This window comes from Brevundimonas sp. AVps7 (assembly GCF_058681545.1).
This window is the reverse complement of record NZ_CM178742.1, coordinates 57672-111674: the sequence shown is the minus strand read 5'-3', so window position 1 is coordinate 111674 and position 54003 is coordinate 57672. Positions and strand designations below refer to the sequence as shown.

The 54003-nt window shown below is 69.0% G+C and carries 58 protein-coding genes and 1 tRNA gene (2 of these 59 running past the window's edge); 28 read left to right on the top strand and 31 right to left on the bottom strand.

Going from position 1 to position 54003, the window contains the following annotated elements:
* Positions 1–2054, bottom strand: partial view of a TonB-dependent receptor plug domain-containing protein gene (locus ACW17Y_RS00580; RefSeq protein ID WP_492036846.1) — the 5' portion only. Its footprint begins 208 nt before the window's first position; 2054 of the gene's 2262 nt are visible here — the first part of the coding sequence; it begins with the start codon at positions 2052–2054; the stop codon falls past the left edge of the window.
* Positions 2055–2314: 260 nt separating this feature from the next.
* Between ACW17Y_RS00580 and ACW17Y_RS00575 the strand changes: the two genes are divergently transcribed.
* On the top strand, positions 2315–3418 hold the full coding sequence (locus ACW17Y_RS00575) for a phytase (protein ID WP_492036845.1): 1104 nt from the start codon (positions 2315–2317) through the stop codon (positions 3416–3418).
* A gap of 31 nt (positions 3419–3449) precedes the next feature.
* On the top strand, positions 3450–3866 hold the full coding sequence (locus ACW17Y_RS00570) for a hypothetical protein (protein ID WP_492036844.1): 417 nt from the start codon (positions 3450–3452) through the stop codon (positions 3864–3866).
* A gap of 429 nt (positions 3867–4295) precedes the next feature.
* Here the strand turns inward: ACW17Y_RS00570 and ACW17Y_RS00565 are convergent.
* Positions 4296–4370: transfer RNA gene (locus ACW17Y_RS00565), tRNA-Gly, on the bottom strand.
* A gap of 95 nt (positions 4371–4465) precedes the next feature.
* Positions 4466–5248, bottom strand: a complete 783-nt coding sequence (locus ACW17Y_RS00560) for an SDR family oxidoreductase (RefSeq protein ID WP_492036843.1) — start codon at positions 5246–5248, stop codon at positions 4466–4468.
* 57 nt (positions 5249–5305) lie between these two features.
* Between ACW17Y_RS00560 and ACW17Y_RS00555 the strand changes: the two genes are divergently transcribed.
* Positions 5306–5716 (top strand): YkvA family protein, encoded by a 411-nt coding sequence (locus ACW17Y_RS00555; protein ID WP_492036842.1) that lies wholly within the window; start codon positions 5306–5308, stop codon positions 5714–5716.
* Here ACW17Y_RS00555 and ACW17Y_RS00550 read toward each other — a convergent pair.
* Positions 5710–6465 carry a 2OG-Fe(II) oxygenase gene (locus tag ACW17Y_RS00550; protein WP_492036841.1) on the bottom strand — a complete coding sequence of 252 codons (756 nt, stop codon included), beginning with the start codon at positions 6463–6465 and terminating at the stop codon, positions 5710–5712. The two genes, ACW17Y_RS00555 and ACW17Y_RS00550, sit on opposite strands and share 7 nt — an antisense overlap.
* Positions 6462–7463: an NADPH:quinone oxidoreductase family protein gene (locus ACW17Y_RS00545; protein WP_492036840.1), complete on the bottom strand. Its 1002-nt coding sequence runs from the start codon at positions 7461–7463 to the stop codon at positions 6462–6464. The genes ACW17Y_RS00550 and ACW17Y_RS00545 overlap by 4 nt, the downstream gene beginning before the upstream one ends.
* Positions 7464–7625: 162 nt before the next feature.
* Between ACW17Y_RS00545 and ACW17Y_RS00540 the strand changes: the two genes are divergently transcribed.
* Positions 7626–8510, top strand: a complete 885-nt coding sequence (locus ACW17Y_RS00540) for an isoaspartyl peptidase/L-asparaginase family protein (RefSeq protein WP_492036839.1) — start codon at positions 7626–7628, stop codon at positions 8508–8510.
* A 99-nt stretch (positions 8511–8609) separates the two neighbouring features.
* Positions 8610–11444, top strand: a complete 2835-nt coding sequence (locus ACW17Y_RS00535) for a M16 family metallopeptidase (RefSeq protein WP_492036838.1) — start codon at positions 8610–8612, stop codon at positions 11442–11444.
* 193 nt (positions 11445–11637) lie between these two features.
* Here ACW17Y_RS00535 and ACW17Y_RS00530 read toward each other — a convergent pair whose 3' ends face one another.
* From ACW17Y_RS00530 to ACW17Y_RS00515, 4 genes are all read right to left on the bottom strand, one after another.
* Positions 11638–12168: a hypothetical protein gene (locus ACW17Y_RS00530; RefSeq protein ID WP_492036837.1), complete on the bottom strand. Its 531-nt coding sequence runs from the start codon at positions 12166–12168 to the stop codon at positions 11638–11640.
* Positions 12169–12257: 89 nt separating this feature from the next.
* Positions 12258–12692 (bottom strand): hypothetical protein, encoded by a 435-nt coding sequence (locus tag ACW17Y_RS00525; protein WP_492036836.1) that lies wholly within the window; start codon positions 12690–12692, stop codon positions 12258–12260.
* Between the two features lie 67 nt (positions 12693–12759).
* On the bottom strand, positions 12760–13155 hold the full coding sequence (locus ACW17Y_RS00520; RefSeq protein WP_492036835.1) for a hypothetical protein: 396 nt from the start codon (positions 13153–13155) through the stop codon (positions 12760–12762).
* A 110-nt stretch (positions 13156–13265) separates the two neighbouring features.
* Positions 13266–14501: an argininosuccinate synthase gene (locus ACW17Y_RS00515; RefSeq protein ID WP_492036834.1), complete on the bottom strand. Its 1236-nt coding sequence runs from the start codon at positions 14499–14501 to the stop codon at positions 13266–13268.
* Between the two features lie 133 nt (positions 14502–14634).
* On the opposite strand from ACW17Y_RS00515, the gene ACW17Y_RS00510 reads away from it, so the two are divergent.
* From ACW17Y_RS00510 to ACW17Y_RS00500, 3 genes are all read left to right on the top strand, one after another.
* Positions 14635–14838, top strand: coding sequence for a DUF1674 domain-containing protein (locus ACW17Y_RS00510; protein ID WP_492036833.1), 204 nt, complete (start codon positions 14635–14637; stop codon positions 14836–14838).
* Between the two features lie 147 nt (positions 14839–14985).
* Entirely contained in the window at positions 14986–15366 is a 381-nt protein-coding gene (locus ACW17Y_RS00505) for a hypothetical protein (protein ID WP_492036832.1), read from the top strand.
* 177 nt (positions 15367–15543) lie between these two features.
* Positions 15544–16599, top strand: coding sequence for a hypothetical protein (locus tag ACW17Y_RS00500; RefSeq protein WP_492036831.1), 1056 nt, complete (start codon positions 15544–15546; stop codon positions 16597–16599).
* 3 nt (positions 16600–16602) lie between these two features.
* On the opposite strand, the gene pyrF is transcribed toward ACW17Y_RS00500, so the two are convergent.
* The gene (pyrF, locus tag ACW17Y_RS00495) at positions 16603–17322 is read right to left on the bottom strand and encodes an orotidine-5'-phosphate decarboxylase (RefSeq protein ID WP_492036830.1); all 720 of its coding nucleotides are present in this window, start codon (positions 17320–17322) and stop codon (positions 16603–16605) included.
* Between the two features lie 86 nt (positions 17323–17408).
* Between pyrF and ACW17Y_RS00490 the strand changes: the two genes are divergently transcribed.
* Positions 17409–18107, top strand: a complete 699-nt coding sequence (locus ACW17Y_RS00490) for a MarC family protein (RefSeq protein ID WP_492036829.1) — start codon at positions 17409–17411, stop codon at positions 18105–18107.
* A gap of 62 nt (positions 18108–18169) precedes the next feature.
* A complete protein-coding gene (locus ACW17Y_RS00485) occupies positions 18170–18490 on the top strand; it encodes a DUF1801 domain-containing protein (RefSeq protein WP_492036828.1) in 321 nt (106 codons plus the stop codon).
* Here the strand turns inward: ACW17Y_RS00485 and neuB are convergent.
* The 4 genes from neuB to ACW17Y_RS00465 all read right to left on the bottom strand — a co-directional run bounded on the left by neuB (position 18487) and on the right by ACW17Y_RS00465 (position 21680).
* Positions 18487–19503, bottom strand: coding sequence for an N-acetylneuraminate synthase (gene neuB, locus ACW17Y_RS00480; protein WP_492036827.1), 1017 nt, complete (start codon positions 19501–19503; stop codon positions 18487–18489). The genes ACW17Y_RS00485 and neuB overlap by 4 nt on opposite strands.
* Entirely contained in the window at positions 19500–20153 is a 654-nt protein-coding gene (locus tag ACW17Y_RS00475) for an acetyltransferase (RefSeq protein WP_492036826.1), read from the bottom strand. The genes neuB and ACW17Y_RS00475 overlap by 4 nt, the downstream gene beginning before the upstream one ends.
* A 48-nt stretch (positions 20154–20201) precedes the next feature.
* Positions 20202–20999, bottom strand: a complete 798-nt coding sequence (locus ACW17Y_RS00470; RefSeq protein WP_492036825.1) for an SDR family NAD(P)-dependent oxidoreductase — start codon at positions 20997–20999, stop codon at positions 20202–20204.
* A 186-nt stretch (positions 21000–21185) separates the two neighbouring features.
* Positions 21186–21680 carry an Rrf2 family transcriptional regulator gene (locus ACW17Y_RS00465; protein ID WP_492036824.1) on the bottom strand — a complete coding sequence of 165 codons (495 nt, stop codon included), beginning with the start codon at positions 21678–21680 and terminating at the stop codon, positions 21186–21188.
* A gap of 179 nt (positions 21681–21859) precedes the next feature.
* Between ACW17Y_RS00465 and ACW17Y_RS00460 the strand changes: the two genes are divergently transcribed.
* Both ACW17Y_RS00460 and ACW17Y_RS00455 read left to right on the top strand, forming a co-directional pair.
* Positions 21860–23818: a potassium transporter Kup gene (locus tag ACW17Y_RS00460; RefSeq protein ID WP_492036823.1), complete on the top strand. Its 1959-nt coding sequence runs from the start codon at positions 21860–21862 to the stop codon at positions 23816–23818.
* The gene (locus tag ACW17Y_RS00455; protein WP_492036822.1) at positions 23815–25206 is read left to right on the top strand and encodes an RsmB/NOP family class I SAM-dependent RNA methyltransferase; all 1392 of its coding nucleotides are present in this window, start codon (positions 23815–23817) and stop codon (positions 25204–25206) included. Before ACW17Y_RS00460 ends, ACW17Y_RS00455 begins: the two co-directional genes overlap by 4 nt.
* 58 nt (positions 25207–25264) lie before the next feature.
* Here ACW17Y_RS00455 and ACW17Y_RS00450 read toward each other — a convergent pair whose 3' ends face one another.
* Both ACW17Y_RS00450 and prmC read right to left on the bottom strand, forming a co-directional pair.
* Positions 25265–26338, bottom strand: coding sequence for a DUF4167 domain-containing protein (locus tag ACW17Y_RS00450; RefSeq protein ID WP_492036821.1), 1074 nt, complete (start codon positions 26336–26338; stop codon positions 25265–25267).
* Positions 26339–26652: 314 nt separating this feature from the next.
* A complete protein-coding gene (gene prmC, locus ACW17Y_RS00445; protein ID WP_492036820.1) occupies positions 26653–27537 on the bottom strand; it encodes a peptide chain release factor N(5)-glutamine methyltransferase in 885 nt (294 codons plus the stop codon).
* 130 nt (positions 27538–27667) lie between these two features.
* Between prmC and ACW17Y_RS00440 the strand changes: the two genes are divergently transcribed.
* The 10 genes from ACW17Y_RS00440 to ACW17Y_RS00395 all read left to right on the top strand — a co-directional run bounded on the left by ACW17Y_RS00440 (position 27668) and on the right by ACW17Y_RS00395 (position 34967).
* Positions 27668–28909, top strand: coding sequence for a YihY/virulence factor BrkB family protein (locus tag ACW17Y_RS00440; RefSeq protein ID WP_492036819.1), 1242 nt, complete (start codon positions 27668–27670; stop codon positions 28907–28909).
* A 42-nt stretch (positions 28910–28951) separates the two neighbouring features.
* Positions 28952–29218: a hypothetical protein gene (locus ACW17Y_RS00435; RefSeq protein ID WP_492036818.1), complete on the top strand. Its 267-nt coding sequence runs from the start codon at positions 28952–28954 to the stop codon at positions 29216–29218.
* A gap of 182 nt (positions 29219–29400) precedes the next feature.
* Positions 29401–29613, top strand: coding sequence for a cold-shock protein (locus ACW17Y_RS00430; RefSeq protein WP_298158945.1), 213 nt, complete (start codon positions 29401–29403; stop codon positions 29611–29613).
* A 118-nt stretch (positions 29614–29731) separates the two neighbouring features.
* Positions 29732–30451, top strand: coding sequence for a heme ABC transporter permease (locus ACW17Y_RS00425; RefSeq protein WP_492036817.1), 720 nt, complete (start codon positions 29732–29734; stop codon positions 30449–30451).
* Entirely contained in the window at positions 30451–30639 is a 189-nt protein-coding gene (gene ccmD / locus ACW17Y_RS00420) for a heme exporter protein CcmD (RefSeq protein ID WP_492036816.1), read from the top strand. Before ACW17Y_RS00425 ends, ccmD begins: the two co-directional genes overlap by 1 nt.
* On the top strand, positions 30636–31235 hold the full coding sequence (locus ACW17Y_RS00415; RefSeq protein WP_492036815.1) for a DsbE family thiol:disulfide interchange protein: 600 nt from the start codon (positions 30636–30638) through the stop codon (positions 31233–31235). Before ccmD ends, ACW17Y_RS00415 begins: the two co-directional genes overlap by 4 nt.
* 99 nt (positions 31236–31334) lie before the next feature.
* On the top strand, positions 31335–31571 hold the full coding sequence (locus tag ACW17Y_RS00410) for a hypothetical protein (RefSeq protein WP_492036814.1): 237 nt from the start codon (positions 31335–31337) through the stop codon (positions 31569–31571).
* Positions 31572–31650: 79 nt separating this feature from the next.
* Entirely contained in the window at positions 31651–33255 is a 1605-nt protein-coding gene (purH, locus tag ACW17Y_RS00405) for a bifunctional phosphoribosylaminoimidazolecarboxamide formyltransferase/IMP cyclohydrolase (RefSeq protein ID WP_492036813.1), read from the top strand.
* Between the two features lie 192 nt (positions 33256–33447).
* The gene (locus tag ACW17Y_RS00400; RefSeq protein ID WP_492036812.1) at positions 33448–34221 is read left to right on the top strand and encodes a dienelactone hydrolase family protein; all 774 of its coding nucleotides are present in this window, start codon (positions 33448–33450) and stop codon (positions 34219–34221) included.
* On the top strand, positions 34221–34967 hold the full coding sequence (locus ACW17Y_RS00395; RefSeq protein ID WP_492036811.1) for a dienelactone hydrolase family protein: 747 nt from the start codon (positions 34221–34223) through the stop codon (positions 34965–34967). Before ACW17Y_RS00400 ends, ACW17Y_RS00395 begins: the two co-directional genes overlap by 1 nt.
* 1 nt (position 34968) lies before the next feature.
* Here ACW17Y_RS00395 and ACW17Y_RS00390 read toward each other — a convergent pair whose 3' ends face one another.
* From ACW17Y_RS00390 to ACW17Y_RS00350, 9 genes are all read right to left on the bottom strand, one after another.
* The gene (locus ACW17Y_RS00390; RefSeq protein ID WP_492036810.1) at positions 34969–35430 is read right to left on the bottom strand and encodes an OsmC family protein; all 462 of its coding nucleotides are present in this window, start codon (positions 35428–35430) and stop codon (positions 34969–34971) included.
* Between the two features lie 12 nt (positions 35431–35442).
* A complete protein-coding gene (locus ACW17Y_RS00385) occupies positions 35443–36132 on the bottom strand; it encodes a GNAT family N-acetyltransferase (RefSeq protein ID WP_492036809.1) in 690 nt (229 codons plus the stop codon).
* 71 nt (positions 36133–36203) lie between these two features.
* A complete protein-coding gene (trpS, locus tag ACW17Y_RS00380) occupies positions 36204–37244 on the bottom strand; it encodes a tryptophan--tRNA ligase (RefSeq protein WP_492036808.1) in 1041 nt (346 codons plus the stop codon).
* 42 nt (positions 37245–37286) lie between these two features.
* Entirely contained in the window at positions 37287–38867 is a 1581-nt protein-coding gene (gene murJ, locus ACW17Y_RS00375) for a murein biosynthesis integral membrane protein MurJ (RefSeq protein ID WP_492038321.1), read from the bottom strand.
* A gap of 168 nt (positions 38868–39035) precedes the next feature.
* Entirely contained in the window at positions 39036–41711 is a 2676-nt protein-coding gene (gene glnD / locus ACW17Y_RS00370; protein ID WP_492036807.1) for a [protein-PII] uridylyltransferase, read from the bottom strand.
* A 220-nt stretch (positions 41712–41931) separates the two neighbouring features.
* The gene (gene mutS / locus ACW17Y_RS00365; RefSeq protein WP_492036806.1) at positions 41932–44625 is read right to left on the bottom strand and encodes a DNA mismatch repair protein MutS; all 2694 of its coding nucleotides are present in this window, start codon (positions 44623–44625) and stop codon (positions 41932–41934) included.
* A gap of 183 nt (positions 44626–44808) precedes the next feature.
* Entirely contained in the window at positions 44809–45648 is an 840-nt protein-coding gene (locus ACW17Y_RS00360) for an aldo/keto reductase (protein ID WP_492036805.1), read from the bottom strand.
* A gap of 130 nt (positions 45649–45778) precedes the next feature.
* A complete protein-coding gene (gene maiA, locus ACW17Y_RS00355) occupies positions 45779–46411 on the bottom strand; it encodes a maleylacetoacetate isomerase (RefSeq protein WP_492036804.1) in 633 nt (210 codons plus the stop codon).
* Positions 46408–47076: a fumarylacetoacetate hydrolase family protein gene (locus ACW17Y_RS00350; protein ID WP_492036803.1), complete on the bottom strand. Its 669-nt coding sequence runs from the start codon at positions 47074–47076 to the stop codon at positions 46408–46410. The genes maiA and ACW17Y_RS00350 overlap by 4 nt, the downstream gene beginning before the upstream one ends.
* Before the next feature lie 202 nt (positions 47077–47278).
* On the opposite strand from ACW17Y_RS00350, the gene ACW17Y_RS00345 reads away from it, so the two are divergent.
* The 3 genes from ACW17Y_RS00345 to ACW17Y_RS00335 all read left to right on the top strand — a co-directional run bounded on the left by ACW17Y_RS00345 (position 47279) and on the right by ACW17Y_RS00335 (position 48329).
* Positions 47279–47656 (top strand): glycine zipper domain-containing protein, encoded by a 378-nt coding sequence (locus ACW17Y_RS00345; RefSeq protein ID WP_492036802.1) that lies wholly within the window; start codon positions 47279–47281, stop codon positions 47654–47656.
* Positions 47656–48060, top strand: a complete 405-nt coding sequence (locus ACW17Y_RS00340; protein ID WP_492036801.1) for a hypothetical protein — start codon at positions 47656–47658, stop codon at positions 48058–48060. Before ACW17Y_RS00345 ends, ACW17Y_RS00340 begins: the two co-directional genes overlap by 1 nt.
* Before the next feature lie 92 nt (positions 48061–48152).
* The gene (locus ACW17Y_RS00335) at positions 48153–48329 is read left to right on the top strand and encodes a DUF1328 domain-containing protein (protein WP_271084744.1); all 177 of its coding nucleotides are present in this window, start codon (positions 48153–48155) and stop codon (positions 48327–48329) included.
* 92 nt (positions 48330–48421) lie between these two features.
* Here ACW17Y_RS00335 and ACW17Y_RS00330 read toward each other — a convergent pair whose 3' ends face one another.
* Both ACW17Y_RS00330 and ACW17Y_RS00325 read right to left on the bottom strand, forming a co-directional pair.
* Entirely contained in the window at positions 48422–48673 is a 252-nt protein-coding gene (locus ACW17Y_RS00330) for a helix-turn-helix domain-containing protein (RefSeq protein WP_492036800.1), read from the bottom strand.
* Positions 48673–49275, bottom strand: a complete 603-nt coding sequence (locus tag ACW17Y_RS00325; RefSeq protein WP_492036799.1) for a DUF2975 domain-containing protein — start codon at positions 49273–49275, stop codon at positions 48673–48675. The genes ACW17Y_RS00330 and ACW17Y_RS00325 overlap by 1 nt, the downstream gene beginning before the upstream one ends.
* Positions 49276–49356: 81 nt before the next feature.
* Between ACW17Y_RS00325 and ACW17Y_RS00320 the strand changes: the two genes are divergently transcribed.
* A complete protein-coding gene (locus tag ACW17Y_RS00320) occupies positions 49357–50301 on the top strand; it encodes an MBL fold metallo-hydrolase (protein ID WP_492036798.1) in 945 nt (314 codons plus the stop codon).
* A 21-nt stretch (positions 50302–50322) separates the two neighbouring features.
* On the opposite strand, the gene ACW17Y_RS00315 is transcribed toward ACW17Y_RS00320, so the two are convergent.
* From ACW17Y_RS00315 to ACW17Y_RS00305, 3 genes are read right to left on the bottom strand one after another with little or no spacing between them, the layout of a single operon-like run.
* Positions 50323–51174 (bottom strand): metallophosphoesterase family protein, encoded by an 852-nt coding sequence (locus tag ACW17Y_RS00315; RefSeq protein WP_492036797.1) that lies wholly within the window; start codon positions 51172–51174, stop codon positions 50323–50325.
* 2 nt (positions 51175–51176) lie between these two features.
* Entirely contained in the window at positions 51177–52160 is a 984-nt protein-coding gene (locus ACW17Y_RS00310; protein ID WP_492036796.1) for a diacylglycerol/lipid kinase family protein, read from the bottom strand.
* Positions 52161–52205: 45 nt separating this feature from the next.
* Positions 52206–52562, bottom strand: a complete 357-nt coding sequence (locus ACW17Y_RS00305; RefSeq protein ID WP_492036795.1) for a hypothetical protein — start codon at positions 52560–52562, stop codon at positions 52206–52208.
* Positions 52563–52720: 158 nt separating this feature from the next.
* Here ACW17Y_RS00305 and ACW17Y_RS00300 point away from each other — a divergent pair, with 158 nt between their 5' ends.
* Both ACW17Y_RS00300 and ACW17Y_RS00295 read left to right on the top strand, forming a co-directional pair.
* Positions 52721–53065 carry a YMGG-like glycine zipper-containing protein gene (locus tag ACW17Y_RS00300; protein ID WP_492036794.1) on the top strand — a complete coding sequence of 115 codons (345 nt, stop codon included), beginning with the start codon at positions 52721–52723 and terminating at the stop codon, positions 53063–53065.
* 90 nt (positions 53066–53155) lie between these two features.
* Positions 53156–53608 carry an OmpA family protein gene (locus ACW17Y_RS00295; protein WP_492036793.1) on the top strand — a complete coding sequence of 151 codons (453 nt, stop codon included), beginning with the start codon at positions 53156–53158 and terminating at the stop codon, positions 53606–53608.
* On the opposite strand, the gene ACW17Y_RS00290 is transcribed toward ACW17Y_RS00295, so the two are convergent.
* Positions 53605–54003, bottom strand: the final stretch of a protein-coding gene (locus ACW17Y_RS00290) for a methyltransferase domain-containing protein (RefSeq protein ID WP_492036792.1). It continues 486 nt past the right edge of the window; 399 of the gene's 885 nt are visible here — the last part of the coding sequence; its start codon lies beyond the right edge, outside the window; the stop codon is at positions 53605–53607. The genes ACW17Y_RS00295 and ACW17Y_RS00290 overlap by 4 nt on opposite strands.

Here is a 54003-nt window from a genome sequence, read left to right as displayed (position 1 = left end):
GCTCCGTAGCGGGTCGTGACCTCCTCGGCGATGACGCGCTCGTAGGCCTCGCCCTGCTTGCGATAGGTGGCGCCGAAGGCGGCGTCCCACGACGGGATGTCCTGGGTGAAGCCGAAGTTCAGCACATAGTCCGACTGCGAGTTGAAGCGGCGGTCGCCCATGAAGTCGTCGATCGACGAGTCCAGCCATGAGGCGTTGAGGAAGACGCCCGTCGTGTCCATGCCGATGAAGTCCAGCGGGGTGGAGAGGTCGAACTCGACGCCGTAGACCTCGCCGTCGCCGACATTGCTGACCGTGTAGACGAAGGTCCCGGCGCCGGCCGAACCGGTACGGCCGGTGTTGGTGTCCTCGATCAGGTCCGAGATCGAGCGGTAGAAGACGTTCAGGCCGACCACGCCGCGCGTGCCGATGCGATGTTCGACGCCGGCGTCCACGCCCCAGGCCGTTTCCGGCTCCAGGTTCGGGTTGCCGACGAAATCACTGTCGCCGCGCTCTTCTTCCAGGACCGCCGGGGACAGCTGGTTGAAGTTCGGACGGCGAACCGTGCGAGCGCCCGACAGGATGATCCGGTCATTCTCGTTGAGCTGGATGCGGACGCTGGCCGAGGGAAGAAGTTCGGCATAGTCGTTGTCGACCGAGCGCAGAGCCGCGGTCGGGGCGGTGACGTCCTCGATCGAGGTGTCCGTTGTTTCGTACCGCAGGCCGGCTTCCCACTTCAGATTGCCGCTGTCGCCCGAGACCATGACGTAGGGGTCGATGCGGGTCTCTTCGATGGTCGACAGCCCCCCCGGGATGGGGAGACGGGGTCCGAAGGCCGGTTGCGCCGGACGTGGGGCCGGGGCGTTCGGGATGGTGAACCGGACGCGGGCAGGGGCCGAAATGTCGGTGTCTCGCTCCTTGCCGACGTACTGCACGCCGAACTCCAGTTCGAGGGAATCGGTCAGCGACCGGGTATGCTCCAGAGCGCCCGAAACCTCCTGATCCTCGATGTCCGTATAGGTCTGGTCGGCCGTGAAACGATCTTCTTCCGGGAAGATGATGGCGTCGCGCAGGTATTCGGCTTCGTTCTCGAACTCGAACTGGGCGTCGGTCAGCGAGGCGAAGCCCAGCTTGAAGCGCGTCTCGCCGCCGAACATTTCGCGCTCGTAACGGGCGCGCAGTTGCAGGTTGTCCGTTTCGATATCGACGTTGTTGTCGTTGATCGTCAGCAGGTCGGCATCGGAACGGCGGCCGCCCCGATACTCGATCGAATCCTCGTCCTGCAGACGCTCGGTGCGCACGAAGACGCCCGAAAGATCCAGCGTTCCGCCGGCGACATCGACTTCATAGGCGGCGTTGAACGAATAGTCGGTGCCCGACCGCACGTCGGTCTGGACCTCGGTGTTCACCAGGGGGCCGCCCGGACGGTCGTAGCGGGCGCTGTGCTTGTCCTTCGGGTTGATCCGGTCCTGGACGCTGGCGCCGAGCAGCAGTCGGCCTGCGCCGACCTGGCCGCCGTAGACGGCGCCGAAGGTCTCGCCGATCTCATTGCCGGGGAAGACGATAACCCCGCCGCGCACATAACCGCCGTCCAGCGAATAGGCGTCGCGCAGGACGATGTTGATCGCGCCGGCGACCGCGTCGCCCGAACGGTTGGCCGAGGACGACCGAACGACCTCGACGCGCTCGATCAATTCGGCGGGGATGCGGTCGACGAAGAAGGAGCGGTCGACGCCGGCGCCGGGAACCCGCTCGCCGTTGATCAGGACCTGGGTGTAACCCGGATCCAGGCCGCGCAGGCGGACGCCGTCCGATTCCAGCACGTCCGACAGGAAGGTGACGCTGGGCACGCGCTTCAGGGCGTCGCCGACGGTCAGCGGCTCGAAGCGCTGGAAGTATTCGAGGTCGTAGGACAGGGTCGGCACGACGTCGTCGGTGCGGTTCCGGAGGACCGGGCGGCCGGTGACGATGACCTCTTCAAGAGCCGTGGCCGGCGCGTCCTGGGTCTGTGCGACGGCCGCGCCGCCGATGAGCAGGGGGGCGACGGCGGCCCCGAGCAGAAGTGCGAGTTTCATTTTATGCATCCCCGATGGCCGGGTCAGCGCTGCCGCCGCCGGTTCTGGGCGCTGCTGCTAAGCCAGAGCGGCGACGCCACGGCGACGCTTGTGCGAAGAGCCCGAGGCGGTTCGCGAACACGGGTGTGACAGTCCGTCCGTAGACGGTCGAACGCCCGCCCCGCCTGACAGAAACGCCGCACCCGATCGGGGTTGACCGGTGGTTTGCCACGTGATCTGCGCCGCCACGCTACGCCACGCCCTTCCATCAAGGATCCGCCATGCGCCAGATCGCCCTGTGCACCGCCGCCGTCGCCGCCCTGCTTCTCGCCGGCTGCGCCACCCACGAGGTCGACTACCAGGGCGAGGGCGAAGGCGTGATCGGCGCGGGCGTCCGGGTCCAGGCGATGCTGGAGACACCGTCGGTCGGCACCGGCGGCGGCGAGGATGCGGCTGACGACCCCGCCATCTGGGTCGGCGAGCGCCCGGTGGTGGTCATGGGAACCACCTCGCCCGGCTTCGTCGCAGGCACTGACAAGAAGGCCGGCCTCTACATCTACGGCTTCGACGGGGCTGTGCTGCAGTTCATGCCCGAGGGGCTGCTGAACAACGTCGACGCCATTGACGGCCTGACCGTCTCGGGCCGTCCGCAGGTGGTGCTGGGCGCCAGCGACCGGACGCCGGGCAAGGAGGGCGTCTCTCTCTATCTGTTCGACCCCGCCGGGACCGGCCAGAACGGCGTCCGCCCCTGGGGCGCGATCCGCACGGACGTGGTCGAGCCCTACGGCTTCTGCTTCGCCCGTCGGGGCTCCCAGATCCACGCAGTCCTCGTCGGCCATGAAGGCGAGGTGCGCCAGTTCGTCCTGACCGCCGACGCCGCGGGCGAGCCGGTCTCGCGCGAGGTTCGGCGGTTCGACATCGGCACCATCTCCGAAGGCTGCGCCGCCGACGAGGCGACCAACGCCCTGTATCTGGCCGAGGAGAATGTCGGCGTCTGGCGCTACAGCCTCGACCCGGCCGCCGGCGGCGCCCGCACCCTGATCCAGGGCATCGAGACCGACAAACTGGTCGCTGACGCCGAAGGCCTGACCATCCTCGCCGACGGGGAGGCCCGCTACCTGATCGGGTCCAGCCAGGGCGACAGCGCCTTCCCGGTCTGGCGCATCGATGGCGCCGCCCCCGAGTTCAAGGGCCGGTTCGTGGTCGAGGACGGGGTCGTGGACGGCGTCACGGGCACCGATGGTCTGGCGGCCATGGGCGGCCGGGTCTCGGACGCCTTCCCCGAAGGCGTCGTGGTGGTCCAGGACGACGTCAACGACGTCGGAACCCAGAACTTCAAATACATCGACTGGCGCGTCATCAAGGCGGCCCTCGGCATCGATTGATCCGCAAGCCCTCCCGTCGCTAGTCTGCGGAATGACGAACGACCCGCGCCCCGACGATCTGGAACCCGAAGACGGCGGCGGCTTCGACGCCGACGACTGGTCGCGGCTGAAGCCCTTCACAGGCCGGGTCGCCACGCTGGACGACGTCCAGGCGCGCCGGGCTGTCTTCGCCCTGGGCGACTCGGAGGACCCACAGGTCATCGACATGGACCTGCCCCAGCCGGTCATCTGGTGGGACGACGACGGCGAACAGGGGGCGGTCGCTGTGCAGGCCGAGGTCCACGCCGGGGCCTTCGGCGAACCGATGGAAGTCCTGGGCCTCATCCTGCCCGACGGCGACGCCGTCGTGGCCCTGCTCGACGACGTGGATCTGGTCGACGACACCGATCCTCACTGGCGCAGGCTGGTGGACGAAGCGATCGATCCGAACGCGGCGGACGAGGAGTGAAGCTGGACGCTCAGGCGGTTTCGTCCCTTGGTCCGGACGAAAAACACCCTGACGAAACGGACAAAACGGACGAAACGGACGACGGCTGGTTGTCGAAGGCCCATCAGGGCAGATGGTGAGCGGTCGTGCCGGTCGCAAGAGCTGGATAAGAATAACGTCCTATTACGCGCTTTCGTCATCCTCCGGCGAAGCGCAGCGGAGACCGGGGGACCCAGCGGCGCCGAAGGCGATCTTTTCAAGCACAATGTCGGCCGCCGGTGTCCGCGACAGGTTCGCACTCTCGCGCGCCGCTGGGTCCCCCGGTCTGCGCCGCGAAGGCGCGGCTTGCCGGAGGATGACGAAAGGGAGAGACGGCCCAAAAGGCAAACTCACGCAGCCCGGCGCGGAATTGAAAAAGGCCCGGTCGAAACCGGGCCTCTTCATATCGACTGGAGCGGGCGAAGAGATTCGAACTCTCGACCCCAACCTTGGCAAGGTTGTGCTCTACCACTGAGCTACGCCCGCACTCCGTAACGGGGCCCGGCTGGGCGATCCGTCTCGTCGAGAGCGGGGCCTATAGCGGACCCTGACGGTCCGTCGCAAGGCCCCTTTTTCGAAATTTACCTCGGAGCCATGCGGATGGCCCCGTCGAGGCGGATGCATTCGCCGTTGATGTAGACGTTGCGGGCCAGCTCCAGCACGAGGCTGGCGTAGTCAGAGGGCTTGCCCAGACGGCTGGGGAAGGGGATCTGGGCGGCCAGGGCGTCCTGGATCTTCTGGTCCATGCCGGCCATCATCGGGGTCCACATGATGCCTGGCAGGATGGTGTTGCAGCGGATGCCTTCCTGGGCGAGGTCGCGGGCGACCGGCAGGGTCATGGCGTAGACGCCGCCCTTGGACGCCGCATAGGCCGCCTGACCGACCTGGCCGTCCTGGGCCGCCACGGAAGCCGTGTTGACGATCAGGCCGCGCTCGCCGTCCTCCACGGGCTCCAGGGTCATCATCCCTGCGGCCGATTGGCTCAGGACGCGGAAGGTGCCGAACAGGTTGACGCGGACGGTGCGCTCGAACTGGGCCATGTCGTGGGCCTTGATCTCGCCGGTGTCCCTCTTGCGAGAGACGGTCTTCATGCCGGTGGCGATGCCGGCGCAGTTGACGGTCAGACGCTCCTGGCCGTGGGCGGCGCGGGCCTTTTCGAAGGCGGCGGCGACCGAGGCGTCGTCGGTGACGTCGACGGAACAGAAGATGCCGCCGATCTCTTTCGCGATGGCCTCGCCCTTTTCGGCGTTGAGATCGAACAGGGCGACCCTGGCGCCCGTCGCCGCGATCGCTCGCGCCGTCCCCTCACCCAGGCCCGAAGCCCCGCCCGTCACCACCGCTGCGATCGACCCGTCGAGTTTCATCGTAATCGTCCCTATGTTCTGATCTGAACTTCTGATTGCCGCGGGGATTTAGCCGCCATGACCGCCAAAGCCAAACCCGCCGCCGGGACCATCACGCCCGAAGACGCCATCGATCCGTCGAAGGCGCTGGTCCCTTCCGTACAGAAGGTCAACGAGGTGCGGGTCAAGGCCGGCTTCTGGCCCAAGATCGGGCGAGTGGCCGCCCGCATCCCGTTCGCGAACCAGGCCGTGTCCGTCTACTACGCCGCTCGTGATCCGGAGACGCCGATGGCGGCCAAGGGGATCATGCTGGGGGCGCTGGCCTATTTCGTCATGCCCATCGACGCCATCCCGGACGTGCTGGCCGGAATCGGCTTCACCGACGACGCGGCGGTGATTACGGCGGTGATCGCGACCCTGGGCGCCAATGTCCGCAAGCGGCACCGGGAGTTGGCCGACAAGGCGCTCGACAAGCTGCGCGATCAGTAGGATCGCGTCTCGCCCCGCGCCTGCGGGCCGATCTCCGTGTTCGACCTCAGCCAGCCGACTATGGATAGCCGGTCCTTCGCGGCGAACGAGGCGACCTGGGTCACGGCGTGTCGCGTCGGCACGACGAACAGGTTGAGCGCATTGAAGGCCGGGACCCAGCCGTGCTGGATGTGGCCGTCCTCGCCGTGGAAGACGAGATTGCCGCCCCAGTCGGCGCGCCAGTCGCGGCTGAAATTCAGCACATAGCCGTAGAGCCGGTTCTTGCCCGGCGAGACGTCATTGTGCGCGGTCAGGACGTGGCCGGGTCGATAGCGCGAGGCCTGGGCGTCGGCGAGGTCGATGCGGTCGTCGCCGGTCACCGTCCGCGCGAAGGCGATGAAGGCCTCGCTGTTGAGGAAGTCGAGCACATGGTCGGCCGCGTCGCCTTTCGACGCGCCCGCCTCCCGGTCGGCGGTCAGCCGGCGGGTGTCGAAGATATACTGGGTCAGGGGACTGGACCCGTCGACCGCCGCCTCGTCCAGCCAGGACTGTTTGGCCGGATCCTCGGCGACCCGGCCGTTCAGCGGCAGCTCCAGAAAGGCCCCGCCGGCCGCGACCGTGGTCTTCCACCGCGTTTCGGCCTCGAGCACATCGGCCACGGCCTCGGCGCTGTCGGCAGCGAGGACGCCGGGGATGTGCAGGCGCTTTCCGCCCGCCTCGAACGCCGTGGCGAGGGCGGCGGCGTCGAGATCGGGCGAGAGGCGGATCACGACTCGACGGTCACCACGACCTTGCCCATGACGGTGCGGTCCGACAGGGCCTGGATGGCCTCGTGGGCGCGCTCCAGCGGGAAGGTCTGCGACACGCGCGGCTTGATCTTGCCCTCGGCCCAGAACCTCATCAGATCGGCGACATTGGCCTTGTGACCCTCGGGATCGCGCGCGGCTCCCGCGCCCCAGAAGACCCCGACCACCGACACCGACTTCAGCAGGGTCAGGTTCAGCGGGAAGGACGGAATGCCCGCCGGGAAGCCGACCACCAGATAGCGGCCGTTCCAGTCCATCGACCGCAGGGCCGGCTCGGCATAGTCGCCGCCGACGCCGTCATAGACCACGTCCGGACCGTCGCGGCCCGAGGCCAGCTTGAACTCGCCCGACAGCTCCTTCTGGGCCGCCTTGTCCATGGCGCCCGACGGATAGATCAGGCCGTTGTCGGCCCCCAGTTCCAGGGCGAACTGGACCTTGTCGTTGGTTGAGGCGGCGGCCGTGACCTGGGCGCCCATGGCCTTGCCCAGTTCGACGGCGGCGGCGCCGACCCCGCCGGCCGCGCCGAGCACCAGCAGCCGTTCACCGGCCTTCAGCTGGGCCCGATCCTTGAGCGCATAGTAGGAGGTGCCGTAGGTCATGATGAGGGCGGCGCCCTCCTCGAACGACATGCCGTCGGGCATCTTGATGAGACTTTCGGCGCGCACGGCCAGCCGCTCGACCATCCCGCCCCAGCCCGGCATGGCGATGACCCGATCGCCCTTGAAGACGCCCTTCACCCCCTCGCCCACAGCCTCCACCACGCCCGAGACCTCGCCGCCCGGCGAGAAGGGGCGCTGGGGTTTGAACTGGTATTTGTCCTCGATAATCAGGGTGTCGGGGAAGTTCACGCCGACGGCCTTGACCTCGATGATGACCTCGCCCGCCTTCGGGGTCGGATCGAGAACCTCTTCGACGACGAGGCTGTCGGGGCCGCCGACGGTCTTGGACAGGACTGCGCGCATTATCTGGGTCTCGCTTCGCTAGGGCGGCCCATCGCGCGTTCGCGCTACTGGAGGCCGCCCCGTCAGGTTGAACTGGGCGGCGCCCCCGTGGCGCGCGCCTGCCAACGACGCTAGTGAGACGGCGGCCCGAATGAAAGAGGCTGAACGGTTTCAGGAAACCCCATGACCAGACTTGCCCTCATCCTCCACGGCGGCGCCGGCGCGCGTCGCAGCCGCGACTACACCGCCGAGATCGCTCATATGCGCGAGGTGGTCGAGGCCATGCGGGTGCGGCTAGAGGCCGGCGCCTCGGCCCTGGACGTGGCGGTGGAGGCGACGGTGCTGCTCGAAGACTCCGGCCTCTATGTCGCCGGACGCGGGGCCTCGCCAAACCTGGCCGGTGAATACGAACTGGACGCCAGCCTGATGGACGGGCCAAGCCGCCGCGCGGGCGCCGTCGCCGCCTTCCAGGGCTATCGCAATCCGATCCGGGCCGCCCGCGCCGTGATGGAGCACAGCCCGCACGTGCTGCTGGCGGGGTCGGGGGCAGCCCGGTTCGCGGGCGAGCACCATCTGGAGCCGATCAATGACCCGGAGGCCTGGTTCACCCGGGCCGGTCAGGGCGAGGACAACCATCCGCCGGGCCAGGGACCAGCGCTGAGCCACGGCACGGTCGGCTGCTGTGTGCTCGACACGCAGGGTCGTCTGGCGGCCGCCACCTCGACGGGCGGCGTGTTCGGCAAGCTGCCGGGGCGGGTTGGCGACACGCCGATCCCGGCGGCGGGCGTCTGGGCGACGGACCGGGTCGCCGTCTCCTGCACAGGCCAGGGCGAATATTTCATCCGCACGGCCGCGGCGGCCCAGATGGACTGGCGCGTCGAGGCGGGCGCGTCGATCACCGAGGCCGGCCGGGCGGTCATCGCAGGGATCGGCGAGATGGGCGGCGATGGCGGGCTCATCGCGCTGGATACGGCGGGAAACCGCGCCGACCCCTTCAACAGCCAGGGCATGAAGCGCGCCTGGCTTACGCCGGAGGGCCAGATCGGGGTCGAGGTGTTCGGGAAGTAGTTTCCTTCTCCCTCCGGGGCAGGCCCCCACATTACACCGCCGTAACTTACGCCGGCGCCAAGCCCTGATACGGTCGCTCCGCAACTCCGGAGTCCGTCCATGAAGTCTCGCCTGAAGTCGGCCGTCGCCGCCCTCGCCATCGTCACGGCCCTCGGGGCCTTCTCGCCGGTCGTGGCCCAGAGCGCGCCCGCCGGCATCGAGGTGCCGCCGCTTGGCTTCGTGAAGCGGACCCTGCCGAACGGCATGGACGTCTACACCGCGCGCGACACGACGACGTCGAACGTGACGGTCCAGGTCTGGTACCGCGTCGGCGGCAAGGACGATCCGGAAGGCCGCTCGGGCTTCGCCCACCTGTTCGAACACCTGATGTTCAAGGCCACCAAGGACTTCCCGGACGAGACCTTCGATCGCCTGACCGAGGACGTGGGCGGCAACAACAACGCCTTCACCAGTGACGACGTCACCGCCTATCACGAGACCATCCCGGCCAATCACCTGGAGCGCCTGATCTTCGCCGAGGCCAGCCGCCTGTCCTCGCTGGTCGTCGACGAGAGCGTGTTCGAGAGCGAGCGCGACGTGGTCAAGGAGGAGTACCGACAGGGCGTGCTCGCACAGCCCTACGGCCGGCTTTTCAGCCTGTTCATGCCGGCGGCCATCTATCAGCAGAGCCCCTACCGTCGCGGGGTGATCGGCTCTCTGGAGAACCTGGACGCCGCCACCATCGAGGACGTTCGCCGGTTCCACGCCACCTACTACCGCCCCGACAACGCCATCCTGATCGTGGCGGGGAACTTCGACCAGGCGCAACTGGATGGCTGGATCAACGAATACCTGGCGCCGATCGCCAATCCCGACCGGCCCCTGCCCGAAAACAACGTTGTGGAGCCCGAGCCGACTGGTCCGCGCGAGGCGACCTTCCATGCGCCGAACGTGCCGCTTCCGGCTGTCGTCCTGGCCTGGCCGACCGTGGCCTATCGCGACGCCGACCGAATCCCCCTGACCGTGCTGGACGGCATCCTGTCGACCGGCGAAAGCTCGCGGATGTACCGCTCGCTGGTCTACGAGCAACAGATCGCGGCACAGGCCTCATCGGGCCCCGACTTCTCCCAGCAGTCCGGCTATCTGTCGGCCTACGCCATCATGGCCGACGGCGAGACGCCCGAGACCGGGATCGCCGCCATCCGCGCCGAGATCGCGAAGTTCCGCGATACGCCCGTGACCGAGGCCGAACTGACCGAGGCCAAGAACGAACTGGTCGCCGACGCCCTGCGCGCTCGCGAGACCATCGACGACCGCGCCAATGTGCTCGGCTTCGCCCTGATCAACACCAATGACGCCTCGGTGGCCGACCGTGAGATTTCGCAGATCCAGGCCGTCACTGCGGCCGACATTCAGCGCGTCGCCCGGCGCTATCTGACCGATCAGCGCGCCCTGACGATCCGCTATCTGAACGCCGACGACGCCAATCCGGCGACGGAACAGACGACAGCCTTCACCGCCCCGGTCACCGTCGCTGACCTCGCGCCCGTGGGTCAGGTCTTCACCCTGCTGCCCGAGGCCGAGCGCGCGGCCCTGCCCGCCACCACCGAGCCGGTCGCCCCGACCACGCCGCCGGTCGCCGACTTCCGTCTCGACAACGGCCTGCGCGTGCTGGTCGTCGAGAAAGACGGCCTGCCGCTCGTTTCGGCACGGCTGAACTTCGATGCCGGTTCGGCCCATGAAGCGCCCGGCAAGGCGGGCCTGGCCTCCATGACCGCCGCCCTGCTGACGCAGGGCACCACCACCCGCACAGCTCCGCAGATCGCCACCGAGATCGAGCAGCTGGGCGCCCAGATCGGCGCGGGCGCGGGCGCGGACTTCTCCAACGTCTACGCCAACGCCCCGGCCAACGTCTTCCCGGAGACGGTCGCCCTGATGGCCGATCTGGTGCGCAATCCGGCCTTCGCGCAGGAGGAACTGGATCGCCAGCGCGACCAGACCCTGGACGGCCTGCGCATCAGTCTGTCGACGCCCGGCCCGGTCGCCGCCCAGGCCGCCGCCCGCGTGATCTACGGCGAGGCCCCCTATGGCGCGCCCGGATCGGGCACTCTGACGACCCTGCCCGCCCTGACGCGCCAAGACGTGGCGATCTTCCACCAGCAGCGATACCGCCCGATCGACGCGACCCTGGTCTTCTCCGGCGCCATCGACGAGGCCGAAGCGAGAGCCTTGGCCGAGGCCGCGTTCGGCGACTGGACCAACCCCTCGGCCGTCGGGGCGGCGGTCAATCCGTCCGGCCCGGCCCAGGCGCCCCGCATCGTCGTGATCGACCAGCCCGGCGCCGGTCAGGCGGCGGTCACCGTCGCCCTGCGCGGCGTGTCGCGGACCGACGCCGACTATTTCCCGCTGACCCTGGGCAACACCCTGCTGGGCGGCAGCTTCACCTCGCGCCTGAACCAGGAGATCCGGATCAAGCGCGGCCTCAGCTATGGCACCCGCTCGTCGCTGGGCGTGCGGGCCGAGGATGGCCTGTTCACCGCCAGCGCCCAGACGCGCAACGACGCAGCGGTCGAGGTCTCAGACCTGATCCTGGCCGAGATCACCCGCCTGTCGACCACCCGCCCGACGGCGTCGGAGCTGACCACCCGTCAGGCCATCCTGACCGGCGCCTTCGGAGGCTCGCTGGAAACGGTGGATGGTCTGGGCGGCCTCGTCGCCAACCTGGCGCTCTATGACCTGCCGATGAGCGAGCTGGCGGCCTATGTCGGCAATGTAGAAGCCATCGACGGGGCGGCGGTCCAGTCAGCCTTCGCCGAACACCTGCCGGTCGACCGGGCCAGCCTCGTGATCGTCGGCGACGCGGCCCAGTTCATCGACGCCCTGCGAGCGAAGCATCCGAACGTCGAGGTGATCCCGATCACGGCGCTGAACCTCGACAACGCGGCGCTGCGGTAGTCCCCAAAACTCCCTCTCCCATTGAGGGAGAGGGAGATCGCGCACGGCGGCGGAGCCGTCGTCCTGGCGCGATCGGGTGAGGGGCGAAACCCGGTCGACGGAATGGGGCCGCGGACAGATCCGTCCGGTGACGCGTACCCCTCATCCGACTTCGCTGCGCTCAGCCACCTTCTCCCGCAAGGGGAGAAGGGATCTAGTCCTCGTTTGCTTCGTCGACGGCCTCGGCGTCGTCGGCCACCACGACGTCCGTAGCCTGGTCCAGGGCGTACTGGGCGATCAGGCCGTAGGTGACCATCTGTTCCGGGTCGTTCGCCGCCCAGGCGCCGTTGGTGACCATGCCCTGGGCGAGGATCGGGGCGGTGCGCAGAGCGTCCTGCACCTCGGGATCGTTCAGCGCGTCCGCCACCAGCGCCTCGACGTCGATGTTGGCCAGGGCTTCCTGGGCGATCTGGCCGGCGTGGCGGCTGACTTCAGCAGTGAAGGCCATGACCTCCGGCTGGTATTCGGTCCAGATGGCCGCGATCCGAGCCTCGCGCTGGGTCTCGGTCAGGCTTTCGTCTTCGGAAATCGCCTCGGCGCGTTCGCCGAACGCCTCCATCCGCGCCTCGAAGGCCTCGGCGGCGGCTTCAATGGCGGCTTCCGACGCGGTCTGCGGCTCCTCGGCGAGTGCGGTGGACAACGGCAGGACGGCGAGGGCGGCGGCGAGGGAAAGGGCACGGATCATGGTCGGCTCCTTGGGATCTGATGACCCCAAGGTCCTTCGAACACCGTCCGACCTCAAGTTACTTCGCCGTAAGTCGCCGCGGGCTGACGTCAATCGGCTGGCGCGTCGGCCGGTTCAGCCTCTTCAGCAACATGCATGGCAAAACGGCGCACCAGGGCGGGGGCCTGTTTGATTTCAAGCAGGGCCGCGCTCGCGTCCTCCGGCTTGAGCATGGTGGGGTTGGCCAGGAGGAAGGCCCGCAAGGTCGCGGCGAAGGCGTCGGCCCTGGCTTGATAGGTCGCCTGAATGGCGTCGGCGTCGGCCACGGCCCTGGCGGTATCGTCACCGGCGGCGGCCTTGGCCGCCAGAATCTCGGCACGCATGGTGTCAAGGCTGGCATAGAAAGCCTCGCCGGCGGCTTCGATATCGGCCTCCGTCGGAGCGGCAGACGCCGTCGCCGGAGCGGTCGGCGCAGGGGCTGCGTCCTGGGCAATGACGGGTCCGGACGCCGCCAGGGCGCAGGCGAGGACGAGAATACGGATCATGAGAACACTCGTGGATACGGTTCGGGCCCGTACTGCAAATCCAGAGCGGGGCTCAAGCCTGCAAGGCCTACTTCGGACCGGGCCGCGTCCGGGCGCCCTGGGGCGCCGCGGCCTCCTGATAGCGCGCTGCGATCGCAGCGATCGCCGCGCGGGCCTGATCCTGATCGCCGCCCGCCTCGGCTATGGCGGCGACGATCTCTGCGTTCATACGCGCGCGCGTCGCGGGATCCGTCACGGCCGGAGCCAGGGCCGGATTGTCGACCCACTGCTGGGCGTTTGATGGGACATCAATTCGCGCAATCTGCGCCAGCGTCGCGGGATCCGTCACGGCCGGAGCCAGGGCCGGATTGTCGACCCACTGCTTGGCGTTTGACGAGACATCAATTCGCGCGGTCTGCGCCAGCGAAGGCGAGGCGGCGGACAGAATGGCGGCGGCGACCGCCAGCAACACGAACTTGCGCATGAGACCCTCCCTGAAAAGGCTGGCCAACGATGTCGCCGAACCCCTCGCCGCGCAAGACCGCGTTCTCTGAATCGGTCTTCGAGGCGCCTTTCGTCAGGCGCCTCCTCGCCTCAGCTCCGGCGGTCGCGCTTGGCCAGAACCCGCAGACGCAGGGCGTTCAGCTTGATGAAGCCGGCCGCATCGTTGTGGTCATAGGCCTGAACGCCCTCCTCGAAGGTCACCAGATCCTGATCGTACAGGCTGTTGGCGCTCTCGCGGCCGATGACGGCGACATTGCCCTTGTAGAGCTTGACCCGGACCGTGCCCGAGACCTTCTGCTGCGACAGGTCGATGGCGGCCTGCAGCATCTCGCGCTCGGGCGAGAACCAGAAGCCGTTGTAGATCAGCTCGGCGTATTTCGGCATCAGCTGGTCCTTCAGGTGCATGGCGCCCCCGTCCAGGGTGATCGACTCGATGCCGCGGTGGGCGGCGATCAGGATCGTGCCGCCGGGCGTCTCGTAGACGCCGCGCGACTTCATGCCGACGTAGCGGTTCTCGACCAGATCGAGGCGGCCGATGCCGTTGTCGTGGCCGAGTTCATTGAGCTTCGTCAGGATCGTGGCCGGCGACATGGCCACGCCATCGATGGAGACCGCGTCGCCCTTCTCGAAGCCGATGGTGATGACGGTCGCCTTGTCGGGCGCGTCCTCGGGCGCGATCGTGCGCTGATGGACGAACTCGGGCGCCTCGACGGCCGGGTCCTCGAGGACCTTACCCTCGGACGAGGAATGCAGAAGGTTGGCGTCGACCGAGAACGGGGCCTCGCCGCGCTTGTCCTTGGCGATCGGGATCTGGTTCTTCTCGGCGAAGTCCAGCAGGGCCTCACGGCTGCGGTATTCCCACTCACGCCAGGGGGCGATGACGCGGATATCGGGCTCCAGCGCATAGTAGCCGAGCTCGAAGCGGACCTGGTCGTTGCCCTTGCCGGTAGCGCCGTGACAGACGGCGTCGGCGCCGACCATGCGGGCGATCTCGATCTGGCGCTTGGCGATCAGCGGACGGGCGATCGAGGTGCCGAGCAGATAGTCGCCTTCGTACTGGGCGTTGGCGCGGAACATCGGGAAGACGAAGTCGCGCACGAACTCCTCGCGCAGGTCGTCGATGAAGATGTTCTCGGGCTTGATGCCCATCTTCAGGGCCTTCTCGCGCGCCGGCGCCAGTTCCTCGCCCTGGCCCAGGTCGGCGGTGAAGGTCACGACCTCCGCGCCGTATTCCGTCTGCAGCCACTTCAGGATGATCGAGGTGTCGAGGCCGCCGGAATAGGCCAGGACGACCTTCTTGACGGGCTTGTCGGAGGCTTTGGCCATGACGGATCTTTCAGAGAACGGCGGGAGAGGATTTGCGCGCGCTTAAACGGCCTGAACGCCCGCGATGCAAGGGCGAGACTGTGGCGGGGGGCCGGTCTATCGCAAAGCCCCGTCCGGCACTATGTCCCTGCGCATGACCGACGCGCCTGCAACACCGCCCGAAAGCCCACCCGAACGTGTCCTGAGCGAGCCGGCCAAACGCGCCCTGGCCGAGGCCGCCGAACGCCGTGCGAAGGCCGAGGCGCTGGAGCCGGCGACCGAGCATGGCGGGCCGACCGGGCCCGAGCCGACGCGATACGGCGACTGGGAGAAGAAGGGTATCGCGGTCGATTTCTGAGCCAGGCCTGCCCTCCATCTTTCGTCTCCTTCGTTGCAGCGGAGCGAAGACCAGAGGATGACGAAAGGGGACAATGACGGAGGAGGCAGGGCCCGCGAACGAATCCCGGCGAACAGCGTTAACCTTTTCGTCCAGCCAGAGGGTTCCATGCGTCGTCTCGCCCTGATCGTCCTCGCCACAGTCGCCATCCCGGGCGCGGCCGCCGCCCAGACCTGGGGCCAGCCTGTCTATGCCGGTCAACCCGCGCCCTATGGTCAGCCCTACGGCGGGCCGGTCCCCTATGGATATGGCGGCCATGGCCAGAGTTCTGGGTACGGGGCGGGATACGGCGATCCGCGCGCATACCGACCGCCGGTCCAGTACGGCTACGGCCATGACCGTGGCGGGCGCTATGGCTACAGCAATCGTTCGGGGCAGTGGACCCGCTGGTCGAGCCCGCCGGGACGCGGCTATCACGACGTCTATGGCTACAACGACGACCGCGCCCCGCGCGGCGCCGACCACGGTCGATCCCGGGATCGCGACTGATCCTGCGACCTCGGGACCTGGCTCTACGACCGTTGAGTCGGGCCGCTGAAGCCAGCTTCACGCCAGAAAAGCGAGATTTAACCACGTCTTGAACGGATTGCTCCCTTCCGGGGAGCATCAGGAACCCTTCTGCGAGAGAAGGCCTACGGTGGGCTCGAACGTCGCGGAGTCCGCCCAGTGAAAACCCTCATCTCGATCCTGACCGCCCTCCTGTTGCTGGGCGTCTCGCCCGCGCTGGCGAGCGAAAACGGCGGCGGGAGCCAGCACGGTGGCGGCGGCTATGGCGGCGGAGGCCACGGCGGCGGTGGTCACGGCGGCGGCGGGGGCTGTGGCGGCGGCTGTGGCGGTGGCGGCGGTCACCCGGGCGGCGGCGGCGGACACTACGGCGGCAACATCAATGTGAACGTCAACGCCAACGCCAATGCGAACGCCGGCGCCTATGCCGGCGCGGGAGCGGGCGCCTATATCAACGCCCGAGCCTATGACGTCGGGGCGATCCGGGGCGGCGGCGGCTACGGCGGCTCGGTCATGCACGGCAGCGGCGGCGTCGACATGGGCGGCGGCTATGGCTACGGCGCCGGCTATGCGGTCGTCGTGCGCGGCCCCGGCTATGGCCCCAGCCGTCCGTTCGGCTATGTCGCCCAGGGCTTCGGTCGTCGCTATGTGACCACCGACCGCTGCTGCGGCCTGCGCCCGGCCCCTTGCTATGACAACTGCGGCGGCGGCCATCCGCCCGCTCCTCCGCCGCCGCCTCCGCCCCCGTCCTGCGACTGCCAGGGCGGTCACGGCGGCCATGGTGACAACCACGGCGGCGGATACGGCTATCAACAGAGCTATTCCGGCGGCCGGAGCGGTTCGTCCTACAGCGTGCGCGAGAGCTACAGCGAGAGCAGCTCAGGCGGATACCAGGGTGGCTATCAGGGCGGCGACCGCTATTCCGACCGTCGCGACGACGGCCCGCGCTATGCGCCAATCCCCTATCAAGCGTCGCCGCTGGAGCCTGTCGCCTATGAGCGGGGCGCCTACGACCAAGGCGGCTACGGCCAGGCCTATGCGCCGCCGCCGGTCCAGTACAGCCAGCCGGCCTATGCGGAGCCCGCCTACGTCGAGCCGCAGGTCTATCAACCGGCCCCGGTCTATATCCAGGCGCCGCAAGGCTACTACGGCGACCTGCCTCCGGGCGACACCGGCGAGGGCTATCCCTACCGGCAGGAACCCGGTGAGCGCGGCTGACGGCTAGCGCACGCCGTCCATCTCGGCGGCGATCTGCGCAGCCGCCGTCACCGGGTCCCCGGCGGCGATCACCGGCCGCGCGACCACCAGATGGGTCGCCCCCGCCTGCAACGCAGCGGCGGGCGTCGCCACCCGCTGCTGGTCGCCCAGATCGCCGCCCGCCGGCCGCACGCCCGGGGTGACGATCAGGAAGTCCGGACGGCCGGCCTCGAGGGCGATTTGCTTGACCCGCGCGGCCTCAAGCGGGCTCGACACCACCCCGTCGACGCCGCACTCCAGCGCCTGACGCACCCGCGCTTCGACGAGGTCGGCGGCCTTCGCAGAATAGCCGATCTCCCTGAGATCCTCGTCCGACAGGCTGGTCATGACGGTGACGGCCAGGATCTTCGTCGCATGGCCGCCGCGCCCCTTCACGGCAGCCCGCATCACCTGCGGCTCGGCGTGGACGGTCAACAGGTCGCAGCCGCCCTCGGCCACTGAGCGGGCCGCGCCTTCGACCTGGGCCCCGATGTCGTGCAGTTTCCAGTCCTGAAAGACGAGCTTGCCCATGGCGCGCAGTTCGTGGGCGAAGGCGACGCCGCCCGGGCGGGCCAGAAGCGTCAGCCCGACCTTGTAGCTCTCGACGCCGGCGCCGATCCGTTGGACGAGCGCGCGGGCCTCTTCGATGGAGGGAAGGTCCAGCCCGACGATCAGGCGCGGGTCGGACAGGAGAGGCGAGGTCATCGACGGGCTCCGCGTGACCGGCTAGACCGACGCCCACGGGTGCGTCGGCGAACCGGCGTTTGACGATGTAAGTTAAGGGACAGGCAATGGACGCGCTCGATCTGGGGGTCAACCTGTTCGTGACCCTGTTCGCCCTGCTCGACCCCATCGGCAATATCCCGATCTTTGCGGCGGCCACGGCGGGCGCGACGCTTCGGCAGCGGATTTCCGTCTCGGCCCTGATCTGCCTGTTCGCGGCGGTCTTCCTGGCCTTCTTCTTCTTCACCGGCCTGGGTCTGCTGCAGTTCTTCGGCATCTCGCTGGCGGCGTTCCGCATCGCGGGCGGGGTCCTGCTACTGTTGCTCGGGCTCGACATGGCGCGCGAGGACTTCCTCGCCACCTTCGCCGACAAGGATGCGGCCCTCGATCTGAAAGACGTGCGCGGCTATGCGCGACGCCGGTTCCAGCGGCTGGTGGTGCCCTTCGCCATCCCCCTGATGATCGGGCCCGGCGCCATCTCGGCCATCATCATCCAGGCCGGAGAGGCCGAGAAGATCGGCGCAGCAGGCACGGTCGCCTCCCTGATCGCCATCGCGGCGGCGGCCGGGGTGTCCTTCGTCAGCTTCGCCCTGACCGGTCCGATCAGCCGCATCCTGGGCGACGTCGGTCTTTCCATCATCGTGCGGGTTCTGGGCCTGATCCTTTGCGCCCTGGCGATCCAGTTCATCCTCATGGGTCTGGGCGAGGCCCTGCCCGGCATGTTCGCGGGGTCGGTGACGACGCCCTATCCGGCCGGCGGGCACTGAGCCTCCTGGCGCAAACCGTCGATACGCTCGTCGCCGCCCTGCCTGAGCCATCGCGCACGGCGATGCAGGCCCTGCGAGGGTTGGTCGCCGCCAGCCATCCGGACATCAGCGAGCACGTCAAATGGAACGGCCCCAGCTTCGTCATCGACGGCGACGATCGCATCAGCCTTGGCGTCGCCAAGGGCGGCGCCGTCCGCGCAGTGCTGCACCGTGGCGCCCGGGTGAAATCGACCGAGGGCTTCGTCTTCGAGGATGAAACAGGTCTGGTGAAATGGGCCGCCGTGGACCGGGGCGTGGTGACCTTCGCTGATGCGGCCGAGGTCGAGGCCGCGGCCGAACCGTTCAAGGCGCTGTGCCGCCGCTGGCTCGAGGCGACCCGCTAGGCCAGGTCCGGGGCCGCCAGCCTTGTCCCCGCCGGAATCATCCGGACGGCCGTCCTGCCCACCACATCGCCCTGCCGCGCCGGTGAGATCCCGTTCCCGGGCCGGAGCGCGATCAGATCCTCCGCCGTCACCACCGCCCCCGCCGGGATGTCGCGCGCAGAGAACAGGCTGCGGCGCGCCACGGTCATGATCTCGCGTTCGGCCTCGACCGGCCGCTTGATCCCGTCGCCCAGCGAGGCCTCCACCGCCCGGACGCCCGCGATCAGTCCGGCGAGTTCATCGGGAGACATGGACATGGCGTGATCGGGGCCGGCCAGGGCCTTGTCGAGGGTGAAATGCTTCTCCACCACCGTCGCGCCCCGCGCCACCGCGGCCAGCGACACCGCGTCGCCCAGGGTGTGATCCGACCAGCCGATCGGCCGACCGAACGCCTGAGCCAACGTATCCATGGCCCGCAGGTTCGCGTCCTTCGCCGGGGCCGGATAGTTGGACACGCAGTGCAGGATGGTCAGGCCGGGGTTCCCTTCGGCCTCGATCCAGCCGACCGCCTCGGCCACCTCGTCCAGGGTGCTCATGCCGGTCGACAGGATGACCGATCCGCCGTGATCCGCCGCCAGCCGGGCCACGCCGCGCACGAAGGGTGCGTTGGTGATCTCGCCGGACGCCAGTTTGAATTTCGTCATCCCGATCCCGGCCAGCATGGCGGCGCTGTCGAGGTCGAAGGGGGAGGACATGAACTCGATGCCGATGGCGCGACAGTGGTCGGCGATGCGGGCGAAATCGGCATGGGGCAGTTCCAGCCGCCTCAGCATCTCGGCCTGGCTGGCCGCGCCGTCCCGCGTCCTTTGATAGTCGGCCATCGGGGCCTCGGGGGCCGAGATGGCGTCCGCGCGGAAGGTCTGGAACTTGACCGCATCGGCCCCGGCCCGGTGCGCGATATCGACCAGCTCGAGCGCCAGCCCGATCTCGCCGTTGTGGTTCACACCGGCCTCGGCGATGAAGAAGACGCTCATCGCGCCATCTCCCGCGCCGGATTGCCGACAACGGTCGCACCGGGCGCCACGTCCTTGACCACCACCGCCCCCATGCCGATCACCGCGCCTTCGCCGATGGACAGACCCTGACGGATCAGGGCGCCGGCCCCGATCTCGACCCCGTCGCCGATCCTGACCCCGCCGTTGACGCAGGCGCGCGGGCCCAGAGTGACGAAATCCCCGACCACGCAGTCGTGGGCGACGCTGGAATAGACATTGGCGATCAGATGCCGGCCGACCGAGGCGTCGGCATTGATCAGGGCGTAGGGGGCGATGAGGGCGCCGGGCGCCACGCAGGCGCCGTCCACGACGGTCGCCGTCTTCGCGATGAGGGTCAGGGCCCGGCAGCCCGCAGCCTCGAGCCTTTCAGCGATAGCCCGGCGCGCGGCGGGCTGACCCACAGCCACGGCGAACAGCCGCTCGGCGTCCATCGCCGCGAATTCGTCCTCGTCCAGGACCAGATGGTCGCCGACAGCCGGTCCTGCCTGGCGTTCGACGAAGACGACGCGGTCGCCGTCGATACCGAGTTCGGGATGGGCGGCGATATGGGCGCGGGCGAAGGGCATGGTCTCGCGACCGTGGCCGCCGGCGCCGATCAGTCCGAAAATCGCCTGGGATGAGCCCGCCATGGCGGCAATCCTAGCGCCTGATTTGCCGCCTTGCTCAAGTGAAGCGGATCAGATCCGTTTCAGCCGCCGTGCATGACCGGCCACCATGTTGAGCGCCAGCCCGTCGGGCAGCAGTTTGCCGAGCGCGGCGAGGATGTTGTTCATCGCCCCCGGCGTCACCCTCGGCCGGTCCGCCTCGCAGGCGTCGTAGCCTACCCGCGCCACATGGTCGGCCGTCTGCCACATCCATGGCGGATAGGCGGAGGACACCTGTTCGCGCGATCCGTTGACGTCGTGGAACTCGGTCAGCGTATAGCCGGGGCAAAGGGCGGTGACGTGGACGCCGGTTCCGCGCGTCTCCAGCCACAGGCCCTGCGACGCCTTGATGAGGAAGCTCTTGATCGGGCCGTACAGGGTGTCGCCGCCGGTCGCGGGCATCTGGCCGGCGAGGGAGGCGACGTTGATGATCCGGCCGAAGCCGCGCTCGACCATTCCGGGGAGGAGAAGGCGTGACAGCGCGACCGGCGCGGACAGCATGACCTGGACCATCGCCGCATGCTGAGCCGGATCGGTGGCCAGGAAGCCCGTGGTGCGCGAGAAGCCCGCATTGTTGATCAGGCCATCGACCTGAAGGCCCCTCGCGGCGATGGCCTCGACCAGATGCGCGGGCGCCTGTGGGTCGGCGAGGTCCGCGGAGATCACGGTCGCGGCGACGCTGTATCTGGCGATGATTTCAGCAGCCAGCACCGTCAGGGCCGCCTCGCGCCGTGCGGTCAGGATCAGGTCCCAGCCCTTTTCGGCATAGACCCGGGCCAGCGCCGCCCCGATGCCGGCGGAGGCCCCGGTAATGAGAATGGTGCGCTTCATTTCTTTCGTCATCCTCCGGCGAAGCGCAGCGAAGACCGGGGGACCCAGCGGCGCGCGTGAGCGCGAAACTGTCGCACACACCTGCGCAAAAAATCTCGCCTGAACAAATCGCCTTCGGCGCCGCTGGGTCCCCCGGTCTGCGCCGCGAAGGCGCGGCTTGCCGGAGGATGACGAAAGGAAGGGTGGTTAGGCGGCGACAGCGCCGGCGGCGCGGATCGCCTCGGTGCAGGCCGGATGCGGCTCGACCCCGTCCAGCGCGGTCGATCGTTCGGCCAGAAGGTCGGCGATGGTGATCTTGCTCAGCGATTCCGACGCGGCCTGGTCGGCCAGGGTCAGGACCTTGGCCACCTGACGGGGAATATGTTCGCCGATGGGGCAGCCCTTGGCGCCCTGCGGCGGCGAGCCGAGGTGGGCGCAGCCGTTCACGGCCTTCAGCACCTCGTCGAGACGAATGTCCTGAGGCTGGCGCAGCAACCAGGATCCGCCCGAGGCGCCGGGCCGGGTCGCGATCAGCCCGGCCTTGGACAAAAGCGCGGTCACCCGGCGGATCACAACGGGGTTGGTCGGCACCGAGGCCGCCAGGATGGCGCTGGGGCAGGCCCGGGCGGCGTCATACGCCCCCTTGTGGGCCAGATAGGCCAGGGCGTGGGCGGCGACGGGAAAGCGTTGACTGTCTGACATTTTCGTCCGGTTCCAGACACCAAGGTAGGCACGGGGAACGCGATTCACAAATCGCGGCCGTCGGCTGGACGAACACGGTGTGACTGAAACCGTTTCCATGCGATTGAACCGGCCGCGGAATGAGCCTACACGCCCTCCGCTTTGATGGGCCCGCCGAACGCGGGGCCCGGAGGATATTCATGGCAGGGGACGCATCCCCCGGCGACGGCGCTCCCCCCGCCCAGCCTGCTCAGACCACCGCCGCTCCGAACGGCCACACCGCGCCCCATGGCGTGGGCAAGGCTGGATTCTGGGCGCTCACCATCGGCGCCATCGGCGTCGTGTTCGGCGACATCGGCACCAGCCCGCTCTATGCGCTCCGCGAAGCGATCGGCCATGCCCAGCGCGGCATCGGCGGCGATCTGGCGGTGGTCGGCGTCGTCTCCCTGGCCTTCTGGGCCCTGATGGTCGTGGTGACGTTCAAATACGTCCTGTTCCTGATGCGCGCGGACAACAAGGGCGAGGGCGGGACCCTGGCCCTGATGGCGCTCGCCACCCACGCCATCGGCCGCCGGTCGGCCTGGATCTTCATTCTCGGCGTCTGCGGCGCCGCCCTTTTCTACGGCGACGGCATCATCACGCCCGCCATCTCGGTGCTTTCGGCCATCGAAGGCGTGAAAGACGCCCCCGGCGTGGGCTCGCGCCTGGACGCCTTCATCGTGCCGATCGCCGCCGCCATCCTGATCGGCCTGTTCCTGGTCCAGTCGCGCGGCACGGCCAGTCTGTCGAAATATTTCGGTCCGCTGACAGCGATCTGGTTCCTGTCGTTAGGGGCGCTGGGCCTCTATCACATCTTCGACGACCTCTCGATCCTGCGCGCCCTGTCGCCGCACTACGGCGTCATGTTGCTGATCAACGACGGCTTCCTCGGCTTCATCATCCTGGGCAGCGTCTTCCTGGCGGTGACCGGGGCCGAGGCGCTCTACGCCGACATGGGCCATTTCGGTAAGGCGCCGATCCGCATGGGCTGGCTGTGTTTCGTCCTGCCCTGCCTGACCCTGAACTATCTGGGCCAGGGCGCCCTGATCCTCCACACCCCGGCCGCCGCCGAGAACCCGTTCTGGTCGATGGTGCCCGAGTTCGCCTACTGGCCCATGCTCGCCCTGGCCACGATCGCCACGGTCATCGCTTCCCAGGCCGTCATCACCGGCGCCTTCTCAGTGACGCAACAGGCCGTCCAGCTGGGCCTGTTGCCCCGTATCGACATCCGCTTCACCTCGGAGACCCAGGCCGGGCAGATCTTCGTCCCGGCGGTGAACACCTTCCTGATGCTGGGGGTTCTGACCCTGCTGTTCGTGTTCCAGAGCTCGCACAACCTGACCGCCGCCTATGGCGTGGCTGTCACCGGGGTCATGCTGATCAACACCCTGATGGCCTATTCGGTCATCACCAAGAAGTGGAAGTGGCCGCTCTGGGCGACCCTGGGCGCCCTCATTCCGTTCGGCTTCATCGACAGCGTCTTCCTGACCTCCAACCTGCTGAAGATCCCGGACGGCGCCTGGCTGCCGCTGGTGCTCGGCGCGGTCCTGGTGCTGATCATGTGGACCTGGACCCGTGGGTCCCAGATCCTCTCGGCCAAGTCCAAGAAGGACAGCCTGCCTCTGACCGACCTGATCGAGATGCTGCGCGCCCGTCCGCCGCACCGCTCGCCCGGCACGGCCATCTTCCTGACCTCGGACCCCGACGTCGCCCCGGTCGCCCTGATGCATAATCTCAAGCATAACAAGGTGCTGCACGAGAAGAACGTCATCCTGACCGTCCGCACCACCGACCGGCCGCGGGTGAGCGACAGCGAGCGCGTCTTGATCGAGCCGATCAACGACGACTTCAAGAAGATCACGCTGAGCTACGGCTTCATGGAGAGCCCCGTCGTTCCCCGCGCCTTGAGCCAGTGCCGCAAACAAGGGGTGAAGTTCGACATCATGTCGACCAGCTTCTTCCTCGGCCGCAGATCGGTCGTGCCGTCTGCGTCGCAGGGGATGCCCCTGTGGCAGGACAAGCTGTACATCTTCCTGATGCGCAATGCGGCCAACCCGACCGACTTCTTCCACATCCCGCCCGGACGCGTGGTCGAGCTCGGAACGCAGGTCTCGGTTTGAGCGGGGGAACGCCCAAGGGCAAGAACTCCGGGGCCCGGGGACGCCGCATCGCCGACAAGGCGCGCGGTCCTCGCCGCGAGCCGATCGTCCGCACGGCCGAGCCGGACGGCGCGGCCGATATCGGGGTCGAGGCGCGCATCGCCGCCGGGGTCCTGCTGAACGCCGCCCTGGAGCGCCGCAATGGTCTCGACGAGGCCATGGCCCTGCCCGAACTGAAGTCGCTGCCCGGCCCGGATCGCGCCTTCGCCCGCGCCGTCGCCATGGCCGCCCTGCGTCGGCTCGGCGAGATCGACGCCATTCTGAACCGCCGCCTGCAGAAGTCGCCGCCCGAGGCCGTGCGCACCATCCTTCGCGTATCCCTGGCCCAGACCCTGGTGCTTGAGACGCCGGCCTTCGCCGCCGTCTCGACGGCCGTGAAACTGGCCGAACGCGATGCCAAGACCCGGCCCTACAAGGCTCTGGTCAACGCCGTCCTGCGCGGGATCGAGCGGGAAGGCCCGGGGATGACGACGGCAGAGTCGAACCTCCCCGACTGGATCGCCGCGCGCTGGAAACAGACCTATGGCGAGGCGACCCTCGCCGCCATCGCCCTGGCCGCCCGCGACGAACCGCCGACAGATCTCAGTCTGAAGCCTGGCGAGGACGCCCAGGCCCTGGCCGACGCCATCGAGGGAACCGTCCTGCCCGGCGGGACCGTCCGTTCGGGCGTGCGAGGCGACGTCGCGGCCTGGCCCGGCTACGAGACCGGCGGCTGGTGGGTGCAGGACGCGGCCGCCGCCGTCCCCGCCCGCCTGCTGGCGCCGAAAGCCGGCGAGACCGCGCTCGACATGTGCGCGGCCCCCGGCGGCAAGACGCTGCAACTGGCTGCATCGGGCGCGACCGTCGTCGCCCTTGACCGTTCGGAGCCGCGCCTGCGTCGTCTGCGTCAGAATCTGGAACGCACCGGACTGACGGCCGAAATCGTCGTCACGCCCGGCGAGGACTGGGAGGACGACCGCACCTTCGACGCCGTCCTGCTGGATGCGCCCTGCACGGCGACCGGCACCCTGCGTCGCAACCCCGAAGTCCTGCGCGCCACCAAGCCGGCCGAGGTGGCGAAGCTGGCCGACGTCCAGCACCGGCTGCTGGACGCCGCTGCCGAACGCGTGGCTCCCGGCGGCCGTCTGGTCTACTGCGTCTGCTCGTTGGAGCGGGAAGAGGGCGAGACCCAGGTCATCGCCTTCCTGCGCCGCAACCCGGCCTTCAGGACCGCGCCCGCCGATCCGGCGGCGATCGGCGCCCCGGTCGAGGCCCTGACGCCCGAAGGCTGGCTGCGCATCCTGCCCTCGATGTGGGCTGAGCAGGGGTCTCTGGACGGCTTCTTCATCGCCCGGCTGGACCGGATCTAGATCGCGTTATTTCCGAAGCGGCCCTGGCGCGCGGTACGCGGCCGGGGCCCTGTCGGGATCACTCGCCGTCGGCGGCCGTCTCGGCCTTCTTGCGGGGCGCGCGACGCTTGGGCGCCGGAGCCTCGCCATCGTCGGACGCGACCGGCGTCGGGGCCGTTGCGGGGGCGGCAGAGCGGGTCAGGAAACCGGGCAGGGCCTGGGCCGTGTCGACCGGCGCCTCGGCGCGCGGCGTGCGGGTCCGGCGCGCGGGGCGCTCGGCCTGTTCCGGCGCGGCCTCGACCGGGGCATCGGCGGGCGGGGTGTAGGTCACCGGCGCGGTGGAGGCGATGAAATCGCCGCCCTCTCTGACGTTTTCGGAGCGAGCATTGTCCGAACGACCGCCCTCGTAACGACCGCCTTCGGACCGGCCGCCTTCGGCCTCCTCATAGGTGCGGGTGTCGGGCGTGCCGCCTTCGGCCTCGTAGCGCTTGTTGCGTTCCTCGCGGCGACGTTCCCAGCGTTCGCGGCGGGTCTCGCGACGACCGCCCTCGCCGTGGCCTTCGCCCTCGGCGCGCGGCTGGCCGTCCTGGTTATCCCGGGCCTGGTTGTCGCGGTTCTGGTTGTCGCGTGGAGGCCGCGGCGTCCATTCGCGGTCGCGGTTTTGCCCATCGCGGTTCTGGTTTTCCTCGCGCGGCGGCCGGGGAGTCCACTCGCGTTGCTCGCGCGGCTGCTGGGCGCCCTGGGCCGCTTCGGCGTCGCGGGCGTCGCTCTGCTGCTGGATCCGGTCGGCGGCCTGTTGCGCGGCGAGGAAGGCGGCGGCCTGGGCCCCGGTCTCGTCCTCGAAATCGATGTCATAGCCCTGGTTCGACAGTTCGCGCGCGGCGATCTCGGACACCGGCCGCTGCGGCTGCAGGGCGCGCAGGACGCGGAAATAGTGTTCGGCGTGCTGGAGATAGTTTTCGGCCAGCACCCGGTCGCCCGACGAGCCGGCGTCGCGGGCCAGCTGCTGATAGCGCTCGTAGACGGTCTGGGCGTTGCCGCGGACCTTGATGTTCTCGGGCCCTTGCGAGTCCCACGAACGGTTGGGGTTCGCTGCATTCGCGTTGCCGCCGCCGCCACCGGGTTTCCGGTTGCGGCCGCGCTGACGCTTCATGCCCTTGAAATCTCGCATCGAGGCTTACCGTGCTGGTTTGGCGTGTCCCTGCGCGACGATGGCGAGGGCAGCAGGCCGGTTGTCTGTGGTTCCGGTTCGCTTGGGGGCCAATCCCCGGCGGCGACATTATCGGAAGGACCTTTGTCGCCCGTCGTGGTCCGCTAGCGGTGAACACCGCCGACCTTCACGCGCGTCCCGGCCGAGCGTCGCTGGACCTGAAGCGGTTCAACGAGATGCGGAAGGGAGGGAGACAACCAAGGACTTAGCGCGCGCCGGGGAGGTTTCCAAGGGGTTTGTTCGGATCAGCACCCGGATCAGGATTGACGGATCGGCGTGGTGCGGGGGTCCGGGCCGTTGGTCACCACACGGTGCCGGTCGCCCAGGTCCTTGACCACCTTCACGTCGGTCAGGCCGGCCGCCTCGAACAGGGCCTTGACCGCCTCGCCCTGGTCCCAGCCGATCTCGACGGCAAAGGTCCCGCCGGGCTTGAGGATGCGGGCGATCTCGGGGGCGAGGTCGCGATAGGCCTGCAGACCGTCCGGTCCGCCGTCCAGGGCCAGGATCGGATCATGCTCGCGCACCTCCGGGTCCAGACCCGGAATGTCGTCCGACGGGATATAGGGCGGATTGGACACGACCAGATCGAAGCTGTGGTCGCCGAACCCGGCCGCCCATTCGGTGCGCAGGAAGGTGGCGCGATTGTCGAGCCCGAGGTTGGCCGCATTCTCCTTGGCCACCGCCAGGGCTTCGGACGAGATGTCGGTGCCGACCCCGTGCGCGCCCGGCCGGTCGCCCAGCACGGCCAGCAGGATGGCGCCCGACCCCGTTCCCAGATCGATGACGCTGAACGCCTGGGCGGGTTCGAAGGCCAGCATGGCGACGTCGAGAATGGTCTCTGTGTCCGGGCGGGGGCTGAGCACGTCCGGCGTGACGTTCAGCATGATCTTCCAGAAGCCCTTTCGGCCCAGGATCCGCGACACCGGCTCGCGGCGCAGGCGGCGTTCAACATAGCCGGCCAGGGTCGCGGACTGGTCCGGCGTCAACGGCCGGTGCGGATCGGTCAGGATCTCCAGCCGGCTGGCGCCGGTCGCGGCCTCCAGCAACAGCCGGGCGTCGATGGCCGGGCTGTCGATGCGGGCGGCCTTGAGCTCGCCTTGCGCGGCCTTCCAGGCGGCGACGAGGGTGGCGGGTTCGGTCATTCGGGGGTCTCCGCGGTCCGGGGCCGCGCCAGGGGTGGCAAGACGAGGCGGGTCAGTGCCTCACGTGAGGATTTCAGGCAAGGATGAGCTTGGCCGGAACGTCATCGGCGCATGGACCGTTCAGCCGCCGATGAAATTTCTCTCGCCGAACCGATCGTCCCGTCGCCGGAATCCGCTGTCCGGACCCTGGGCCTTCGTCGGCGCGATCGCGGCCGGTCTGACGGCGGGAGCGGGCGCGGCCCACCTGCTTTACACCCAGGGACACAAATACGGAGTCGAGCTGAGGCCTCACCGGCCCGAGCCGACGCCGCCCAAACCCCCGACGCCCGAGGACTATGACGCCCGGGAGCCCGGCCGGGGGCGGATGGCCGAGATGCCCCACCACATCCCGCACAAGGGCTGGGTCGACATCGCCTGGCGCGTCGCCGGGTCCTATTTCGGCGACCGGGTCGGCTTTGTCTCGGGCGGAGTGACCTTCTTCATCCTGCTGTCCCTGTTCCCGGCCCTCGCGGCTTTCGTGACCATCTATGGCCTGTTCGCCGACCCGAACGACGCGTCGGGGCGTATCGCCTTCCTCTATTCGGTGCTGCCCTCGAACGTGGCCCAGTTCATCAATGTCGAGCTGACGCGGCTGGCGGCCGGCTCGACCGGTCAGCTGACCTTCACCCTGGTCTGGACCCTGGCCCTGTCGCTCTGGACGGCCAACAACGGCATCAAGACGTTGTTTTACGGTTTGAATGTCGCCTACCACGAGGTCGAGAAGCGCAATATCGTCCAGTACAATCTGCTGGGGTTCGCCTTTACCCTGACCGGGCTGGCGGCGGTGCTGATGACCGCCGCCCTGGTGGTCGGCGTCCCGATCGTGCTGGGCGTCTTCGGCCTCGCCGACGACTGGGCCCAGCTCGCGCCATTGCGTTGGCCGCTGCTGTTCGTCGGCTATGTCGGAGCGCTGACGGTGATCTACCGGTTCGGCCCGTGCCGGCAGCGGGCGCGGTGGCGGTGGCTGACGCCCGGAGCCCTGTTCGCGGCGACGCTCAGCGTCATCGTGTCCTTCATCTTCAGCTGGTACCTGACCAACTTCGTGCGGCTGGACTCCTATGGTCCACTGGCGACCGCCATGGGCTTCCTCCTGTGGACGTGGATTTCGGTGCAGGTGATCCTGATGGGCGCCGAGGTGAACGCAGAGATCGAGCACCAGACCGCCGTCGACACCACCACGGGCTCGCCTGCGGCCATCGGCGAACGCGGTGCGGTCATGGCCGACAGCATCGGCCCGCGTCGGGGCAGTCCGGCCGCCCTGACCTTCACCCTGAAGCACGCCGAGGCCTTGGCCGACCGGCTGTCGCGTCGGCGAAACCGCCCACGCGTCTGAGCGGAGTCGCAAAACCGCAAGGCAGAGCCTATCTCTCTGTCTATGAGCAACAACTTCCGTCCCACGACCCTCGAGCGCGCCTACGAACTCGCCCGCAGCGGAGAGTGCCGCACCGTCGGCGACATCAAGACCCGGCTGCAGCAGGAAGGCCACGAACGCGTCCAGGATCGTCTGTACGGCGGCTCCCTGACGTCCGCCCTGCGCAAGCTCTGCGTCGCCCACTACGTCGCGCCCGAAGGCGAAGACGCGCCCGCCCCGACCGATTCCGGGCATGAGGATGAAGACGAGGACGGTCCGGTCCCGGCCTGAATCGCGGATGGACAAGACTCAGGTTGTGCACAGGGCGTTTTGCGCCCATATAGGGGCTGTCGATCTCTCTGCGTAACGCCCTCTCTCTTTGCGAACGCACCGAGTTTCTGGCCGATCCCATTCAGACCCGACAGGCTTCAGGCGCTCTTGCCTGATGCAAACTGCTAACGGAGGTCCTTAAAATGGCTACCGGCACTGTCAAATGGTACAACTCCACTAAAGGCTACGGCTTCATCGAGCCCTCGGACGGCGGCAAGGACGTGTTCGTGCACGTTTCGGCCGTTGAAGGCGCAGGCATGAACGGCCTGAACGAAGGCCAGAAGGTCTCGTATGAAGTCGAACGCGACCGTCGCACCGGCAAGGAATCTGCCGGCCAGCTGAAGGCCGCTGAATAGTCCTTCACGGATTTTCAGGTGACTGACGGGGTCGGGGCGAAAGCCCCGGCCCCGTTTTCGTATCCGCGACCCGGCGTGCGCTTGCTCCATCCCGCCGTGGCGCGTAATCGCGCGGACGATGTTCGGCCTCGCCAATCCCGCCCGCTTCATGAGTTTCACCCGGCCGCTGACGCCGGTGCTGTGGGCGATCGCGATCGTCCTGCTGGCCGTCGGGACCTGGCTCAGCTTCGCGGCGCCCGGCGACTATCAGCAGGGCGACACGGTGCGGATCATGTTCGTCCATGTGCCAGCCTCGACCCTGGGTCTGGCGGCCTATTCGGCTCTGGGCGTCTCCAGCTTCTTCGCCCTGGTCTTCCGCCATCCGCTGGCCGACGCCGCCGCCCGCGCCGCCGCCCTGCCCGGCGCGGCCTTCACGGCCCTGGCCCTGATCACCGGCTCCCTGTGGGGCCAGCCGATGTGGGGGACCTGGTGGGTCTGGGATGCGCGCCTGACCTCGGTGCTGGTGCTGTTCCTCTTCTACCTCGGCTACATGGCCCTGCGGGCCTCGATCGATGACGAGCAGAAAGCCGCGCGCGCCGCCGCCGTCCTGGGTCTCGTCGGTCTGATCAACCTGCCGATCGTCAAGTTCTCGGTCGACTGGTGGAACACCCTGCATCAGCCGGCCTCCCTGTTGCGCGCCGGCGGATCGAGCCTCGACCCCGTCTTCCTCGCGCCGCTCCTGACCATGATGGCGGCCTGGGGCGCCCTGTTCCTGGCCGTCTGGCTGACCTCGATCCGCACCGAGATCACGCGCCGCCGGGTCCAGACCCTGCGCGCCCGACAAGCCCTGGAGGCCTGATGCTCGACCTCGACATGAGCCCCTACGCCGCCTTCGTCTGGCCCGCCTGGGGGATCAGCGCCCTTGTGCTCGGCGCCGTCGTCGCCCGCGCGCTGGCCGCTTCGCGTAAATGGAAGGCCGAGCTGAAGCGACTGGAGGAAGACGCGTCGCCTCAAGCAGCGCACGGCGCGACAGGCGGGCAAACATGAGTCGTTGGCTGACCGTCATTCCACTGGTCGTTCTGGCCGCGCTCGCCGCCCTGTTCATCGGCTGGTCGCTGAAGCGCGATCCCGAGTTCAAGCCGGACGCCCTCGTCGGTCAGACCGTCCCCGAGACCGTCCTGCCCATCCTTCAGGACGGCGTCGCCGGCCCCCAGAACGTCGACATCCGCACTGCCGGCGTCGGCAAGCCGATGATCGTCAACGTCTTCGCCAGCTGGTGCGCGCCTTGCCGCCTCGAGCATCCGCGCCTGCTGGCCCTGAAGGCGCAGGGGATCGCCGTCGTCGGCGTCGCCTACAAGGACGAGCCCGAGGCGACCCAGGCCTTCCTCGACGAACTCGGCGATCCCTTCGCCATGGTGCTGGTCGACCGCGAGGGCCGCGCCGGTCTCGACCTCGGCGTCTCCGGCGTGCCCGAGAGCTTCGCCGTCGACGCCATGGGCCGGATCGTCGCCAAATCCTCCGGCCCGATCCTGACCGACGCGGATGTCGAGCGCCTGACCTCGGCCCTGAACGCGCCGTTGCGCCCCCTGCCGACGGCGCGAACGCTTGAGGAAGCCAAGACGCGGCGCGACGCGGCGAACTGATCTTCCATCCGTGCACCCCGGCCTTCGCCGGAGTGCACGGTGAAAACGGAGGCCTCCCCCGTTAACCCTTTTTCGACAGGTTTCGTTAACCCTGTCGCGATGAGCGCGATCCGGCCCGATATTCCCCAGTCCCTGCCCGCCACGACCCCCGCGGGTCCGTCGGCCCAGGCCAGGGCGGCCCAGGCGGCCTTCTTCCGCGCCGCGCTCAACGAGGTGCAGGCCACGGCGCCCCGCCCGCAGGCCCAGACGACCGAGACCGCCCAGACCGCCCAGACCAGCGAGCCGCAGTCACCGCGCCTGCCCCGCCTCGGCCAGCTTCTCGACATCCGGGTCTAGGTTTCCCGCCAGCGAAGGTGACCCGCAGCGTCACCGGTGCTAGACGCGCGCGCATCCGCCCTCCCCCAGGATTCGCCCCATGCCCGCCGCTCCCGACTTTCCGCCCGCCCCCGACGCGGTGAAGCCCGTCCGCGCCCTGATCTCGCTCTCGGACAAGACCGGGCTCGAGGACGCCGCCCGCGCGATGCACGAGGCGGGCGTGGAACTGGTCTCGACCGGCGGCACCCGCGCCGCCATCGCCGGGTTCGGCCTGCCCGTGAAGGATGTCGCCGACCTGACCGGCTTCCCCGAGATGATGGACGGCCGGGTCAAGACCCTGCACCCCGTCGTCCACGGCGGTCTGCTGGGCGTGCGCGACGCCGCCGACCACAAGGCGGCGATGGACGAACACGGCATCGGCCCCATCGATATCGTCTGGATCGACCTCTATCCGTTCGAATCAACCGTTGCCTCCGGCGCCGGTTTCGACGCCGTGATCGAGAATATCGACATCGGCGGCCCGGCCATGATCCGTTCGGGGTCGAAGAACCACGGCTATGTCGCCGTCGCGGTCGACGGCGAGAGCATCGGCATGATCGTCGACGCGCTGAAGGCCTCGGGGTCGACGTCCCTGGCCCTGCGCAAGCAACTGGCCGCCCGCGCCTTCGCCCGCACCGCCGCCTATGACGCCGCCGTCTCCGGCTGGTTCGCCGGCCAGCTCGAAGACGCAGCCCCGGCCCGCAAGTCGATCGCTGGCAGCCTCGCCCAGACCCTGCGCTACGGTGAAAACCCGCACCAGACGGGCGCCTTCTACCGCACAGGAGAAGCCCGCCCCGGCGTCGCCCACGCGACCCAGATCCAGGGCAAGGAACTGGGCTACAACAACATCGCCGACGCCGACGCCGCCTATGAACTGGTCGCCGAGTTCGAGGCCCCGGCCTGCGTCATCGTCAAACACGCCAACCCCTGCGGCGTTGCCGTCGGCAAGGATCTGTCGCAAGCCTACGCCCGCGCCCTCGAGTGCGACGCCGTCTCGGCCTTCGGCGGCGTGATCGCCGTCAACCGCCCGCTGAACGGCGCCGACGCCCGGGCCATCACCGAGATCTTCACCGAGGTCGTCATCGCCCCCGGCGCAGACGACGAGGCCAAAGCCGTCTTCGCCGCCAAGAAGAACCTGCGCCTGCTGATCACCGACGGCCTGCCGGATCCGCACGGGCCGGGCGAGGTCTTCCGCTCTGTCGCAGGCGGCTTCCTGGTCCAGTCGCGCGATCGCAGCCTGATCCGGCCCTCTGACCTCAAGATTGTCACCCGCCGCCAGCCGACGCCGCAGGAGATCGAGGACATGCTCTTCGCCTTCACCGTGGCCAAGCACGTCAAATCCAACGCCATCGTCTATGCCAAGGACGGCCAGACGGCCGGCATCGGCGCCGGCCAGATGAACCGCCGCGACAGTGCCCGCATCGCCGCCATCCGCGCCCGCGAGGCCGGCGAGGCCAAGGGGCTGGCGCATTCCCTGGCCGAGGGTTCGGCCTGTGCGTCCGAGGCCTTCTTCCCCTTCGCCGACGGCCTGCTGGAAGCTGTCGCCGCCGGCGCCACCTCGGTGATCCAGCCGGGCGGCTCGATGCGCGACGCCGAGGTGATCGCAGCGGCGGACGAGCAAGGCATCGCCATGGCCTTCACCGGCGTGCGTGTCTTCCGGCACTAAGGCCCCTCTCCCCTTGCGGGAGAGGGTGACCGCACACGGCGGCGCAGCCGTCGTCCTTGTGCGGTCGGGTGAGGGGTCAAGCTGGCGTCGAAGTCAGCGTGACCCCTCGCGCCACCCGCCGTTGTGACCCCTCATCCGTCAGCCTTCGGCTGCCACCTTCTCCCGCAAGGGGAGAAGGGATATGCCTCCTGCATGGACACCCTCTCCGACCGCTGGGCCAAGCTTGAGCCCTACGCCACTGTCGTCGGTCCCGACGACGACCGCCCCCGCCCGACGGTGATCCTGTTCCACGGCTGCGGCGGTCTGCGCGGTCACCTGCCGATGTACGCCGAGGCTGCGAAACAGGCGGGCTGGCGGGCGGTGATCATCGACAGCTACGCCCCGCGCGGCTGGTCGCGCGAGTTCGCCATGGCCACGGTCTGCACCGGCCTGATGCTGCGCGGCTGGGAACGGGGCGGCGACGTCGTCGCCTCGATCCAGGGCGTCTCGGCCCGGCCCGACGTGGACGAGACCCGGATCGCCCTGGCCGGCTGGAGCCATGGCGGCTGGGGCATCATGGAGGCGATGAGCTGTGATCCGAACCCGGCCACGGCGCTGGGCGTCCGAGACGCCGAGACCGCCGACCTGTCGGGCGTCAAGGCGACATACCTGGCCTATCCGTATGTGGGAGTCGCCGCCCTGAACCGGATGCGGCCCTGGCGCCATTGCCCGAAGACTCTCGCCGTCATCTCGCAACGGGATCACCTGACCACGGTCCGCAACGCCGAGCGGGTCCATGACATGGTCCGCAACTGCGGCGCCGAGGTCGAGACCTGGGTCGCCCCCGGCACCCACAGTTTCGACGAGCCGATGACCGCCCTGCCGATGAAGTACGACGCCGACCTGACCGGCGAGGCCATCCGCCGCTTCCGCGCCCTGCTGGAAGACGTCGCCGTCGCGCCGCGCCCGGTTCACGCCGCCGCCTGATGGACACTCTGGCGGAGCGCTGGGCCCGCCTGAGGCCGTCGCTCGTGATCCGCCGTCCCGACGGCCCCGGCCCCTTTCCCGTCGTCCTGATCTTTCCCGGCTGCGGCGGCGTCCGCTCGCATCTTCATCGCTACGCCGAGGCGGCGACCGGGGCCGGCTGGATCGCCGTGACGGTCGAGAGCTTCATCGCCCGGGGCTGGTCCGACGCCTTCGTCCGCACCTTCGTCTGCACCGGCCTGTTGCTGCGCGGCGGGACGCGGGCCGGGGACGTCATGACGGCGGCGACCTTCGTGAAAGACCTGCCCGACATCGACCCGAGCCGGATCGTTCTCGCGGGCTGGAGCCACGGCGCCTGGGCCATCATGGACCTGATGACGGAGACGCTCGAGAAACGCGGCGAAGCCATGATCGCCGACCCGATGAATGCCGACCTGTCGGGCGTCGTCGGAGCCTTCATGCCCTACCCCTACGTCGCCCTCCCGGCGCGAAGCCGCTGGTTCCGCTGGCGACGGGCGCTGGACGCCCTCGTCATCCTCCCGGAACGGGATCACCTGGCTGGACGCGCCGACTACGACCGCGTCCTGAATCGCGCCCGTGACGCGGGGTCGGAGATCGAGGAATGGGTCGTCGACGCCACCCACGCCTTCGACGAACCCGGCCTGACCCATCCGAAGATCCGCCATGACCCCGAGGCGACAAAGGAGGCGATCCGCCGCTTTGTCGACTTCCTGAAGGCGCGGGCCTGATCTAGCCGATCCTCGCCTCGATCGCGATCGTCGCCCGCACGCTATGGGCCATCTCGCAGTGATCGTGGGCCGCGTGATGCAGGGCGTCGAGCTGCTCCTGCGTCGGGGCCGCTCCGGTGAAGCTCGTGACCGGCCTCAGGGTCACCCGCGCCAGATAGCGCCGACCCTCCGGGTTGCGATCCAGCTCGCCCGAGGCCTCGTCGAAATAGCGGTCGACCACCCACCCCGCCTTGGCCGCAAAGGCCAGGAACCACAGCATGTGACAGCTCGACAGGGAGGCGACCATCGCCTCCTCCGGATCCACCGCGGAGGCATCCGACCAGGGCAACGGCACGCTGGCCGGCGCCGAGGAGCCGGGCACGACCGCCCCGCCGTCAAAGCGCCAGACATGGGCGCGGGAATATTTGTTGTCGACGAAGGCCTGATCGCCCCGCGTCCACTCGATCGTCGCGTCGTAGTTCATGCCGCCCTCCCGCTATTTCAGAATCGTATAGGTCATCGGCGCCCGGACCTCGAAGCCCAGCGAACGATAGAAGGCGATGGTCGCGCCGTGTTCGGCGAAGGCGTGCAGGAAGACGCCCTCGCCCGAAGCCAGAATCTCGCTGGCGACGGCTCGTGACAAACCCGCCGCATAGCCCCGCCCGCGATGATCCGGATGGGTGCAGACGCCGCTGAGTTCGGTGAATCCGTCCACGCGCATGCGACGCCCGGCCATGGCGATCAGCTTGCCGTCCTGCCTGACCCCGATGAACGGCCCGAGTTCCCGCGTCCGGGACCGGAACGGCCCCGGCTTCGTCAGGATCGCCAGCGCCAGCATCTCGGGCGCATCGGCCTCGGTGAGAGTCTCGTAGGCAAGGTCCGGCCCGCCCGGCGTCAGCGCCTCGCAGACCATCTGGACGAGGGGGACACGGTTGACGACCTCGACGCCCGGCAGGTCCAGCGCGCCCATGGGGCCGCCGGTCAGCTCGACCATGCCGGCGCCCGGGTGGCGCAGAGCCAGATCCGCCATGACCTTCAGCGTCTCAGGGTCCGCATCGGCGCCGGAGACGAAGATCCCGACCTCCGGATCGATCCGCACGGCGCGAACGTCGCTGTCGGCCGTGACGAAGCTCGACAACCGGGTTGTCAGGGCGTTCCACACGGCGCGGTCCAGCGGATGGCTCATGGCGACGCTTTAGCGCGCCGGCGATTCCGCGTCAGCCCCGACCGCGACGCCGGGGCCGAAACCCGCCGGCGTCAGGCCTGCCAGAAGCCCACGATCTTCTTCACCTCGGCGATGACCGGATCGGCGATCTCGGCGGCGCGTTCGGCGCCGTCTTTCAGGACACGGTCGATTTCGGCGGGGTCGTTCATCAGGCGGCGCATCTCGGCGGTGACCGGGGCCAGCGACGAAACAGCCAGATCGGCCAGCGCCGGCTTGAAGGCGCCGAAGCCCTGGCCGGCGAACTGGGCCGTCACCTGTTCGCGCGTCTGGTCGGACAGGGCCGCATAGATGGCGATCAGATTCTTGATCTCCGGCCGCTCGTCCAGGCTCTCGCCGGGTTCTGGCATGACGCCCATGTCGGTCTTGGACTTGCGGATCTTGGCCGCGATCGTGTCGGCGTCGTCGGTCAGATTGATGCGCGACTGGTCCGAGGGATCGGACTTGGACATCTTGGCCGCCCCGTCGCGCAGGGACATGACCCGCGTCGCCGGTCCTTGGATCAGGGGTTCGGGCAGGGGGAAGAAGCCCGGCGCATTGAAGTCATTGTTGAACTTTCCGGCGATGTCGCGGGTCAGTTCCAGATGCTGTTTCTGGTCCTCGCCCACCGGCACCTCGGTCGCCTTGTAGAGCAGGATGTCGGCGGCCTGGAGCACGGGGTAGGTGTAGAGGCCGACCGAGGCCCGTTCCTTGTGCTTGCCCGACTTCTCCTTGAACTGGGTCATCCGGTCGAGCCAGCCGAGGCGGGCGACGCAGTTGAAGATCCAGGCCAGTTCGGCATGGGCGCGCACTGCCGACTGAGGGAAGATGGTCGACTTCGCCGGATCGAGACCCGAGGCGATATAGGCGGCCGCAATCTCGCGCGTCTGGGCCGTCAACAGGGCCGGATCCTGCCAGACGGTGATGGCGTGCATGTCGGCCACGAACAGGAAGCAGGGCGCACCCGTTTCCTGCAGCGCCGTGAACCGCTTCAGCGCCCCCAGATAGTTGCCCAGATGCAGGGCGCCGGACGCCTGGATGCCGCTGAGGATGCGGCGCGGGCCGGTGTAGGCGGGAGGGGAGACGACATCGGTCATGGCGCAAGCCGAATGCCCGACCGCCGCGCGCGGAGCAAGGCGTTACTTGGCCGACCGCTTCAACAGCCCCCTTACCTCCGCCATTGTCACCGCCCGCGTCGCGAAGGCGAGGGCCACATAGGTCAGGCCGCCCAGCGTGGTGACCACAAGCAGGGTGATCTCCTTGGCGCCATGGCCCGATCCGAGCCCGGTCAGGGCCTCGCCGATCGGCGCCTCGATCCAGGGGCGGCCCCAGGAGGCCAGAGCCACGACCACGCCCAGTCCGACGCTGGCCAGCAGGATGCGGAGCAGGCGCGAGGTCGCGGCCACGCTGGGCCTGTAATGACCGCGTCGCCACAGCCGCGCGCCCAGCAACAGGGCATTGACCCAGGCCGAAGCGCTGACGGCGGCCGCGATGCCCGCTACCCCCATGCCGAGGTTGAACAGGCCGATGGCCAGGGCCGCGTTCACCGCCACCGACACCAGGGCGAAGGTCATCGGCGAGCGGGTGTCGCGCCGCGCGAAGTAGGCCGGCGACAGAATGCGGATCAGGACGAAGGCCGGCACGCCCCATCCGAATTGCAACAGGATCCCCGCGGTGGCGCGGGCGTCCACGTCCAGGAAGGCGCCGCGTGTGAACAGGGCGTCGATCAGGAAATAGGGCATGGCCATCAGGGCCGCCGCCGCGGGCAGTGTCAGGGCCATGGACAGGGTCAGGGCCTCGTCCATCGAGGCCTGTTGCTGCTCCCGGTCCTCGGACGCCACCGCGCGCGACAGGCGCGGCAACAGGGCGATGCCGATGGCCACGCCGACCAGGCCGAGCGGCAGCTGATAGAGCCGGTCCGCCGTCGACAGCCAGGCGCGACCGCCGTCGACCCAGCTGGACAGATTCTGGCTGATGAAGACGTTGATCTGGGTGGCCGAATTGCCGATCGCGGCGGGAACAGCGGTAATGATGATGGCCTTCACGGGCCCGGTCAGACGCGGCATCGACAGCCGGACATTGGCCCCTGCCTTGCGCACCGCCCACCAGCACAGGCCCGCCTGGGCCACGCCCGCCACGGCCACCGCCCAGCTGGCGGCGTAGGCGGCCTGGATCGGCCCGCCCTGCGCCGGGACCACGGCGGCGAGCATGATCAGGTTCAGCAGGATCGGATAGGCGCCCGAGACGATGAACCGGCCCCGCGCGTTCAGCACCCCGGACAGCAGGGCGGCCACCGCCATACAGGGCAGATACGGCATGGTGATCTGGGTCAGAACCACCGCCAGCTTGAACCGCACGGGATCATCAAGGAAGCCGGTGTTCATCACCGTCATGATCCACGGCATGGTCAGCTGCGCGAGGAGGGTCAGGACCACGGTGATGGCGGCGACGACGGCCAGGGCGTCGGTGGCGACGCGGTCGGCCGCCTCCTGGCCTTCGGTCTCCAGAGTGCGGGCGTAGGCCGGCACGAAGGCGGCGGCGAAGGCCCCTTCGGCGAAGATGCGGCGGAACAGGTTGGGGAAGTTCAGCGCCGTGTAATAGGCGTCCGCCGCCGGCCCGACCGAGGCGCCCAGATAGGCGGTGATCACCGTGTCCCGCGCGAATCCGGCCAGGCGGCTGATCAGGGTCATGCCACTGAAGATCGCCGACGACCGCATCATGCCGCCGCCCTTCTTCGCTGTCGTGGCGGACGCAGGCGGCTGGACCAGGGGTTCGACGGTGGCTGTGGCCCCTGCGATCGGGGCGGCGGGCTCGATCGGTTCGGGAAGATCAGACTTGGACACGGACGAACCTCGATTGCCGTGCCCGGGCGCGCGGCGAAATGTCGCTTAACCCGCTTCCGGGATGGGTGAAATGGCCTTGCGAGGCCGCAGGTCCGAGACGTCGCGGGCGCTGGCCCGGGCGGCGGTGATCCGGCGGCCCTCCGGCGCTTCGGGGGCGCGATCCAGCACGGCCTCAAGCGCCGCATGGACGTCATCCAGCAGACCGTCGGACTTCAGCTTCCGCCCCTTGCGGTCGGTGACGTAGAAGCTGTCGACCGCCCGTTCGCCGAAGCCGGCGACATGGGCCGAGCGGATCGACAGATCGTGGTCCGACAGGGTGCGCGACAGCTCGGCCAGCAGTCCCGGCCGGTCGGCGCCCGAGACCTCGATCACCGTGGCGTCCGCGCTCGCCGCATTGTCGATCATCACCACTGGCCGCACATCGAACGCGGCCCGGCGCGGCGAGGGCTTGGGCATGGCGGGCGGCTGAACGGGGGTCTCGCCCCTCGCCGCCGCCTCCAGAGCCGCGATCAGGGATTTCAGCCGACGCGGCTCGGCCTGGCCATAGGGCTGGTCAGCGCCGTCCTGAACCTGAAACACGTCGAGCACCGTGCCGTCGGCGGCAGTGGCGACCCGCGCGCCCGTGACGTCCGCCCCGGCGGCGGCCAGCACCGCCGCGAGGTCGGCGAACAGACCGGGCCGGTCGCGGGTGGCCAGCGCGATCTCCGTCGTCTCCTCGATCTGACCTGCGACGCAGGTCCGGGCCTCGACCGCCGCCCCGCCCTCGAGCGCTCGCGCGACGAGATCAGCGTGTCGGGCCAGCGGATCGGCGGTCTGGATATCCTCGCCCCGGAACAGAGCCTCGACGGCGGCGTAGAGGCTGCGCATCAGCTGCCCCTTCCAGCTGTTCCAGACCCCCGGCCCCACGGCCCGGATATCGGCCACCGTGAGGACCAGCAGCATGCGCAACCGCTCGGGGTCGCCGACGATCTCGGCGAAGGCCTGGACCGTCGCGGGGTCAGAGATGTCCCGCTTCTGGGCATAGTCCGACAGGGCCAGGTGATGCCGCACCAGCCAGACCACGATCTCGATCCGCCGGGGATCGACGCCCAGCCGCTCGCAGGCCCGGCGCGCGGCGATGGCGCCGTCCTCCAGCTGCCCCCGTTCCCCGCCCTTGCCCACGTCGTGCAGCAGCATGGCCAGCATCAGGGCCTCCGGATCGGCGATCAGGTGGATCACCTCGGTGGCCAGCGGATGGTCGTCCTTGAGCTTGCCGCGCTGGATGTCGTTGATGATGCCGATGGCCTGGAGCGTGTGCTCGTCGACCGTATAGGCGTGGTACATGTTGAACTGGGTCTGGCCGACGATCCGGCCCCATTCCGGCAGGAACCGGCCCAGCAGACCCGCCTCGTTCATGATGGTCAGGACGCGATAGGGCCTCTGCCCGTGCGCCAGCACATGCAGCAAGGCCGCCGTCGCGCGCGGATCGCGCCGGAGCTTCGGGGTCACAAGCGCCAGCGACCGGGTCACGGCCGAGAAGGCGTGCGGATGGACGTCGAGGTCGTGCTGGTCGGCGCAGACGAACAGGCTCAGAAGCTTGACCGGGTCCTCGGCGAACACCTCGGGTCCTGTCACCGACAGCCGCCCTCCGTCCTCGATGAAACCCTCGACGCCCAGGTTCCGCTTCCGTCCCGGGATCAGCCGCGACAGGCTCATCGTCTTCTTCTGCTGGCGGGCTTCGAGCGTCGCGCTCATGGCCCGGGTCAGGGCGCCGACGTCGCGGGCGACAAGGAAGTACCGGCGCATGAACCGCTCGACCGCCGGTTCGTCGCCCCGGCCGCGCCAGCCCATGCGGCGCGCCACCTCGGGCTGGAGGTCGAAGGTCAGCTTCTCCTCGGCCCGACCCGCCGCCAGATGCAGATGCGCCCGCACCCGCCACAGGAAGTCGAACGCTTCCTCGAAGGTCCGGCGCTCGCGCGGCGTCAGCAGTTCGTCCAGCACCCGCGCGCCGAGCGGGCTGTCGGGCGCCAGCGACCGGGCGATCCAGAACAGGGTGTTGAGGTCGCGCAGACCGCCCTTGCCGTCCTTGATGTTCGGCTCGACGCGATAGCGGACCGCGCCGGTCCTGGAGTGGCGGCTGTCGCGTTCCTCCATCTTGGCGGCGATGAAGGGGCGCGGATCGGCATTGGTCACCATGCCCCGGAAGCGCCAGAGGAAGTCCTCGGTCAGCGTGTCGTCGCCCGCCAGAGGCCGCGCCTCCAGCAGGGCCGTGCGGATCGTCATGTCGGACCGGGCCAGGCTCAAAGCCTCGTCCACCGACCGCGCCGAGGACCCGACCTTCAGCCCCAGGTCCCACAGGACGTAGAGCATGAACTCTGCGACCGTCTCGGTCCTCGCCGTGGTCTTCCACGGCCGCAAGAAGACCAGGTCCAGGTCCGAAAACGGCGCCAGCACGCCCCGGCCGTAGCCGCCGACCGCGATCAGGCTGAGCTTCTCCGCCTCGGTCGGATTGTGCGACGGGTAGAGGGTCTCGGTCGTGAACCGCCACAGGGCCGTCAGCAGTTCGTCGGCGGCCGCCGAATACAGCCGCGCGACCTCCACCCCCGGCAGGCCGTTGGCCAGTTTGGCGCCGATCTTCTCGCGCGCCGCGTCGTAATGGGACTTCAGGACGGCGGCGACGGCGGGCCGGACACCCGGGCCGGAGACGATGGCGTCGAGGCGGGCGTCGAGGGCTTCACCCACTTTCGTCATCCTCCGGCGAGCGCAGCGAGACCGGGGGACGTAGCGGCGCGCGCGAGCGCGAACCTGTCACGCACGCCGACCGCGGAGACATCGTGGCTGAACAGATCGCCTTCGGCGCCTCCCCCGGTCCGATCTTCGATCGGCCGAAGGATGACGAAGCGTCCCCCGGTCTGCGCCGCAAGAGCGGCTTGCCGGATGATGACGAAAGGAAGTGAGCGGGTCACTTCGCCAGACCCTTCAGCCGATAAAGCGCCTCCAGCGCCTCGCGCGGGCTCAGGGCGTCCGGATCCAGCGCCGCCACCGCCTCATCGATCGCGGATTTCATCTGCGGAGGGGGCGGTTCGGCCATGGCGAACAGCGGCAGGTCGTCCAGCCTCCCGTGCGCCGCCTTTTCCGTCTCCAGACGGTCCAGCACGGCCCGCGCGCGGGCGACCACGGCCGGAGGCACGCCTGCCAGCTTGGCCACCTGGACGCCATAGGACCGATCCGCCGCCCCGGGCGCCGCCTCGTGCAGGAAGACCAGTTCGCCGTTCCACTCCCGTGCCCGCATGGACAGGTTGCAGACGTGGTCCAGCCGCTCCTCCAGCCGCGCCAGCTCGTGATAGTGGGTGGCGAAAAGCGTCCGGGCCTTGTTCACATTATGCAAGGCCTCGGCGCAGGCCCAAGCGATGGCCAGGCCGTCATAGGTCGCGGTGCCGCGCCCGATCTCGTCCAGCACGATGAAGCTCTGCGGCGTCGCCTGGGTCAGGATGGCGGCGGTCTCGACCATCTCCATCATGAAGGTGGAGCGGCCGCGCGCCAGATCGTCCCCGGCGCCGACGCGAGAGAACAGCCGGTCCACGACGCCGAGCCGCATCGCCTTCGCGGGCACGAAACATCCGCCTTGCGCCAGCACCACCAGCAAGGCGTTCTGGCGCAGGAAGGTCGACTTGCCGGCCATGTTCGGCCCCGTGACGATGCTGAGGCGGGCGCAACCGACGCCGTCGCCGTCGAGCTTGCAGTCGTTGGGCGTGAAGGGATCCCCCGCTCGCTTGACCGCCGCCTCGACGACCGGATGGCGCCCGCCTTCGACGGCGAAAACCTTCGAATCGTCGACCACCGGCCGCACCGCCCCGACCTCCTCGGCCCATTCGGCCAAGGCCGCCGTGGCGTCGAGTTCCGCCAGCGCATCGGCCACAGCCTGCAAGGGCATGGCCAACGCCTGCACCGTCTGGCGCCACAGCTCGAAGGTCTCGCCCTCCATGGCGAGCGCCCGGTGGCCGGCCTGGCTGATCTTCGCGTCCAGCTCCGACAGTTCGACCGTCGTGAACCGCACCTGCGCCGCCAGGGTCTGGCGGTGGATGAAGGGACTTTCCGGTCCCGCGCGGAACAGAGGCTCGGCGTGTTTGGCCGTGGTCTCGAGGAAATAGCCGAGCACGGCATTGTGCTTGATCTTGAACGGCACGCCGCTGTCGGCCACCGCGCGGGCTTCCAGATCAGCGACAACCCGGCGGCTGTCGTCGCGCAGGGTCCGGGCCGCATCGAGCTCAGGTCGGAAGCCCGGCTTCACGAAGCCGCCGTCGCGCGCCAGATGCGGCGGCTCCTCGGCCAGACCTTCGGCCAGATCGAGCATCAGCCGCGCGAGATCGGGCGACAGGGTCAGCCGGTCGAGACAGCCGACGATCCGCTGGGGCGGCCCGGTCAGCGGATCGGGCGAGACGGTGAACAGGCCCGCGAGCGCCTCGGCGATGGTCAGGCCGGCGCGGATACCGGCGAGATCGCGCGGCCCGCCGCGCCCGAGCGCCAGTCGCGAGACGGCACGCGCCACATCGGCCGACGCCTTCAGCCCGTCGCGCAGATCCCGCCGAAGCGAGCGACGCTCCAGCAGCCATTCGACCGCGTCGAGTCCATGATTGATCTCAACCGGATTCCGCAGCGGCCGGGCGATCCGCTCGGCCAGGGCCCGCGCTCCGCCCGACGTCACGGTCCGGTCGATGCAGGCCAGCAGCGATCCCTCGCGCTCGCCCCTCTGCGTCCGGTCGATTTCCAGCGACAGCCGCGTCGCCGGGTCGATGGCGAGGAAGCCCGTCTCGCCCGAACGGCGCGGCGGCGCCAGGGCCGGGACCTTGCCCGCCTGGGTGGTCTCCAGATAGGCGGCGATCAGCCCGAGCGCGGAGACCTCCGCCTCCTCGAACGCCCCGAACCCGTCCAGAGAGGCGACGCCGTAGAGCCGCGCCACCCGGCCGCCGGCCGCCACAGGATCCGCGACCGCAGACGCCAGCGCCTGAACCACTCCGCCGGAACCGTCCAGCGCCCCCTTCAGCTCGGGATCGGAGTAGAGTTTGTCGGTGACCAGCACCTCGCTGGGCCGGAACGCCGCCAGGGTCGCGCCCAGATCAGCGATGTCGCAGGCGACGCAGTCCACAGCCCCGGCCGACAGTTCGACCACCGCCACGGCCGCGCGGCCCTTGCGGATCGCCACGGCGGCCAGCCGGTTGGCGCCGCGCGCATCGAGCAACGAATCCTCGGTCAGGGTGCCGGGCGTCACCACCCGCACGATGTCGCGCCGGACGATGGATTTGGAGCCGCGTTTCCGGGCCTCGGCCGGGTCCTCCATCTGTTCGCAGATGGCGACGCGGAACCCCTGGCGGATCAGCCGGGCGATATAGCCCTCGGCCGCATGGTGGGGCATGCCGCACATGGCGATGTCCTCGCCCAGATGCTTGCCCCGCCTGGTCAGGGTCAGGCCGATGGCGGCGGCCGTGACCTCCGCGTCCTTGAAGAACAGCTCGTAGAAATCGCCCATGCGGAAGAACAGGATCGCATCCGGCTGCGACGCCTTGGCGGCCAGATACTGGGCCATGAAGGGCGTGACGGCGCCTTGGTCAGGGGCGGTCGCATCGGTCTTCGGCGGATGGGAGAGAGGGGCGTTCATGACGTGCCGTCAGGGTGACGGATCGTCGGCGTCGGCTCAAGCTATTCCTCCCTCGTCGGGGGAGGGGGACCGCAGCGCGCCTGCGCTGGGGTGGAGGGGGCGGTCCGCGAATTCAGAGATTGGGTCGAGCCCCCTCCGTCACTCCGCTCCGCTTCGTGGTCCCCCTCCCCCGACAGGGGAGGATCAGGCGGCGACCCGCTGCCGGTATCCCACGCTCAGCGCGGCAGGCTCCTGGAAGGCCAGGGCGTCCCAGTCCAGATCGGGACGAGGGGCGTGGGCGGCGGCCAGGACCGCGCGCAGTTCGGCGGCCGAGGCGACGCTGGCGACGACGGCGGCGGCGGGCGGCAGGCCGAGGCAGAAGGCGAGCGCCGCCTGCATCGGATCGATCCGCGCCTCGGCCAGACGACGCCGGGTCCGCGACAGGGCGACGCCGTGGCCGGCCAGATGCGGCGGCAGGTTTTCCTGGTTGGTGAACAGCAGGCCCCGGGCGAACACCGATGAGACATGGACGTCGACGCCCAGACCGGCGAGTTCGCTGAGGGTCCCCTCGGTCACCGGACGCTGGTCTAGAATATTGCAGGGCATCTGCACGACGTCCGGCTGGAAGCGTCGCGCCAGAAGCGTCGGCCCGTCCTCCATCGTCGCCATGAAGCCGATGCGTTTGTAGAGGCCGCGATCCTTGAGCGCCTGCATCCGGTCCCACAGGGCGCGGCCCTCGGCCCCGGCCAGATCGGAGGCGCCGGAGGCCAGCAGGACGTCGCCGCGCGGCAGGCCCATCCGCTCCAGCGAACGACGGGCGCGGGCCTCGACCCGGTCCAGACCTTCGGACAGCGACACAGTGCGCACGGACACCGAGAAGGGCGACGGGAAGGGCCAGGCCTGTCCCAGCAGCCGCTCGCCGTCGCCGTTCGGGCGGGTGGCGATCAGGGAGACGCCCGCGTCCGCGGCCGTCTGCAACAGGGTGCGCATCGCTTCTTCGCGCGCGCCGACGGGAACGGGGAGCGCGCGCTCAGGCTCGGTCACGACCGCGAGGGCCAGCTTCGCGGCCGGGGAAGGGGAAACGCCTGATTTCACCCGGCCATTCTGCACCGGCAATGCTTAAGCGATGCTGAGGGAGACCCTACCGGTTCCTTACCGGCGGAACGTGAATCGGTCAGTCGGCGCCGGGTTGCAGATCCGGATGTGCGGCGGCGAAGGCGGGGTGGGCCAGCGCCCGATCCTCGATCGCCGTCAGCGCCGGGAACGGTTTGAGGTCCACGTTGAATCGTCGCGCCGAATAGAGCTGCGGGACCAGATAGCAGTCGGCGAGCGTCGGCGCGTCTCCGTGCAGCCAGCCGCTCCCCTGTTTCGCCGTCAGCGCCGTCAGCGCCTCGAACCCCGGGACCATCCAGCGCCCGGCCCAGGCGTCGATAGTCGCCTGATCGGCGCCGAAGGTTTCGCGCAAGGCGGTCAGGACCCTAAGATTGTTCAGCGGATGGATGTCGGAGGCGATCAGCCCGATCATCCCCCTCACCTGCGCCCGGCCGATGGCGTCGGCCGGCATCAGCGCCGGCTCCGGACAGGTTTCGTCCAGCCACTCCAGAATGGCCGTCGACTGGGTGATGACCACGCCGTCAACTTCGAGCGCCGGCACCAGCCCCTGGGGGTTCAGCTTGAGGAAGGCCTCCGACCGCTGGGCCCCGGTCCGCAGGTCGATGTCATGCTGTTCATAGGCGACGCCCTTCAGATTGAGGGCGATCCGCGTGCGATAGGCCGCGCTGGAGCGGAAATAGCCGTGCAGGATCATTTGGCCGCGCCTTCCTGAACCGTGAACCTCAGGGTTTCGAGACCCGCGATGGTCGCTTCGACGACATCGCCCGCCACCAGCGGGCCGACGCCCTCGGGCGTACCGGTGAAGATCAGGTCGCCGGGCTGCAAGGCCCACAGTTCACCCGCCTTCTCGACGATCTCGGCCGGGTTCCAGATCAACTCCGCCAGGGTCGACGTCTGTTTGGTCTCCCCGTTGACGGTCAGGGCGATGGCCGCCGCCGCGTCCGGCAGGGCGCCGAGCGTCAGCGGGCCGCAGGGCGCAGACTGGTCGAACCCCTTGGCCGCGTCCCACGGCCGGCCCTTTTCCTTGGCCTTCGCCTGAAGATCGCGCCGCGTCAGATCGACGCCGACGGCCCAGCCCGCGATCGTCCCGCCTTCACCAATGGCCGCGACCAGTTCGACCTCGTAGTGCAGGTTCGACGTCGCCGACGGATAGGCCGGGTCGCCGCCGTCCGTGACGATGGCGTCGGCGGGCTTGGAGAAGAAAAAGGGCGCCTGGCGCGTCGGGTCGTTGCCCATTTCGCGCGCATGAGCCGCATAGTTCTGGCCCACGCAGAGGATGCGCCGCACCGGGAAACGCCGGTCGTCGCCGACGATGGGCAGGGATACGGTCGGGGCGGGGGCGAAGAGGTAGGAGGTCATGGCGGGAGGTTTAAAGGGCTTGGGGCCTGGTGAGTAGGGCCTAGGTCACTGACAGGGTGACTGCGACCAAGTCCCGGGCCCTGATTGCCAGGCCCTCGCCGTTCCGCCTTTGCTGCACCGCAAAGGAACCGCCACGGCAATATGGCGTTGAGCCGACTAGGCCTGTATCTACGGCAAAGCTGACAAAACGGAGCGCGGCATCATGGCGACCTCGAAGGCACGTGAAGACATCAAGAACGACCTGAACACCCTCAAGGAGGACCTGAAGATCGGGGCCCGCGAGGAAACCGCACGGCTGAAGGCCAAGGCGGCCGAGACCGAGGCCCGCCTGCGCGAAAAGGCCGCCGAGGCCGACGCCCGCATCCGCGAGCGCGCCGACGAAATGCGCGATCAGGCGCGCGGCTACTATGATCAGGCCCGCGTGCGCGGCCGTGAATATTATGACGACGCCTCCGAGCGGTTCGATGAAGCCCAGCGCTACATCACCGAGCGGGTCCAGGAACGTCCGGTCCAGTCGACCGCCATCGCCCTCGGCGTCGGCGTCGTTCTGGGTCTGCTGCTCGCGGGCCGTCGTCGCTGATGATCGGCAAGGGGCTGGTCAAGAAACTGACGGCGGCCGTGGTGGTCGCCGCCTGCGCCTTCGTGGTGATCGTCGCCCTCGGCGCGACCCTCTATTTCTCGCTCGCGCTGGTCCTGCCGCCGCTCGGAGCCGCCGCCATCACGGCCGGCTTCTTCGCCCTGGTCGCGATCATCGTCGCCCTGGTCTTTTTGAACGCCTCGGGCGCGACGGACGACGCGGACGACTATGCGGACGAAGATCTGGGTCTGGGCCATCGCGCCTTCGCCCTGTTCCGCCAGCGGCCGATCCTCGGAACGGTCGCGGCCCTGGCCGGCGGCTGGATCTTCCTGCGTAACCCGGCGCTGGCGACCATGGTGGCGGCGGCTTTTGCCGAAAAGCCCCACGGTCGGGGATATCGTCGATAGACGGAACGGTGACGCCTTCGGGACGTTGATCAGACAGGCGGCGTCGAGGTTGGGCGGCGCCTGTCATCAACCCCTTTCACGGAGGGTCGTCCATGCTTCGCTGGGCCATCATTTTCCTGGTTGTCGCGCTCGTCGCCGCCGTTCTCGGCTTCGGCGGCATCGCCAACTTCTCGTTCGAAATCGCCAAGTTTGTCGCCGTCATCGCCATCATCCTGTTCGTCATCTCGCTGGTCGCGGGCGGACTCAGGGGACGCGGCACGCGCATATAGCCGGCTTCGGTCGGCGCCACAGGCAAGAGCCGCGGCCCTCGGGTCGCGGCTTTTTCTTTGGGTCGGCGCATCGCGCGGGCGGCCGGCGCTCTCTAGATTGACGATGCGCGTCGCTCGCCGGCGTCCTCATCCGTTCCGGCGTCCGGCGCATATTCGAGGATGTCAGCCGGCGCGCAGTCCAGGTAACGGCAGATGGCGTCAAGGGTCGCGAACCGCACGCCCCGCACCTTGCCGGACTTGAGAAGCGACAGATTGGTCTCGGATATCCCGATGGCCCTCGCCAGTGCGTTGGAGCGCACCTTGCGCCGGGCCATGATCACATCGAGGCGGACGACGATGGGCATCAGACGAACCGCGAGGCGTCGTCGTGGACCTCGGCCGCCCAGGCCATGACCCGGGCGACGACGAACAGGATCAGGCCGAGACCCAGGGCCTTGAGGCTGTCCATCCTCAGCCAGCCCTTGTCGTCGAAGCCGGCCAGGGTCACCACGACATGGCCGAGCGTCGGGGCCACCGCATAGGCGATCAGCCACAGCGCGATTGTCGTCATACAGCGGGCGTTCGCGGGCTCCAGGACGATGCCCGCCCCATAGAGGCGGAACAGTCTTCGGAGTTGCCACAGCACCGCCAGGGCCGGGACCATCATCAGGCCGGCGGAGGTCGCGAGCGCCAGCTTCTGGATGACCGGCAGACTGCCCACGGTCGTCCAGCCGGGGTACAAGGCAGGAGCTTGGGCCTCGATGAATATCTGCATGCCGCCGGGCCGGACCTGAAGCCGGGTTCCGGCATAGGCGAGAACGGCGACGACCGCGACGGCGAGCAGGATCGCGCCCAGACCGAACAGGACGGCGAACAGCCACTCCAGCGGCCGGCTCAACCGCCGGATACGACCGAAGGCCGGAGGTTCGGTCGGAGCGGGCGGCGGGAACTCAAGGATCAGGGCCATGAAGCGCGTCACAGATTGGCTGATTGACAGTTATATTTTTATGTATTTCGATATGTCACCGGATGCAATCGAGGATACGCCATGTCGCGCTCAATCCAGTCCCTGCTCGCCGGATTGGGGCTCGCCCTCGCCGTTTCGGCCTGCGCGACCCCGACGACCCGTCATACTGTGACCGTCGCCGACCTCGGTGTTCCAGCGGCGACCTCGGACATGGAGGCCAGTCTGGAGCGCCCGGGGGTGGCGACCTTCCAGCGCCTCGCATTCGCACACTGGACCGGCGGACGCGGCGCCTTCATCGACCGCGACGACCCCCGCACGGCCGACGTGCCCAAGGGGGACGAAGAGGTGACCATCTACGCCTACGTCATTGATCATCCCCGCTTTGGGCGGGTCCTGATCGACGCGGGAGTCTCGGCCGCGCTCGAAGACCGACTGAACTGGGTCATGCGGCGCGGGCTGCGCGATCTCAACGTCCGGATCGACCGCACGACGGGGCAATGGTTGGCGGGCCAGGTCACGCCCGACGCCGTCTTCCTGACCCATCTGCATTTCGACCATATCGGCGGACTGATCGACCTGCCCCTCGCGACGCCGGTCTATCTCGGCCCGGGCGAGGCGCAGGAGCGCAGCCGGATCAACCTTCTGCTCGGCAGCCCGGCCGACGCCATCCTTCAGGGTTACGCCCCTCTGCGGGAATGGGGCTTTCAGCCCGACCCGAACGGCGTCTTCGACGGCGTGCTCGACGTGTTCGGCGACGGCTCGGTCTGGGCCCTCAGCGTTCCCGGCCATTCGGCGGGCTCCACCGCCTATCTGGTCAATGCGGTCGATGGGCCGAAGCTTGTGGTCGGCGACGCGGTCAGCACGCGCCTGGGCTGGGAGGACGGCATGCCCCAGCCTGTGCTCGGAACCTCACGCGCCGCCGCCGAGCGGTCGGCGGATCGCCTGCGACGCTTCGCCGTCGCCCATCCGGCGGTGGAAGTCTTCCTCGGGCACCAATCGCGTACCGGCCAGGGCGAGGCGCGGTGAGGCCGGTCGCCCTGCCTTACCTCAGACCGCCGCCTTTTCCTTCACCCCCGGCACGGCCGGATCGGGCGCCGTCTCGGCATGCCGCGTGTCCTGACGGCGCGGAAGCTTCCAGGACTGGCCGCATTCAAACCGCTCGCCGGTCCAGGCGATGGCGTTGATGGTGATCTGGTGTTTGTCCCAGACGATCTCGTTGAAGCTGGGCGGCGTGCCCCGCTCGCGATGCGACAGGGTCCCGCAGCCGATGGCGTAGGAACAGCGGTCCGACAGATCGATCGGCAGGGCGAAGGGGACATGCACATGGCCCGTGGTGATCAGGTCGACCCCGGCTTCGGCGAAGATTTCCGCAGCCGCATCGCCCCGCTTGACGTCGCCGGTCATCGGCGTGCCGATCATCTCGATCAACGGGTGGTGACAGGCCAGGATGCGCAGCGCTCCGACCGGGGCGGCGCGCAGGGCCTCCGCCGCGCGTCGGGTCTGGTCCAGGTCGATGACCCCCTTTGACCAGTTGGCTCGCGCCTGCCACCCGCGGGCCGTGGTCACGCCACGCACCATGACCGTATCGGAAACGAACTCCCCGTCGTGGGCGGGGTGGCCGGTCGCCGTTTCGAAGGCCTTCCACGGCCAGAACAGCCGCGCCGCCACGTCCCAGTAGGGCACGTCGTGATTGCCGACGATGACGAAGCGCGGCCTCGGCATGGCCTTGATCCAGGCCCCGGCGGCCGAAAACTCGTCCGGATAGCCCTTCTGGGTGATATCGCCGGTGATCAGGATCAGGTCGCTGGGCGCAGCGTGGGCGTAGTCGAGCGCGGCGGCGCAGGCGTGCTTGTGCTCCACGCCGAAGTGGATGTCAGAGAACTGGAGGACGCGACCCATGTTCAGACCGCGCCCTCGGCCGACGCGGGCTCGGGAGCGGGCGGCTCGGGAACCAGGGCGTTGAAGGCCTTGGCGATGAAGGTCACCGTCGTGTCGTGGGGCAACAGCGTCGGCTCCCCGTCCAGCACCGCCGGGATGCGCGACCGGGCCTTGATCCGGATGCGTCTGGCCGGCTGGGTCATGACCGACGGATCCTGTCGCCAGTCGCTGAACAGGGCCGTGGCCGCCAGGCGGAAGGCCTGGGCCGCGTCGGCGGGATTCATTGCGGCGGCTTCCAGCCCCACCGGTTCGTCCATGGCCGTGGAGATCATCGGACTGATCAGGACCAGGGCCTCGCTCTTGCGCGCCTTGCCGCCGTCCAGCTCGACCCGGATCTTGCCGGAGAAGGCCCGCCGCAGCGCACGCCGGCCATAGGTCCAGGCCAGGCTCAGCTTGCCGGTTCGCATTGCCTCCCGCGCCGGGGCCCACAGGGCGGGTGAGCCGAATATGCCCGCGCAATAGAAGGCCTGACCCTCGACCGAGCCGCCCGACACACACTGGGGCTGGCCGTGTTCAAGGGCGTTTCGCAGGGCGACCTTCCAGTCCGTCGTGCCGTATAGCGCCTTGGGCAGCATATTCATCGTCCCGCCCGGCAGGGGGGCGACCAGCGGCCCCCTGGGCCCGGCCTTTGACGCGGCGGCGCGCGCCGTGCCGTCGCCGGCCAGGACGAACAGCACGTCCGGCGTGGAGGCCAGGGCCGTATTGATCTGGGCGTCCATGGTGTCGCCGACCAGTTCGACGACCTCTGCGTCGCACGGATACTCGGCCAGGATCGCCTCGACCTCGGACGCCGCGCGCGGACCGACCGAGCCCGACAGCGGATTGACCAGCACCACGACGCGGTGGATCGCGACATGGGTCGTCAGCGTGCGTGGTTCGGCGCCCGGCGCTGTGGTCGAGTCGTCGGGCGTCGAGGTCTCGACGTCAGGCAGGGTCGTTTCGGTCATTTGCCCCGAACGCGCCGTCTTGCCGGGCGTTCCGGCGAAGCTTCACTATTGTGTCTTGAGCGTCTCGGCCGTGGTGGCGGCGCCGGCTTCCAGGGCGTCACCGGTCTTCTCGGCGGCGTCTCCGGCCTTGTCAGCGGCGGCCTCGGCGGCTTCCGGGGCCTGGCCGATCAATTTCTTGCCCTGATTGACGCCGGCGGTGATCCAGCCGTCCATCATCGCCCCGCCCTGGGCCAGCGACTGTTCCTTGATGCCCAGCACTGCGGTCAGCACGCCGAACAAGGCCAGCAGGGTCACGATCAGACCGACGAAGCCGCCTCCCCCGCCGCCCGAGCGACGCTTCGAGCGGGCCCACACAGGACTGGCGTGATCGTCCGCATTCCGGACCGGTTCAGGAAAACGCATGGTAACTCCCCTCGGACTGCCGTTTCGCGGACCACGCCCCTCGCGCGCCCGCTTCGACAGTCATATGACATCGTTAACCGGGAGCATAGGCGCGGAACCTCTGCCATAATCCAGCGTTCTCGCTTTCGGGGCGAACATCAGGAATGAAGGACCATCCCATGAACAAGGCGATTATCGCGATCGGGGCCGCCGGCCTGCTGGCTACGGCCTGCGCCAGCGACCCTTACGGCAGCGGCTCCAACCAGACCGTCCGCCAAGGCGCCATCGGCGCCGGCCTCGGCGCTGTCGCCGGCGCCATCATCGGCAACAACGTCGGCTCGGGTAACGCCGCGACCGGCGCTCTCATCGGCGGCCTCGCCGGCGGCGCCGTCGGCGCTGTCCGCGGCTCGCAAGCCGACCGCAACGCCCAGCAGCGCTACCGCGATAACCGCGGAAATTACTACTACTGCTACGACAACCGCCAGGACGAGTGCTACTGGGAAAACGGTCAGCGCCGCTACTAAGAGGCTGAACCGCAAGGTTTTTCAGGGCGGCTCGTCACCCGACGGGCCGCCCTTGTCATGACGAATTTGAAGAATTCAGGGAGGCGGCGAATGACGATGCGATCGACGATTCTGGCGGCTGGCGTGGCCGCCGTGGCGCTGGCGGGCTGTTCGACCATGCGGACGCCGAGCCGGGACGAGCTGGTGACCGAGCCCTCGGCCTGCGCCGCCAAGCGGTTCGACATCTATTTCGCCGAGGATCAGGCGACCCTCACCGACGCGGCGCGAACAGCCATCGGCCTGACCGCCACCCAGCTTCAGGGCTGCCGGATCAATGCGGTCCGCGTGCTGGGCCTTTCCTCGTCAACGGGCAGTGCGGACGCCAATCAGGCCCTGTCCGAACAGCGCGCCCTGGCCGTGGCCGAGGCCCTGACGGCCGCCGGGTGGCCGACGCCGGCCTTCGAACTGACCGCAGCAGGCGATCAGGGGGCGACGACCGCCTCGGGCGTGGCCGAACCCCTGCGCCGCCGCACCGAGGTGCTGGTCGAGGCCGCCCCCCTCTAGTTGTCCCGCCGTCCGTGCTCGACGACTCCCAGGGCGTCGGCGAGCCGGACCCTGGCCGAACCGCGCGGCAGCGGTTTCGGCTGGCTCTCGTGCGGCGCCCAGCCGGCCAGATTGACGATCTCGAAGGTCGCCGGAATGCGGCCGTCCGCCTCGCCATAGCGCTGTGAATACAGGGCCGCCGCGCGCGCGATGATGGGTCGCGTCAGGGGCCGGATCGTCCCCGCCAGCACATTGGTCTCGCCCATGGCGCGCAGGTCGCGGATCAGGGCGAACAGGTCCGGATAGCGCACCGTCAGCCGGTCCACGTCCGCCACCGGCAGGGCGAACCCCGCGCGCTGCAAAAGCCCCGCGCCGTCGAATCCGTCGGCGAAGGGCGAAACCCGCGCCTGGGCCCC

Excerpts from the sequence above, each read along its gene's own strand:
- ACW17Y_RS00525 (WP_492036836.1), bottom strand. The coding sequence starts at position 12,692 with ATGATCCGTATTCTCGTCCTCGCCTGCGCCCTGGCGGCGTCCGGACCC.
- ACW17Y_RS00395 (WP_492036811.1), top strand. The coding sequence starts at position 34,221 with ATGGACACTCTGGCGGAGCGCTGGGCCCGCCTGAGGCCGTCGCTCGTG.
- ACW17Y_RS00295 (WP_492036793.1), top strand. The coding sequence starts at position 53,156 with ATGACGATGCGATCGACGATTCTGGCGGCTGGCGTGGCCGCCGTGGCG.
- ACW17Y_RS00450 (WP_492036821.1), bottom strand. The coding sequence starts at position 26,338 with ATGAAGCGTCAGCGCGGCCGCAACCGGAAACCCGGTGGCGGCGGCGGC.
- ACW17Y_RS00515 (WP_492036834.1), bottom strand. The coding sequence starts at position 14,501 with ATGGCCAAAGCCTCCGACAAGCCCGTCAAGAAGGTCGTCCTGGCCTAT.
- ACW17Y_RS00510 (WP_492036833.1), top strand. The coding sequence starts at position 14,635 with ATGACCGACGCGCCTGCAACACCGCCCGAAAGCCCACCCGAACGTGTC.
- ACW17Y_RS00530 (WP_492036837.1), bottom strand. The coding sequence starts at position 12,168 with ATGATCCGTGCCCTTTCCCTCGCCGCCGCCCTCGCCGTCCTGCCGTTG.
- ACW17Y_RS00535 (WP_492036838.1), top strand. The coding sequence starts at position 8,610 with ATGAAGTCTCGCCTGAAGTCGGCCGTCGCCGCCCTCGCCATCGTCACG.
- ACW17Y_RS00545 (WP_492036840.1), bottom strand. The coding sequence starts at position 7,463 with ATGCGCGCAGTCCTGTCCAAGACCGTCGGCGGCCCCGACAGCCTCGTC.
- mutS (WP_492036806.1), bottom strand. The coding sequence starts at position 44,625 with ATGAACGCCCCTCTCTCCCATCCGCCGAAGACCGATGCGACCGCCCCT.
- murJ (WP_492038321.1), bottom strand. The coding sequence starts at position 38,867 with ATGATGCGGTCGTCGGCGATCTTCAGTGGCATGACCCTGATCAGCCGC.
- ACW17Y_RS00335 (WP_271084744.1), top strand. The coding sequence starts at position 48,153 with ATGCTTCGCTGGGCCATCATTTTCCTGGTTGTCGCGCTCGTCGCCGCC.
- ACW17Y_RS00465 (WP_492036824.1), bottom strand. The coding sequence starts at position 21,680 with ATGTCAGACAGTCAACGCTTTCCCGTCGCCGCCCACGCCCTGGCCTAT.
- ACW17Y_RS00505 (WP_492036832.1), top strand. The coding sequence starts at position 14,986 with ATGCGTCGTCTCGCCCTGATCGTCCTCGCCACAGTCGCCATCCCGGGC.
- ACW17Y_RS00470 (WP_492036825.1), bottom strand. The coding sequence starts at position 20,999 with ATGAAGCGCACCATTCTCATTACCGGGGCCTCCGCCGGCATCGGGGCG.
- ACW17Y_RS00435 (WP_492036818.1), top strand. The coding sequence starts at position 28,952 with ATGAGCAACAACTTCCGTCCCACGACCCTCGAGCGCGCCTACGAACTC.
- ACW17Y_RS00310 (WP_492036796.1), bottom strand. The coding sequence starts at position 52,160 with ATGACCGAAACGACCCTGCCTGACGTCGAGACCTCGACGCCCGACGAC.
- ACW17Y_RS00560 (WP_492036843.1), bottom strand. The coding sequence starts at position 5,248 with ATGAAACTCGACGGGTCGATCGCAGCGGTGGTGACGGGCGGGGCTTCG.
- ccmD (WP_492036816.1), top strand. The coding sequence starts at position 30,451 with ATGCTCGACCTCGACATGAGCCCCTACGCCGCCTTCGTCTGGCCCGCC.
- ACW17Y_RS00520 (WP_492036835.1), bottom strand. The coding sequence starts at position 13,155 with ATGCGCAAGTTCGTGTTGCTGGCGGTCGCCGCCGCCATTCTGTCCGCC.
- ACW17Y_RS00430 (WP_298158945.1), top strand. The coding sequence starts at position 29,401 with ATGGCTACCGGCACTGTCAAATGGTACAACTCCACTAAAGGCTACGGC.
- ACW17Y_RS00425 (WP_492036817.1), top strand. The coding sequence starts at position 29,732 with ATGTTCGGCCTCGCCAATCCCGCCCGCTTCATGAGTTTCACCCGGCCG.
- ACW17Y_RS00415 (WP_492036815.1), top strand. The coding sequence starts at position 30,636 with ATGAGTCGTTGGCTGACCGTCATTCCACTGGTCGTTCTGGCCGCGCTC.
- ACW17Y_RS00390 (WP_492036810.1), bottom strand. The coding sequence starts at position 35,430 with ATGAACTACGACGCGACGATCGAGTGGACGCGGGGCGATCAGGCCTTC.
- ACW17Y_RS00460 (WP_492036823.1), top strand. The coding sequence starts at position 21,860 with ATGGCAGGGGACGCATCCCCCGGCGACGGCGCTCCCCCCGCCCAGCCT.
- ACW17Y_RS00575 (WP_492036845.1), top strand. The coding sequence starts at position 2,315 with ATGCGCCAGATCGCCCTGTGCACCGCCGCCGTCGCCGCCCTGCTTCTC.
- ACW17Y_RS00300 (WP_492036794.1), top strand. The coding sequence starts at position 52,721 with ATGAACAAGGCGATTATCGCGATCGGGGCCGCCGGCCTGCTGGCTACG.
- ACW17Y_RS00330 (WP_492036800.1), bottom strand. The coding sequence starts at position 48,673 with ATGCCCATCGTCGTCCGCCTCGATGTGATCATGGCCCGGCGCAAGGTG.
- ACW17Y_RS00540 (WP_492036839.1), top strand. The coding sequence starts at position 7,626 with ATGACCAGACTTGCCCTCATCCTCCACGGCGGCGCCGGCGCGCGTCGC.
- pyrF (WP_492036830.1), bottom strand. The coding sequence starts at position 17,322 with ATGACCTCGCCTCTCCTGTCCGACCCGCGCCTGATCGTCGGGCTGGAC.
- ACW17Y_RS00345 (WP_492036802.1), top strand. The coding sequence starts at position 47,279 with ATGGCGACCTCGAAGGCACGTGAAGACATCAAGAACGACCTGAACACC.
- ACW17Y_RS00385 (WP_492036809.1), bottom strand. The coding sequence starts at position 36,132 with ATGAGCCATCCGCTGGACCGCGCCGTGTGGAACGCCCTGACAACCCGG.
- ACW17Y_RS00350 (WP_492036803.1), bottom strand. The coding sequence starts at position 47,076 with ATGACCTCCTACCTCTTCGCCCCCGCCCCGACCGTATCCCTGCCCATC.
- ACW17Y_RS00305 (WP_492036795.1), bottom strand. The coding sequence starts at position 52,562 with ATGCGTTTTCCTGAACCGGTCCGGAATGCGGACGATCACGCCAGTCCT.
- ACW17Y_RS00320 (WP_492036798.1), top strand. The coding sequence starts at position 49,357 with ATGTCGCGCTCAATCCAGTCCCTGCTCGCCGGATTGGGGCTCGCCCTC.
- ACW17Y_RS00340 (WP_492036801.1), top strand. The coding sequence starts at position 47,656 with ATGATCGGCAAGGGGCTGGTCAAGAAACTGACGGCGGCCGTGGTGGTC.
- ACW17Y_RS00400 (WP_492036812.1), top strand. The coding sequence starts at position 33,448 with ATGGACACCCTCTCCGACCGCTGGGCCAAGCTTGAGCCCTACGCCACT.
- ACW17Y_RS00475 (WP_492036826.1), bottom strand. The coding sequence starts at position 20,153 with ATGGCGGGCTCATCCCAGGCGATTTTCGGACTGATCGGCGCCGGCGGC.
- neuB (WP_492036827.1), bottom strand. The coding sequence starts at position 19,503 with ATGAGCGTCTTCTTCATCGCCGAGGCCGGTGTGAACCACAACGGCGAG.
- prmC (WP_492036820.1), bottom strand. The coding sequence starts at position 27,537 with ATGACCGAACCCGCCACCCTCGTCGCCGCCTGGAAGGCCGCGCAAGGC.
- trpS (WP_492036808.1), bottom strand. The coding sequence starts at position 37,244 with ATGACCGATGTCGTCTCCCCTCCCGCCTACACCGGCCCGCGCCGCATC.
- ACW17Y_RS00325 (WP_492036799.1), bottom strand. The coding sequence starts at position 49,275 with ATGGCCCTGATCCTTGAGTTCCCGCCGCCCGCTCCGACCGAACCTCCG.
- ACW17Y_RS00570 (WP_492036844.1), top strand. The coding sequence starts at position 3,450 with ATGACGAACGACCCGCGCCCCGACGATCTGGAACCCGAAGACGGCGGC.
- purH (WP_492036813.1), top strand. The coding sequence starts at position 31,651 with ATGCCCGCCGCTCCCGACTTTCCGCCCGCCCCCGACGCGGTGAAGCCC.
- ACW17Y_RS00490 (WP_492036829.1), top strand. The coding sequence starts at position 17,409 with ATGGACGCGCTCGATCTGGGGGTCAACCTGTTCGTGACCCTGTTCGCC.
- ACW17Y_RS00315 (WP_492036797.1), bottom strand. The coding sequence starts at position 51,174 with ATGGGTCGCGTCCTCCAGTTCTCTGACATCCACTTCGGCGTGGAGCAC.
- maiA (WP_492036804.1), bottom strand. The coding sequence starts at position 46,411 with ATGATCCTGCACGGCTATTTCCGCTCCAGCGCGGCCTATCGCACGCGG.
- ACW17Y_RS00410 (WP_492036814.1), top strand. The coding sequence starts at position 31,335 with ATGAGCGCGATCCGGCCCGATATTCCCCAGTCCCTGCCCGCCACGACC.
- ACW17Y_RS00555 (WP_492036842.1), top strand. The coding sequence starts at position 5,306 with ATGACCGCCAAAGCCAAACCCGCCGCCGGGACCATCACGCCCGAAGAC.
- ACW17Y_RS00440 (WP_492036819.1), top strand. The coding sequence starts at position 27,668 with ATGAAATTTCTCTCGCCGAACCGATCGTCCCGTCGCCGGAATCCGCTG.
- ACW17Y_RS00485 (WP_492036828.1), top strand. The coding sequence starts at position 18,170 with ATGCAGGCCCTGCGAGGGTTGGTCGCCGCCAGCCATCCGGACATCAGC.